Source organism: Allokutzneria oryzae, from assembly GCF_042429765.1.
Lineage (GTDB): Bacteria > Actinomycetota > Actinomycetes > Mycobacteriales > Pseudonocardiaceae > Allokutzneria > Allokutzneria oryzae.
The window spans coordinates 1-57,671 of record NZ_JBHLZU010000017.1; the positions used below are offsets into that span (position 1 = coordinate 1).

Annotated in this window: 44 protein-coding genes (1 of these 44 running past the window's edge); 20 read left to right on the forward strand and 24 right to left on the reverse strand. The window is 70.7% G+C overall.

The window, feature by feature from the left end; genetic code table 11:
- The 3 genes from ACFFQA_RS18815 to ACFFQA_RS18825 all read right to left on the reverse strand — a co-directional run.
- The coding region (locus ACFFQA_RS18815) for a hypothetical protein (protein WP_377853541.1) at positions 1-187 on the reverse strand (187 nt) is incomplete at its 3' end.
- A gap of 494 nt (positions 188-681) precedes the next feature.
- Positions 682-1,944 (reverse strand): cytochrome P450, encoded by a 1,263-nt coding sequence (locus ACFFQA_RS18820; protein WP_377853543.1) that lies wholly within the window; start codon positions 1,942-1,944, stop codon positions 682-684.
- Entirely contained in the window at positions 1,941-3,536 is a 1,596-nt protein-coding gene (locus tag ACFFQA_RS18825; protein ID WP_377853546.1) for a class I adenylate-forming enzyme family protein, read from the reverse strand. Before ACFFQA_RS18825 ends, ACFFQA_RS18820 begins: the two co-directional genes overlap by 4 nt.
- Before the next feature lie 221 nt (positions 3,537-3,757).
- Here ACFFQA_RS18825 and ACFFQA_RS18830 point away from each other — a divergent pair, with 221 nt between their 5' ends.
- From ACFFQA_RS18830 to ACFFQA_RS18855, 6 genes are all read left to right on the forward strand, one after another.
- On the forward strand, positions 3,758-4,753 hold the full coding sequence (locus ACFFQA_RS18830; protein ID WP_377853549.1) for a prenyltransferase/squalene oxidase repeat-containing protein: 996 nt from the start codon (positions 3,758-3,760) through the stop codon (positions 4,751-4,753).
- A complete protein-coding gene (locus tag ACFFQA_RS18835; RefSeq protein ID WP_377853552.1) occupies positions 4,750-12,165 on the forward strand; it encodes an SDR family NAD(P)-dependent oxidoreductase in 7,416 nt (2,471 codons plus the stop codon). Before ACFFQA_RS18830 ends, ACFFQA_RS18835 begins: the two co-directional genes overlap by 4 nt.
- Positions 12,166-12,173: 8 nt before the next feature.
- The gene (locus ACFFQA_RS18840; RefSeq protein WP_377853555.1) at positions 12,174-13,013 is read left to right on the forward strand and encodes an alpha/beta fold hydrolase; all 840 of its coding nucleotides are present in this window, start codon (positions 12,174-12,176) and stop codon (positions 13,011-13,013) included.
- 76 nt (positions 13,014-13,089) lie between these two features.
- Positions 13,090-13,413 carry a YciI family protein gene (locus ACFFQA_RS18845; protein WP_377853558.1) on the forward strand — a complete coding sequence of 108 codons (324 nt, stop codon included), beginning with the start codon at positions 13,090-13,092 and terminating at the stop codon, positions 13,411-13,413.
- Positions 13,410-14,645, forward strand: a complete 1,236-nt coding sequence (locus ACFFQA_RS18850) for an RNA polymerase sigma factor (protein WP_377853561.1) — start codon at positions 13,410-13,412, stop codon at positions 14,643-14,645. Before ACFFQA_RS18845 ends, ACFFQA_RS18850 begins: the two co-directional genes overlap by 4 nt.
- Positions 14,642-15,061 carry a VOC family protein gene (locus tag ACFFQA_RS18855; RefSeq protein ID WP_377853564.1) on the forward strand — a complete coding sequence of 140 codons (420 nt, stop codon included), beginning with the start codon at positions 14,642-14,644 and terminating at the stop codon, positions 15,059-15,061. Before ACFFQA_RS18850 ends, ACFFQA_RS18855 begins: the two co-directional genes overlap by 4 nt.
- A gap of 201 nt (positions 15,062-15,262) precedes the next feature.
- On the opposite strand, the gene ACFFQA_RS18860 is transcribed toward ACFFQA_RS18855, so the two are convergent.
- Together ACFFQA_RS18860 and ACFFQA_RS18865 are read right to left on the reverse strand one after the other, a co-directional pair.
- Positions 15,263-16,717, reverse strand: coding sequence for an FAD-dependent monooxygenase (locus ACFFQA_RS18860; RefSeq protein WP_377853567.1), 1,455 nt, complete (start codon positions 16,715-16,717; stop codon positions 15,263-15,265).
- A 46-nt stretch (positions 16,718-16,763) separates the two neighbouring features.
- Positions 16,764-18,062 carry a beta-ketoacyl-[acyl-carrier-protein] synthase family protein gene (locus ACFFQA_RS18865; RefSeq protein WP_377853570.1) on the reverse strand — a complete coding sequence of 433 codons (1,299 nt, stop codon included), beginning with the start codon at positions 18,060-18,062 and terminating at the stop codon, positions 16,764-16,766.
- Between the two features lie 633 nt (positions 18,063-18,695).
- Between ACFFQA_RS18865 and ACFFQA_RS18870 the strand changes: the two genes are divergently transcribed.
- Entirely contained in the window at positions 18,696-19,646 is a 951-nt protein-coding gene (locus tag ACFFQA_RS18870) for an ABC transporter substrate-binding protein (protein WP_377853573.1), read from the forward strand.
- A 172-nt stretch (positions 19,647-19,818) separates the two neighbouring features.
- Complete coding sequence (locus ACFFQA_RS18875) at positions 19,819-22,098, forward strand: glycosyl hydrolase family 95 catalytic domain-containing protein (RefSeq protein ID WP_377853575.1); 2,280 nt, start codon at positions 19,819-19,821, stop codon at positions 22,096-22,098.
- Between the two features lie 88 nt (positions 22,099-22,186).
- Here the strand turns inward: ACFFQA_RS18875 and ACFFQA_RS18880 are convergent, their stop codons facing one another.
- The 6 genes from ACFFQA_RS18880 to ACFFQA_RS18905 form a co-directional block, all read right to left on the reverse strand.
- Positions 22,187-22,711, reverse strand: coding sequence for a hypothetical protein (locus tag ACFFQA_RS18880; RefSeq protein WP_377853578.1), 525 nt, complete (start codon positions 22,709-22,711; stop codon positions 22,187-22,189).
- A gap of 183 nt (positions 22,712-22,894) precedes the next feature.
- The gene (locus ACFFQA_RS18885; protein ID WP_377853581.1) at positions 22,895-23,449 is read right to left on the reverse strand and encodes an HPP family protein; all 555 of its coding nucleotides are present in this window, start codon (positions 23,447-23,449) and stop codon (positions 22,895-22,897) included.
- On the reverse strand, positions 23,434-24,156 hold the full coding sequence (narI, locus tag ACFFQA_RS18890) for a respiratory nitrate reductase subunit gamma (protein WP_377853583.1): 723 nt from the start codon (positions 24,154-24,156) through the stop codon (positions 23,434-23,436). The genes ACFFQA_RS18885 and narI overlap by 16 nt, the downstream gene beginning before the upstream one ends.
- Entirely contained in the window at positions 24,153-24,785 is a 633-nt protein-coding gene (narJ, locus tag ACFFQA_RS18895) for a nitrate reductase molybdenum cofactor assembly chaperone (protein ID WP_377853586.1), read from the reverse strand. Before narJ ends, narI begins: the two co-directional genes overlap by 4 nt.
- On the reverse strand, positions 24,782-26,353 hold the full coding sequence (narH, locus tag ACFFQA_RS18900) for a nitrate reductase subunit beta (RefSeq protein ID WP_377853589.1): 1,572 nt from the start codon (positions 26,351-26,353) through the stop codon (positions 24,782-24,784). The genes narJ and narH overlap by 4 nt, the downstream gene beginning before the upstream one ends.
- On the reverse strand, positions 26,353-30,030 hold the full coding sequence (locus tag ACFFQA_RS18905; protein ID WP_377853592.1) for a nitrate reductase subunit alpha: 3,678 nt from the start codon (positions 30,028-30,030) through the stop codon (positions 26,353-26,355). The genes narH and ACFFQA_RS18905 overlap by 1 nt, the downstream gene beginning before the upstream one ends.
- Before the next feature lie 281 nt (positions 30,031-30,311).
- On the opposite strand from ACFFQA_RS18905, the gene ACFFQA_RS18910 reads away from it, so the two are divergent.
- On the forward strand, positions 30,312-31,721 hold the full coding sequence (locus ACFFQA_RS18910) for a hypothetical protein (protein ID WP_377853595.1): 1,410 nt from the start codon (positions 30,312-30,314) through the stop codon (positions 31,719-31,721).
- A 56-nt stretch (positions 31,722-31,777) separates the two neighbouring features.
- Here the strand turns inward: ACFFQA_RS18910 and ACFFQA_RS18915 are convergent, their stop codons facing one another.
- Both ACFFQA_RS18915 and ACFFQA_RS18920 read right to left on the reverse strand, forming a co-directional pair.
- On the reverse strand, positions 31,778-31,915 hold the full coding sequence (locus ACFFQA_RS18915) for a DUF397 domain-containing protein (protein WP_377853598.1): 138 nt from the start codon (positions 31,913-31,915) through the stop codon (positions 31,778-31,780).
- A gap of 22 nt (positions 31,916-31,937) precedes the next feature.
- Positions 31,938-32,867 carry a helix-turn-helix domain-containing protein gene (locus ACFFQA_RS18920; RefSeq protein ID WP_377853601.1) on the reverse strand — a complete coding sequence of 310 codons (930 nt, stop codon included), beginning with the start codon at positions 32,865-32,867 and terminating at the stop codon, positions 31,938-31,940.
- Between the two features lie 132 nt (positions 32,868-32,999).
- On the opposite strand from ACFFQA_RS18920, the gene ACFFQA_RS18925 reads away from it, so the two are divergent.
- Positions 33,000-33,254: a hypothetical protein gene (locus ACFFQA_RS18925; protein ID WP_377853604.1), complete on the forward strand. Its 255-nt coding sequence runs from the start codon at positions 33,000-33,002 to the stop codon at positions 33,252-33,254.
- A gap of 120 nt (positions 33,255-33,374) precedes the next feature.
- Complete coding sequence (locus tag ACFFQA_RS18930; RefSeq protein ID WP_377853607.1) at positions 33,375-35,417, forward strand: beta-galactosidase; 2,043 nt, start codon at positions 33,375-33,377, stop codon at positions 35,415-35,417.
- Positions 35,418-35,584: 167 nt separating this feature from the next.
- Here the strand turns inward: ACFFQA_RS18930 and ACFFQA_RS18935 are convergent, their stop codons facing one another.
- The 3 genes from ACFFQA_RS18935 to ACFFQA_RS18945 form a co-directional block, all read right to left on the reverse strand.
- Complete coding sequence (locus tag ACFFQA_RS18935; RefSeq protein ID WP_377853609.1) at positions 35,585-36,142, reverse strand: GNAT family N-acetyltransferase; 558 nt, start codon at positions 36,140-36,142, stop codon at positions 35,585-35,587.
- Positions 36,143-36,204: 62 nt separating this feature from the next.
- On the reverse strand, positions 36,205-37,431 hold the full coding sequence (locus ACFFQA_RS18940) for a glycosyltransferase 87 family protein (protein ID WP_377853612.1): 1,227 nt from the start codon (positions 37,429-37,431) through the stop codon (positions 36,205-36,207).
- A gap of 73 nt (positions 37,432-37,504) precedes the next feature.
- Positions 37,505-37,945, reverse strand: a complete 441-nt coding sequence (locus ACFFQA_RS18945) for a hypothetical protein (protein ID WP_377853615.1) — start codon at positions 37,943-37,945, stop codon at positions 37,505-37,507.
- A 77-nt stretch (positions 37,946-38,022) separates the two neighbouring features.
- Between ACFFQA_RS18945 and ACFFQA_RS18950 the strand changes: the two genes are divergently transcribed.
- Complete coding sequence (locus ACFFQA_RS18950) at positions 38,023-38,715, forward strand: RraA family protein (protein ID WP_377853618.1); 693 nt, start codon at positions 38,023-38,025, stop codon at positions 38,713-38,715.
- A gap of 21 nt (positions 38,716-38,736) precedes the next feature.
- Here the strand turns inward: ACFFQA_RS18950 and ACFFQA_RS18955 are convergent, their stop codons facing one another.
- A complete protein-coding gene (locus tag ACFFQA_RS18955; protein WP_377853621.1) occupies positions 38,737-40,560 on the reverse strand; it encodes an AMP-dependent synthetase/ligase in 1,824 nt (607 codons plus the stop codon).
- Positions 40,561-40,902: 342 nt separating this feature from the next.
- Here ACFFQA_RS18955 and ACFFQA_RS18960 point away from each other — a divergent pair, with 342 nt between their 5' ends.
- Entirely contained in the window at positions 40,903-41,349 is a 447-nt protein-coding gene (locus tag ACFFQA_RS18960) for a hypothetical protein (protein WP_377853624.1), read from the forward strand.
- A 126-nt stretch (positions 41,350-41,475) separates the two neighbouring features.
- Entirely contained in the window at positions 41,476-44,031 is a 2,556-nt protein-coding gene (gene otsB, locus ACFFQA_RS18965; RefSeq protein ID WP_377853626.1) for a trehalose-phosphatase, read from the forward strand.
- Between the two features lie 288 nt (positions 44,032-44,319).
- Here otsB and ACFFQA_RS18970 read toward each other — a convergent pair whose 3' ends face one another.
- Positions 44,320-44,730 carry a hypothetical protein gene (locus ACFFQA_RS18970; protein WP_377853629.1) on the reverse strand — a complete coding sequence of 137 codons (411 nt, stop codon included), beginning with the start codon at positions 44,728-44,730 and terminating at the stop codon, positions 44,320-44,322.
- Positions 44,731-45,103: 373 nt separating this feature from the next.
- Between ACFFQA_RS18970 and ACFFQA_RS18975 the strand changes: the two genes are divergently transcribed.
- A complete protein-coding gene (locus tag ACFFQA_RS18975; protein ID WP_377853632.1) occupies positions 45,104-46,069 on the forward strand; it encodes a helix-turn-helix transcriptional regulator in 966 nt (321 codons plus the stop codon).
- A gap of 505 nt (positions 46,070-46,574) precedes the next feature.
- Here the strand turns inward: ACFFQA_RS18975 and ACFFQA_RS18980 are convergent.
- The 3 genes from ACFFQA_RS18980 to ACFFQA_RS18990 form a co-directional block, all read right to left on the reverse strand.
- Complete coding sequence (locus ACFFQA_RS18980) at positions 46,575-47,543, reverse strand: asparaginase (RefSeq protein WP_377853635.1); 969 nt, start codon at positions 47,541-47,543, stop codon at positions 46,575-46,577.
- A 362-nt stretch (positions 47,544-47,905) separates the two neighbouring features.
- Entirely contained in the window at positions 47,906-48,781 is an 876-nt protein-coding gene (locus tag ACFFQA_RS18985) for an alpha/beta fold hydrolase (RefSeq protein WP_377853637.1), read from the reverse strand.
- A gap of 10 nt (positions 48,782-48,791) precedes the next feature.
- Positions 48,792-49,865, reverse strand: coding sequence for a methyltransferase domain-containing protein (locus tag ACFFQA_RS18990; protein ID WP_377853640.1), 1,074 nt, complete (start codon positions 49,863-49,865; stop codon positions 48,792-48,794).
- Between the two features lie 118 nt (positions 49,866-49,983).
- On the opposite strand from ACFFQA_RS18990, the gene ACFFQA_RS18995 reads away from it, so the two are divergent.
- A complete protein-coding gene (locus ACFFQA_RS18995) occupies positions 49,984-50,982 on the forward strand; it encodes a LacI family DNA-binding transcriptional regulator (protein ID WP_377853643.1) in 999 nt (332 codons plus the stop codon).
- Here ACFFQA_RS18995 and ACFFQA_RS19000 read toward each other — a convergent pair.
- Together ACFFQA_RS19000 and ACFFQA_RS19005 are read right to left on the reverse strand one after the other, a co-directional pair.
- The gene (locus ACFFQA_RS19000) at positions 50,979-51,161 is read right to left on the reverse strand and encodes a DUF397 domain-containing protein (protein WP_377853646.1); all 183 of its coding nucleotides are present in this window, start codon (positions 51,159-51,161) and stop codon (positions 50,979-50,981) included. The genes ACFFQA_RS18995 and ACFFQA_RS19000 overlap by 4 nt on opposite strands.
- Complete coding sequence (locus ACFFQA_RS19005; protein ID WP_377853649.1) at positions 51,158-52,018, reverse strand: helix-turn-helix domain-containing protein; 861 nt, start codon at positions 52,016-52,018, stop codon at positions 51,158-51,160. Before ACFFQA_RS19005 ends, ACFFQA_RS19000 begins: the two co-directional genes overlap by 4 nt.
- Positions 52,019-52,178: 160 nt before the next feature.
- On the opposite strand from ACFFQA_RS19005, the gene ACFFQA_RS19010 reads away from it, so the two are divergent.
- From ACFFQA_RS19010 to ACFFQA_RS19020, 3 genes are read left to right on the forward strand one after another with little or no spacing between them, the layout of a single operon-like run.
- Positions 52,179-52,523 (forward strand): RNA polymerase-binding protein RbpA, encoded by a 345-nt coding sequence (locus tag ACFFQA_RS19010; RefSeq protein WP_377853652.1) that lies wholly within the window; start codon positions 52,179-52,181, stop codon positions 52,521-52,523.
- Positions 52,524-52,537: 14 nt separating this feature from the next.
- Positions 52,538-54,748: a tetratricopeptide repeat protein gene (locus ACFFQA_RS19015; protein WP_377853655.1), complete on the forward strand. Its 2,211-nt coding sequence runs from the start codon at positions 52,538-52,540 to the stop codon at positions 54,746-54,748.
- 35 nt (positions 54,749-54,783) lie between these two features.
- On the forward strand, positions 54,784-55,368 hold the full coding sequence (locus ACFFQA_RS19020; RefSeq protein ID WP_377853658.1) for an FKBP-type peptidyl-prolyl cis-trans isomerase: 585 nt from the start codon (positions 54,784-54,786) through the stop codon (positions 55,366-55,368).
- A 703-nt stretch (positions 55,369-56,071) separates the two neighbouring features.
- On the opposite strand, the gene ACFFQA_RS19025 is transcribed toward ACFFQA_RS19020, so the two are convergent.
- Complete coding sequence (locus ACFFQA_RS19025; RefSeq protein ID WP_377853661.1) at positions 56,072-56,290, reverse strand: cold-shock protein; 219 nt, start codon at positions 56,288-56,290, stop codon at positions 56,072-56,074.
- 154 nt (positions 56,291-56,444) lie between these two features.
- Between ACFFQA_RS19025 and ACFFQA_RS19030 the strand changes: the two genes are divergently transcribed.
- Positions 56,445-57,671, forward strand: partial view of a M6 family metalloprotease domain-containing protein gene (locus ACFFQA_RS19030; protein ID WP_377853664.1) — the 5' portion only. Its footprint extends 789 nt past the window's final position; 1,227 of the gene's 2,016 nt are visible here — the first part of the coding sequence; it begins with the start codon at positions 56,445-56,447; the stop codon falls past the right edge of the window.

Consider the following 57,671-nt stretch of genomic DNA (forward strand, 5'->3'; position numbering starts at 1 on the left):
TGATCAGGGTGCTGGCCTTGCGCGAGGAAATCGAGAGCAACGCCCCGACCTCATCCCCGAGATAGGGGTATTCGGCGAAATCCGTACCGACCACCAAATCGGCGAGACAGCGTGCCAGGACCGCGTGCGCGTGATTCACGGCGCGGTAGGCGTCCTCGATTGCGTCGAGGGTCTCGTCCGGGGTCATATTCCTATTCTATCGCGCCGAAAATAGTGATCATGGCTCTATGGGGTGAAATGTGGAGGCGGATTCCGTAGCAGTGCGCCATCATTTGCGGAAATGACGCTTCAGGTGGGACGGCCGGGGTGGGCGGCATCAAGTAGGCGCGCGTGGTCGGTCTCGGTGAAGCCCTTCTGCTCGCTTGCGGCCGCGGTGCAGGCGGGTGCGGTAGATCAGCGGACGGGTGCACACCCGAGCGGCCAGCGAGATGCGGCCGGAACCGGCGGCGCTGACCCGTGCCACCGGGGTGCGGCCTCAGGCCTTGGCCTGCCTCGTCCTCGAAGCACAGACAGGCCCCCGCATCCGCAAGGACGTGCCGGCCGCGATCTCCTGCTCATCGCTCCAGCCGATCCGGTGCAGCAGGCAATTCTGTGGTTGGTGCCGGGCCGCACTCGGATCAGCTCGGCGGATCCTTGCCAGCGTCCAGCGCTGCCCCCGGGCACTGAGCGAAAGGTTGCGGGTCAGCGGACGCTGACGGGGAGGTGCTGGGGGCCTCGGATGACGCGGGACGGGCAGTAGCGGGGGCGGCCGGTGATGCGGAGGTCGGGGTAGCGGGTGAAGAGGGCCCGCAGGGCGATCCGGCCTTCCAGGCGCGCCAGGCTCGCTCCGATGCAGTAGTGGATTCCCGCCGCGAAGGCCAGGTGGTCGTGCGGGTTGGGGCGGGTGAGGTCGAGGCGGTGCGGGTCGGTGAACACCTCGGGGTCGCGGTTGGCCGCCGCGAGCAGCGCCACGACCGGGCTGCCCGCCGCGAGGTCCTTCCCCGCCAGGGTCGTCGGCGTGCGCGTGATGCGGACGCTGTACTGGGCGGGCGCGTCCAGGCGGAGCGTCTCCTCGACCAGGGTCGCCGCCAGGCCCTCGGGGTCGGCGAGGAACCTCGCGTGCTGCTCCGGTTCGGCCAGCAGGCCGACCACGCCGTTGCCGATGATGTTCGCCGTGGTGACGAAGCCGCCGATCAGCAGCGCCTCGCAGGTCGCGACCAGGCCGGGCTGCGTCATCTCGCCCGCCTCGGTGGCGCGGACCATGCGGGACACCAGGTCCTCGCCCGGCTCCCGCGACCGTCGCGCGCACAGTTCGGTGAAGTAGGCCGCCATCTCCGTGAGCAGCTGGCGGGTCCTGCGCACCTCGCCGGGGGTGCGGGCGCCGTCGACGATCGCGCCGAACTCGATTCCCCAGCGCACGAACAGCTCGTGGTCCGAGGTCGGCATGCCGAGCATCTCGCAGATCACCCTGCTCGGCACCCGCACGGCGAACTCGTCGATCAGGTCCACTGTGGACTGACGGTCGACGCGGTCGAGCTCCTGCTCCACCACGTCGGTGACGAACTCCTCCTGGGCGCGCATCGCCTGCGGGGTGAACGCGGGCGCCACGATCTTGCGCAGCCGCGTGTGCTCCGGCGGGTCGATCGAGGCGAAGGAGTCGTCGAGCGGGTGGACCAGCCGCTGCGCGCTGCCGTCGGTCGGGCGCAGCGCACGCTTGGACACCGTGGTCGGGACCGCGCCGAAGTCCGGTGACCGCAACAGCTTCCCGCAGACCGCGTGCGAGGCGGTCATGTACAGACCGCTGCGGCCCCTGACCAGCTCGCCGCGCTCCCGGACCCGTTCGTAGCGGTCGTAGCCCGCCACGCCGCGCGGCATGCTCAGCACCCGGGAGACCGGGTCGCCCGCCGCCGCCGAACGCAGCAGGCGGGCCTTGCCCCGGTAGAGCCGGAAGGCTTCTCGGATCATCGGTTGGACACCAGCTTCGGGGCGCGGGTGACGCCGTTGGCCAGCAGCTCGGCGGCGATCTCCTCGCGCAGCACGTACTTCTTGATCTTCGTTCCGGACATCGGCCACTCCGTGACGAAGCGGACGTAGCGCGGGACCCGGTAGGTCGCGATGTTGCCGAGGCAGAAGTCGATCAGCTCCTGCTCCGTCACGGCCGTGCCCGGCTTCAGCTCGACGAACGCCGCGGGCACCTCGACGTAGTAGTCGTCCGGCGCGCCGACGACCTGGGCGATGCTCACCGCGGGGTGGCGCAGCAGGTAGCCCTCAACCTCGGCAGCGGAGACGTTCTCGCCGCCGACCTTGAGCATGTCCTTGAGCCTGCTGACGAAGGTGACGCGGCCCTCGGCGTCCATGGTGGCGATGTCGCCGGTGTGGAACCAGCCCTCGTCGTCGAAGACCCGCCGGGTCAGCTCGGGGTCCTTGTAGTAGCCGTCGAAGCAGTTGGAACCTCGGAAGAGCAGTTCGCCCTCCGTCTCCGGTGGCACGTCCTCGCCGGTCGCGGGGTCGATCACCCGGCATTCCATGCCGGGCAGGGGATGCCCGCCCGTGGTGACGCGTTTCTCCAGTGGGTCGTCGCTGTGGTTGAGCGCCAGGAACGAGCACGCCTCTGTCATGCCGAAGCAGGAGACCTGGGTGGCGTCGGGGAGACGGTTCGCCATGTCCCGCAAGCGTTCCGGCACTCCGACTGCCATCACGAACCGCAGCGCGGACAGGTCCCGGGACGCGAAGTCCCGCTGGTTCACCACCGGGAGCCAGATCGTCTCGAAGCCGGGCAGGGCCACCGTGCAGCGCTGCGACTCCAGCTGGTCCAGTGCGGCGGCCGGGTTGAAGAACCCCGTGTGCACGTAGGCGCATCCGCCGTAGATCGAGGCGATGGCGAACGCGATGCCCCCGATGTGGAACAGCGGCAGCGCCGTCCAGATCCGGTCATCCGGGGTGAGCTCGAACCGCTCGTGCACGGTCGCCGAGGCGAAGCGGCTGAACGCCTCGTGGCTGAGCATCGCGCCCTTGGGGCTCGCGGTCGTCCCGGAGGTGTACATGACGATCGCGGTGTCGCGGACCCGAACCAGCCGCTGGCGCCTGCGCAGCTCCTCGTCGGGGATCTCGCTCGCGGCGGCGAGGAAGTCGGAGTCGGCGCCGAGCAGCACGAGGGGCAGCTCCGCCGAATCCAGTGTCTCGGTGACCAGATCGACGAAGTCGGGGGTGGTGAACAGCAGGCGCAGTCCGGAGTGGGTGATGACCTGGTTCAGCTCGTAGCCCTTGAAGCGGGCGTTGACCGGGACCGGGATCGCGCCGATCTTCGCGGCGGCGAACAGGGTCGCGATCGAGTCGACGCAGTTGGGCAGCAGGATGCCGACCGGGTCGCCGTGCCGCACGCCCGCCGCGATCATGCCGCGGGCCACCAGGTCCGCGCGGTCGGCCAGCTCGCGGTAGGTCGCGCCGTGGTCCGGGAACGACAACGCCACTCGATCGGCGTAGTGCGTGGCGCGGCGGTCGAGCAGGTCGCCGAGCGTGGTCGCCTCGACCCATCGCGGGCTCGCTGACTGGGGCATACGACCTCGCTTGTCCGGCGGGTGCTGAGGGATGAACCCTCTGTCAGGGAAACGCCGGTGTCAACTGCCGGACGCTTGCGTTTGGCTGAGACATGAGCAGTACTTCGCACTGGGCCGAAAGGTTGCTGTAAAGGGGTATTTCCGGCATATACCTGTTATGTCGCTGTGCACACTCGCCACCGCGAAGCACTCGTACGACGGCCGACGAGGAGCAAGATCTCATGCTGAACGGCCTGTTCTCCGGTTCCGGAGCGACGCTGACCGAGGTGGTCGGACAGGCGCTGCGCTACCTCCAGGGGCGGCAGCTGCCCGACGGGTCCATTGTGGACGACAAGGAGATCCTGATCTTCCAGGAGTGGGACACCGTCAACGCGCTCAAGACCATCGCGACCTGGCGCGGGGACGTGCCCTACGCCGATGACGGGACCGTCGAGCGCGCGCTGGGCTTCCTGCGGTCCAGGGCGAAGCCGAGCGGGATGCTCAGCTGGGGTGTCCTGGACACCACCCCCGACGAGTACTGCACCGAGACCAGCAGCGAGTTCGTCGCGGCGCTGACGCTGCTCGGGCTCACCGACGAGGCGCTGCCCAAGGCGGAGTTCCTGCGCTCGCGGCAGCTGCCGAGCGGTCCGTGGGAGGAGGTGCACTCCCACATCCCCAAGGCGTTCCAGACCGAGCCGTCGGTGACCGGGTTCGCGATCATGGCGCTGCTCGGGCTGGACCTCGACCCGGAGCACCTCGACGAGGCGCTGGACTTCCTGGTGCGGGCGCAGCGGCCGGAGGGGCACTTCGGGATCAACTGGTACTACTACAGCACCCACTACTACCTGATGCGGCCCGCCGTGGCCGCGCTCGCCGAGTTCGGCCACCACGCCGCCGTCGCCAGCGCCAGGGACTTCGTGCTCTCCCGGCAGCGCGCGGACGGCAGCTGGTACTGCGAGGTCGAGGGCTTCGGCGAGTACTCCTCGCCGGAGCAGCACACCGCGCTCGCGCTGGAGACGTTGGCGCACGCCAGAACCGGCGTCGAGCACCCCGCAGTGCGCCGGGCGCTGACCTGGCTGCTGGAGCGCCGCAGGCCGGACGGCTCCTGGGACGGCGGCTCGTACCCGTACCCCGCCACCAGCTCCTACAGCTCGTTCCGGGCGACACAGCACATCTTCACCACCGCTCAGGTCCTCGCCGCCCTGAGGCGGTTCGTCACGCTGGAGGCTGCCGCATGACCCACTCCGCTGAGCCGATCGCGATCGTCGGAATCGGCTGCAGGCTGCCGGGGGGAGTCACCGACCGCGAGTCGCTGTGGCGCGTGCTCACCGACGGCGTCGACGCGATCGGGCCGATCCCGCCGAGCCGGTGGGACGTCGACCGGTTCTACGCGCCCAAGGCCCAGCAGCCGGGCCGGATGAACGCGCGCGAGGGCGGCTTCCTCGACGAGATCGACACCTTCGACGCGGCGTTCTTCGGGATCTCCGGCCGCGTCGCCGAGCAGATGGACCCGCAGCAGCGCCTGTTGCTCGAAGTCAGCTGGGAGGCGCTGGAGGACGCCGGTGTCGTGCCGGACAGCCTCGCGGGCGGCAGGACCGGTGTGTTCGTCGGCGCGTGCAGCCAGGACTACGGCGGGCTCCAGTCCGCGCCAGGAGAGGTCGAGGGCCTCGGGCCGCACTCGGCGACCGGCACCTTCATGAGCATCGTCTCCAACCGGCTGTCCTACACGCTGGACCTGCGCGGTCCGAGCATGACGATCGACACCGCGTGCTCGTCGTCGTTGGTCGCCGTGCACCTCGCGTGCGAGAGCCTGCGTCGCGGGGAGAGCGAGCTGGCACTCGCCGCCGGGGTGAACGTGATGCTCACCCCGCAGTTCGCGATCGCCTTGAGCCAGGCGGCGATGCTCTCCCCGGACGCGCGTTCGCGGGCCTTCGACTCCGGCGCCAACGGCTACGCGCGCGGCGAGGGCGCCGGTGTCGTCGTGCTCAAGCCACTGAGCAAAGCCTTGGCGGACAACGACCGCGTCTACGCCGTCATCCAGGGCTCCGCGGTCAACCAGGACGGCCGCACGCAGGGCATCACCCTGCCGAGCGGTGAGGCGCAGGAGGCCAACTTCCGCGACGCGCTGCGCAGCGCCGGGATCGCGCCCTCGGAGATCGGCTACGTGGAGGCGCACGGCACCGGGACCCCCGTCGGCGACCCGATCGAGGCCAACGCGCTCGGCAGGGTGCTGCGGGAGGACCGCGCCGAGGACGACCGCGCCTACATCGGCTCGATCAAGACCAACATCGGTCACCTCGAAGCGGGCGCGGGCATCGCGGGGCTGATCAAGGCCACGCTGAGCGTCTACCACCGCAGCATCCCGCCCAGCCTGCACTTCCGCTCGCCCAACCCGGACATCGACTTCGACGAGCTGCGCGTCACCGTGCCGACCGAGGTCGAGTCCTGGCCGCAGCGCTACCCGCGCGCGCTCGCCGCGGTGAACTCCTTCGGATTCGGCGGCACCAACGCGAACGTCGTCGTCGGTGAAGCGCCCACCGTCGTCGCTCCCGAGCCCGTGAGGTCCAGCACTCCTGCGGTGATCACCCTCAGCGCGCGCAACGCGACCGCGCTGGGGCAGCTCGCCGAGCGCGTCGCGGACCGGCTTGAGCGCGAACCCGTTGACCCGGAACGACTTGCGGCCTACCTGGCGCTGCGCCGCGCGCACCACGGCCACCGCATCGCCGTGATCGGCAGTGACACCAAGGAGATCGTGGACGCGCTGCGCGCCCGCGCCACCGAGGAGACCACTGCCGGTGGCGCTCGCGGCAAGATCGCCTTCCTGTACAACGGCCAGGGGCCGCAGTGGTACGCGATGGGACGGAGGCTGCTGGAGACGAGCCCGGTCTACCGCGAGAAGATCCTGGAATGCGACCGGCTCGCCCAGAAGTACCTCGGCTGGTCGATCTACGAAGCCCTGACCGCGGACGAGGCCTCCTCGCGGGTGAACGAGACGCAGTGCCTGCAGCCCACGATGTTCGCGCTCCAGGTCGCCCTGACCGAGCTGTGGAAGTCGTGGGGTGTCGTCCCGGACGCCGTGCTCGGGCACAGCATGGGCGAGATCGCCGCCGCGCACGTCAGCGGCGCGCTGGACCTGGACACCGCGTTGCGGGTGATCTGCCACCGTTCCCGCATCCAGGAGAACGCCGACCCCACCGGCGGCATGATGTTCGTCGCGCTCGGCAAGGACGAGGCGCTCGAACTGTGCGAGCGCCACCCCGGCGAGCTCTGGCTCTCCGCCGAGAACAGCCCGCGCGCCAGCACGCTGTCGGGCCGCATCCCCGTGCTGGAGGCCCTCGTCGCCGAGCTCGGCGAGCGCGGTGTGTTCGCGCGCGTGCTCAAGGTCAACTGCGCCTGCCACAGCCAGGACATGGACCCGCTGCGCGAGGAGCTTCTGTCCACTTTGGATGGAATTGCCTGCGGACCCGCCACGATTCCGATGTACTCCACGGTCCTCGGCGCGCGGATCGACGGGACGGAGCTCGGCACCGACTACTGGTGGCGCAACTTCCGGCAGCCGGTCCTGTTCGAGCCCGGCATCCGCGCGCTGGTTGCCGACGGCGTGGACACGTTCGTCGAGCTGAGCCCGCACCCGGTGCTGGCCAACTCCCTCAAGGAGATCACCGAGGACGCGGTGGTCCTCGCGTCGCTGGTGCGCAAGAAGGACGACTGGTCCACCTTCCTCGGCGCGTTCGCCGACCTCTACACCGCGGGCCACGACATCGACTGGACGCGGCGGCACGCGGCGGCGGGCGCGGTGGACCTGCCGACCAACCCGTGGGTTCGCGAGTCGTACTGGAACGAGAGCGAGGTGTCGCTGCGCTACCGCGCGGGCGGCCAGGAGCACCCGATGCTCAAGCGGGTGGACTCGGTCCGCCCGACCTGGGAGATCCGCTGGGACGACTACCGGCTCACCTGGGTGAAGGAGCACGACGTCTTCGGCTCGGTGATCGTGCCGGGAGCGTCCTATGTGGAGGCCGCGCTCGTCGCGGCGCGCGAGCTCACCGGTGAGACCTGCGGCCTGGACTACGTCGCCTTCGAGCGCGCCTGCGTCCTGGACGAGGACGACCCGCAGCTGAGCCGGATCGAGCTGAACCCCGACGACGGCACCTTCCAGGTGCACCACCGCTCCGTGCGCGGCTCGACGTGGGTTCGCGCGGTGCACGGCCGGTTCCACCGCGATCCGTCCTCTGTGGACTCCGGACGCGTGTTCGACCTCGCCGAGATCCGGTCCCGGTGCCTGCGGACCTTCTCCGCGACCGACGTGTACGGAGTGCTGCGGGACAACGGGTACCGCTACGGCCCGACGTTCTGCGGCATCGACCGGCTCCAGGTGGCACCGAGCGAGTCGTTGGCGCGCATCGTGGTTCCCCGCGTCCTGCGCCGCTCACTTGCCGGGTACCTGTTCCACCCGGCGGTGCTCGACGCCTGCTTCCAGAGCGGGATCCTGCATCCGGTCGACGACAAGTTCGCCGAGCTGCTGCCGTACACCTACCTGCCCACGTCGGTCGGTTCGGTGCGGCTGCACGGTGACCTCTCGCGCGCCGCGTACTGCCACACCCTGGCCCGCAAGCACGACGTGAACGGGCTCTCCGTCGACATCCACGTGCTCGACGAGAACGGCAAGCTGCTCGCGGAGTACGTGCGGCTCGAAGGAAAGGTGCTGCGTCAGGGCGGTTCCGACGGCGAGGACCGGATCGACGACCACCTCTACCGCCTCGCGTGGCAGGTCGATCGCGAGGCTCGCGGGGCCGGTCAACCGCTCGCCAGCGCGATCACGGTGGCCCCCACCGAGATCGCCCCGGAGCTGTCGGAGGAGGCCGCCGCGTCGGCGGTCCGGCTCGCGCGGCACGCCTACGCCACCGACTACCAGCGGGACCTGAAGGAGCTCTGCGCCGCTTACGTGGTCAACTGCCTGGTGGAGTTCGGAGTCGGCGAGGAGTTCGGCGTCGATGACCTCCCCGGCCTGCAACCACGGTTCCGGCAGGCGATGACCGGGTATCTGCGGTTCCTGGCCGAGGACGGCGTCCTGAGCCGGGAAGGCGACCGGTTCCGCGGTGACCAGATGTCCACTTCGGACATTGAGGCGCTGTGGTCGCGGGTCTTCACCCGGCATCCGTCCGCGGCGTGGGAGCTGTTGCTCCTGCGCAAGACCGGAACGCGCTTGCACGAGGTGCTGACCGGCGCGGCCGACCCGTTGGAGCTGTTGTTCCCGGCGGGATCCCAGGACGAGACCGAGCCGATCTACCAGAGCTCCCCGGTCGCGCGGCTCTACAACCTGGTCGTGAAGCGCGCGCTGGAGCGCTTCGTCGCCTCCACCGACCCGCGGCGAACGCTGCGGGTGCTCGAAGTCGGTGGCGGCACCGGTGGCCTGACCGTGAACGTGCTCGGTGTGCTGCCGCCCGAGCGCACGGAGTACGTGTTCACCGACGTCTCGGCCGCGTTCGCGCAGGCGGCGACGGAGCGCTTCGCCGACTACGGCTTCGTCACCGCGCGCACGCTCGACCTGGAACGTGATCTCGAAGAGCAGGGGATCAAGCCCGGCTCGTTCGACATCGTGCTCGCCTCCGACGTGGTGCACGCGACCAGCGACCTGAAGAGGACGTTGTTCCACCTCCAGGACGCGCTCGCCCCCGGCGGTGTGCTCGGGTTGATCGAGGCGATGCCGGGCAACCGGCAGCTGGACCTCACCTTCGGTCTCACCACGGGATGGTGGGCGTTCCGCGACCTGGCTCTCCGCAAGGACGGGCCGCTGCTGGACGCCGACGCGTGGCAGGAGGTGCTGCGCTCCTCGGGCTACACCGACGTCGTGGCGATCGGCGACCCCGGCCACACCGGAGCCGGAGCGCAGGCGGTGCTGCTCGCCCGCACACCGGTGTCCGAAATGGACGGTGGTGTCGTCGAGAGCTACGTGATCGGTGACCTCAGCGAGTGGTTGGTCGTCGCCGAACCCGGTGACCCGCTCGGGGCCGAGCTGGCCGACCGGATCAACGGTGGCGGTGGCCGCGCGATCCTCGCCGCGCCCGGCGACGACGTGCCACTGTCCACTCCGGTCGGTGTCGTCAAGATCGTCCCGAACGGCGGGGCGGACGCGGTCGCCGCCGGTGCTCAAGCCGGCCAGGAGGTCGCCGAGCTCCTTCAGGCACTGGAGAAGCACGAGTTCGAGACCTGGCCGCGGCTGTTCGTGCTGACTCGTGGCGCGCAGGCGGTGCGGTCCGGTCCGGTCGAGCTCGGCGGCTCGTTCGTGTGGGGCCTGGGCACCGTTGCCGGACTGGAGTACCCGCAGGCCCGCTGCACGATGATCGACCTCGCCGCCGAGCCGGAGCACGGCGAGATCGAAGCGGTGTGGAACGAGCTGATGGCCCCGGACACCGAGCGGGAGGTCGCGCTGCGGGCGGGAACGCGCTTCGTCCGGCGGCTGCTCTCGTTGCCGCCACAGGAGGTCAGCGAACCGGTCCGCGCCACCGACCTGCCGGACGACGTGGGTTACGCGCTCGAACTCGGTTCTCCCGGAGCGCTCGACGAGCTGAACTTCGTCGCGGTGCGACGTGAAGCGCCCGGCCCCGGCCAGGTCGAGATCGAGGTCGTCGCGGCCGGGCTGAACTTCCTGGACCTGATGACCGCGCTCGACCAGGTGCCCGCGTTGGACACCGCGCGCTCGTACCGCTTCGGCGCGGAGTGCGCGGGCGTGGTGACCCGCGTCGGCGCCGGAGTCGGTGACCTCGGCGTCGGCGACGCGGTGATCGCGGTGAGCAGCACGCAGCTCGCGATCGCCTCGCACGTCACGCTCGACGCGGTGAACGTGGTCGGCAAGCCCGACTCGATCGGTTTCGAGGAAGCGGCCTCGACGCCGATCGTGTTCCTCACCGCGTGGTACGCGCTGGAGCGGCTGGCCAGGATCCGTGCGGGGGAGCGGGTGCTGATCCACTCCGCGACCGGTGGCACCGGCCTTGCCGCGATCCAGATCGCGCGGCGCGCGGGCGCGGAGGTCTTCGCGACCGCCGGGACGCCGGAGAAGCGCGCGTTGCTGCGCTCGCTGGGCGTCGAGCACGTGATGGACTCGCGCTCGCTGGACTTCGTCGCCGAGATCCGGCGGGTCACCGGTGGCGCCGGGGTCGACGTCGTGCTGAACTCGCTGACCGGTGAGGCCGCGACCCGCAGCCTCGACTGCCTCGCGCCGTACGGGCGGTTCGTGGAGATCGGCAAGCGCGACCTGCTCGACGACCGCCGCCTCGGGCTGCGGCCGTTCCTGCGCAACCTCGCCTACCTCAGCTTCGACCTGCGCCAGCTCATCGTGGACCGGCCAGGCGAGGTGCGCGACGAGCTGGCGCGGCTGGCCGGGCTCTTCGCCACCGGCGAGCTGACCCCGTTGCCGCACCGGGTCTTCCACGCCCGCCAGGCCGAGGCCGCGTTCCGGCAGATGGCCGCGGCCCGGCACATCGGCAAGCTGGTCATCGCCATGGACGAGCGGGACCTGCCGGTCGTGGGCCTGCCGAAGCCGCGGCCGGAGACCGGTGGCGGGACCTGGCTGATCACCGGTGGACTCGGCGGTCTCGGGCTGGCGATGGCCGACGCGCTCGCCGAGTCCGGGGTCGAACACCTCGTGCTGCTCGGACGTTCCGGCGCGAGCGGCCCGGAGTCGAAGGGCCGCGTCGACGCGTTGCGCGCTCGCGGCGTCGAGGTCGTCGTGGAGTCCGCCGACGTCGGCTCGCGGGAGGAGCTGGCCGGTGTGCTCGACCGGATCGCCCGCGACCTGCCGCCGCTGGCCGGTGTGCTGCACTGCGCGATGGTGCTCGACGACGCCCTGCTCAGCGATCTGGACCGGGAGCGGCTGGACCGCGTCGTCGGACCGAAGGCGCTGGGCGCGTGGCACCTGCACGAGCTGACCGCGCACCTGCCGCTGCGGGCGTTCGTGCTGTTCTCCTCGGCGGCTGCCATGATCGGCAACCGGGGCCAGGCCAACTACGCCGCGGCCAACATGTTCCTCGACCACCTTGCGGAGTTCCGTGTGGCACAAGGACTTCCGGGCCTCGCGGTGAACTGGGGCGCGGTCTCCGACGCCGGGTACGTCGCCCGGCACTCCGATGTCGCGAGGGTGGTGGCGTCCACCGGTATGCGGGACTTCACCGCTCGCGAGGCGTACCGCGCGCTGAGCCTGCTGTGGGTCGGCACCCGCGCCAACGCCGGTGTGCTGCCGATGGACTGGCCGAGGTTCTTCCAGCAGCACGGGTTCGACGGCGACGAGCAGCCGCGCTACGCCGAGCTGTACGACCTGCACGGCTCCGCCGCGGCCGACCAGGGCGGTGGTGGCTCGCTGCGGCAGCGGCTGCGGACGCAGCTCGGTGAGGCGCGTGGCGTGCTGCTGCGCGAGGTGCTGCGGGCGCGGGTGGCCACGGTGCTCGGCATGCCGCTCGGCGACCTCGACGAGGGCAAGCCGCTGATGGACTACCTCGACTCGCTGCTCGCGGTGGAGATCAGCTCGTGGCTCGAACGCGAGCTCGGCGCCAAGGTGACGATCATGGAACTGATGAAGGGCCCGAGCGTGGCGCAGCTCGCGGAGCAGCTGCTCCAGCGGATGCCGGACTCGGCCGAGACAGAGGTCGCGGGGTAGTCGGACAGGTGGAGGAGATCGAGGTCGAGCTGCCCCGTGCGGGGATCACCCTGCGGGGCAGGCGGTCCGGCCGACCGGGCGGTCTGCCGGTGCTGTGCCTGCACGGGTGGCTCGACAACTGCGCCAGCTTCACCCCGCTGTCCGAGCGGGTCGAGGGCCTTGACCTGTTCGCGTTCGACCTGCCGGGGCACGGCCTCTCGGACCCGATCCCCGGCCCGACCTGCCAGTACCTGGACTACGTCGCGTGCGTGCTCGAACTCGCGCGGGTGCTGGGGTGGGACCGGTTCCAGCTGGTCGGGCACTCGCTCGGCGGCGCGCTCTCCGCGCTGATCGCGGGCGCCCGGCCAGAGCTGGTCGAGCGGCTGGTCCTGCTCGACGCGATCGGTCCGCTGTCGGCCGATCCGGTCCTCGGCCGCGACAGCGTGACCCGCTACCTCAACGCCTACCTGGCCGACGAACCCGCGCCGGTGTACCGGAGCAGGTCACAGGCGTTGAAGGCGCGGATGCAGCTCGCCGACATCCTGCTCGACACCGCGGACCGGTTGCTGGAGCGCGATCTCCGGCAGGTGCCCGGCGGGTTCTCCTGGCGCAGCGACGTCCGCCTGCGCTACCCGTTCACCCTCACCTTCTCCGAGGAGCAGGTCCGGTCCTACCTCGCCAACATCACCGCGCCGGTGCTGTTCGTCGGGGCGGAGCGGACCGCGCTCAAGGAGGACTACTACGAGGGCCGGTTCGCCGCCGTTCCCCGGCTCCGGCGGGTGACGCTGGCGGGCGGGCACCACCTGCACATGGAGAACCCGGACCCGGTCGCCGAGGCGGTGCGCGACTTCCTCACCGAAGTTCCCTGAGGTTCCCGTCTGGCGGGTGTCCGTCCCGGGTGGTCCTCTTCGTCGTGAGGGTGGAACCACACCACGAGGAGGACCGGTGCACTACATGCTGATGATCTGCGGGGACGAGTCGGCCGCCGAGCACGCCAACGACGGCTGCGGCGGCTGGTCGGAGGAGATGCGGGCCAGGGGCGTGCTGCGCGGCGGCGGTGGGCTGCGCCCGCCGAACGACGCCACCACCGTGCGGGTGCGCGACGAGCAGCTGCTGCTCTCCGACGGGCCCTTCGCCGAGACCAAGGAGCAGATCGGCGGGTTCTGCCTGATCGAGTGCGCCGACCTGGACGAGGCCATCGAGATCGCGTCGAAGCACCCAGCCGCGACCTACGGCACGATCGAGATCCGGCCGATGTACGTGCCGTGACCGCCGAGGTCAACGACGCCGTCGCCCAGGCGTTCCGCGACGAGTGGGGTCAGGTCGTCGCCACCCTGATCCGCATCACCGGCGACTGGGACCTGGCCGAGGAGTGCGCCCAGGACGCTTTCGCGCTCGCACTGCGGACCTGGCCGCGTGACGGCGTGCCCACGAAGCCGGGCGCCTGGCTGACCACGGCCGCGCGCAACCGGGCGACCGACCGGCTGCGTCGCGCGGCCGTCGGCGCCGCCAAACTGCGGGAGGTCGCCGCGATGACCCACGAGCCGACGGTCGAGGCCGACGAGATCCCGGACGACCGGCTCCGGCTGATGTTCACCTGCTGCCACCCCGCCCTGGCCCCGGAGGCGCGGGTCGCGCTCACGCTGCGCACCCTGGCCGGGCTGAGCACGGCGGAGATCGCCAGGGCGTTCCTGGTCGGCGAGCAGACCATGTCCAAGCGCCTGACCAGGGCGAAGCAGAAGATCAAGAACGCCGGCATCCCGTACCGGGTCCCACCGGCGCACCTGTTGCCGGAGCGCACCCCCGCCGTGCTGGCCGTGCTGTACCTGCTGTTCAACGAGGGCTACTCGGCGACGGCGGGCGCGGAGCTGGTGCGCCGCACCCTCGCGGCGGAGGCCATCCGCCTGGCGCGGGTGCTGGTGCGGCTGATGCCCGACGAGCCGGAGGCGGTGGGGCTGCTCGCGCTGATGCTGCTGCACGACGCCCGCCGCGAGACCCGCTTGTCCGCCAGCGGCGAGCTGGTCACGTTGGCGGAGCAGGACCGCGGCCGCTGGGACGCCGCCGCGATCGGCGAAGGCGTCGCGCTGCTCGACGGAGCCCTGCGCCGCGGCCGTGCCGGCCCGTACCAGGTGCAGGCCGCGATCGCCGCATGCCACGCCACCGCGGCGTCGGCCGAGGACACGGACTGGCCGCAGATCGCCGCGCTGTACGGCCGGCTCGCCCGGCTGACGCCGTCGCCGGTGGTGGAGCTCAACCGCGCGGTGGCGGTGGGCATGGCCGACGGCCCCGCCGCAGGGCTGCGCCTGGTGGAGGCGCTGCGGGAGTCCGGAGCGCTGGCCGGGTACCACCTGCTGCCCGCGACCAGGGCCGACCTGCTGCGCCGCCTGCACCGCGACGCCGAAGCGGCCGCGGCCTACCGCGAGGCGCTGGAGCTCGCGACGACGGACACCGAACGCCGCTACCTCGCGAAGCGGCTCGACGACGTGGAGGGACATCGATGAAGGAGTACCGCGTGATCACCACCCCGGTCGTGGTCGCGCTGCCGATCGAGGACCGCAGGAGGTCCTTCGACTTCTACCGCGCGCTCGGCTTCGAGCCCCTCGGTGAACCGGCGGAAGACGGCGTGCCGGAGCCGCTCCAGTTCGCGCTGAACGACGGCTTCCGCCTGATGCTGGTCCCCACCGGCGGCTTCGGCTGGGTGATCGGTGGCCGCGCCGTGGCTCCGCGAGAGTCCAGCGAGTGCGTCTTCAGCCTGGCCGCCGCGACCGGCGACGAGGTCAACGAGATCGTCGACCGCGCCCGCCGGGCAGGAGCGCACGTCGTCACTGAGCCCGGTCAGCAGCCGTGGGGCTACGTCGGCGTTTTCACCGACCCCGACGGCCACGCCTGGATGGTCACCTCAGCGCCCCCGCCCTGACCTTCCGCCCCCCTCTGGTTCGCGTTTTGTAGGCATATTGCGAATTGAGAGCGCTCTCTACCGCATTAAGCCTACAAAACGCGCAAATCCGACAACGTCAGCCCATGGGGAGCGGCACGACGACGGGTCAGTTCGCCAGTGGTGGTTCTCGGGGGAGTCGAAACGGGAAAAACGGATAATTCGCGGCGTGCGGGACTTTGCTTAGGTCAAGGCGTGGAGCAGTGCCGCATGGGGATGGGCCGACGGGGCCGGAATTCGGGTCACCCAGGCCACGTGCCCGTCGGGGCGGAGCAGCACCGAGCGCACGTCCTCCCACTCCGGGTGGCGTGATGTGTCCATTGTGGACGCATGGACGACGTCCACCATCGGGCCCAGGTCCGCGTACGTGTCGCCGGTCAGGTCCAGGAGCACGAAGCGGCCGGTGCGCAGCAGACCGAACACGGTGGTCTCCTGGCCGAGGTCCAGGTCCGGCATCCGTTGTCCCACAAGCACGTCCGCACCGGCCACGGGGTAGGTCACCCCCAGGCCGGACAGCTGCGTCGCCAGCTCGTGGTTGAGCGACGGATGCCTGGCCAGCATCTCGTTGAACCTGGTGCGCAGGGCCTTGCTCTCCGGGGTCGTCGCGATCACCAGCGCCGTTTGCGCCCTGGTGTCCTCAAGGACCCGCTGGCCCACCGGGTAGCGCTCGGCCTCGTAGCTGTCGAGCAGGGTGTCCGGGGCCCAGCCGTTGACCACCGCCGTGAGCTTCCACGCGAGGTTGGACGCGTCCTGCATGCCGAGGTTCAGCCCCTGGCCGCCCAGTGGCATGTGGATGTGCGCGGCGTCGCCCGCCAGCAGGATCCGGCCCGACCGGTAGCGCGAGGCCTGGAGGGTGGCGTTGCCGAAGCGGGCCAGGTACGTCGGCTCATACATGCCGAAGTCCGTGCCGACCACCCGCCGCGTGCTCTCCCGCAGCTCCTCCAGGGTGAGCGGTGCGTCCTTGGCGGTGTGCAGGGTCGCGTGGTCGATCGGCGAGACCCGGTAGCGCCCGTCGCCGAGCGCGGTCAGGAACAGCGCGCCCCGGTCGCAGTTGACCGTCCACGAGACGGCCTCCGGCGGGTCGGTCAGCCGCACGTCGCCCATCGCGACGCTCATCGTCGACGGGGTGCCGACGAACTCGATGCCCGCGGCCTTGCGCACCGTGCTCGACGGCCCGTCGCAGCCCACGACCCACCGTGCGCGGAAGCTCCTCGGCCCCGTGACGCTCTCGGCGTCGACGACGACCGACTCGCCCTCGTCGCGCACGCCGGTCACGGTGTGGTCGCGCAGCACCTCCACTCCCAGGGCCGAGGCGTGCTCGGCGAGCATCGCCTCGGTCCTGGGCTGGGGGATGAAGAGCACGAAGGGGAACCGGGTGTCCAGCCCGGCGTAGCTCAACCTGTTGTCCAACAGGGCGAAGTGCGAGCTGGGCAGCGCCTTGCCCGCGTCGAGCCAGCGCTGGGCCAGCCCGCGCATCGCCAGCAGCTCCAGGCTCCTCGGGTGCAGGGTGAGCGCCTTGGCCGCGGGCACCGGCTCGGCGAGCCGTTCCAGGACCGTCACCTCGACGCCGCTCCGGTGCAGCTCGCTCGCCAGCCACAGGCCGACCGGCCCTGCGCCGACGATCACCACGTCAGTCATCGAAACCACGTCTCCGTTCCCCCGGCCCGCGTCCCAGTAAAGACGATCACGCCGCCACGACACCCGCGTCCCAGCCGCGCACGACGATCGCGGAGTTGTTGCCGCCCATGCCGACGCTGGTGGTGATCGCCGTGGGCACCGGGGCCGCGACGCCCGTGCCGATCACGTGGTTCAGCTCGGCGCAGCGCGGGTCCGGCTCGGCGAGGCCGTAGGACGGCGGGACCCGGTTGTGGTGGCTGGCCAGCAGCGCGGTGATGAACTCGACCCCGCCCGTCCCGCCGAGCATGTGGCCGGTGGCGCCCTTGGTGCCGCTCACCAGCGGGCCGGAGCCGGGGCCGTCCCCGAAGACCTCGCGGATCGCGAAGGCCTCGGCGGGGTCGTTCATCTTCGTGCCGGTTCCGTGCACGTTGATGTAGCCGACCTCGGTGGTGCTGACGCCGGAGTCCAGCAGCGCCTCTTCCAGGCAGGCGCGCATCCCCGGCGCCTCGTCGGGCCGGATGTCGGACATGTCGTAGGCGTCGCCGCGCAGGCCGTAGCCGAGCACCTCGCCGTAGACGCGCGCGCCGCGCGCCCGCGCGTGCTCCAGCTCCTCCAGCACCACCACGCCCGCGCCCTCACCCAGGATCGTGCCGTCCCGGTCCTTGTCGAAGGGGCGGCAGACGCCGACCCGGGAACCCGTGCGGTTCTGCGCGAAAGCGGCGATGGTGATCTCGTTGACCGCCGACTCCGCGCCGCCGGTCAGCATCACCTCGGCCCGGCCGTACTTGATCTTGTCATAGGCGGCGATGATCGACTCCGCCCCGGAGGCGGACGCGCCGCTGACCGTGACCAGCGGGCCGGTCAGGCCGTGCCGGATGGACACCGCGGAGGTCGGCGAGTTCGGCAGCGTCAGGTTGCACAGCCGCGCGGAGACCGAGCGGCTGCCGCCGCGCTCCAGCAGCGCGTACTGCCGCTGCAGGATCTCGGCGTTGGAGTAGGCGACGCCGATGGCCACCCCGACCCGGTCCAGCTTCCTCGGCTCCCGCGCACTGGCCGAGTGGATCTCGTTGCGCGGCAGGTCCAGGCCCGCGTCGGCCGCCGCGGCCTGGGAGGCGGCGATGGCCAGCCACTGGAAGCGGGCCGTGACCCGGATGTCGCGCTCGGAGATGCCGTGCTCGGCCGGGACGAAGTCCGGCAGCTCGGCGGCGCGTGTGATCGGACAGCGCGAGGTGTCGAAGCGAGTCAGTTCCCCGACGCCGCTGCGACCGTCGCACAGATTGTCGAAGAACTCTTTGACCGTGTTGCCGACAGGAGTGACAACACCGATTCCCGTCACCACTACGCGCCGGCCTTCCACAGCGATCACGTTGCTCCTCACACGCCGCTGAACTGCTCCGAGATTTGGCGGGCAGGACCATAGCGAGACAATGTTGTTGTGCCTAGGGAAGTTGATTAGTCACGCGCATGACGGCTGCTCATCGAGGTTTTTGGGCACTGGGCGCGCGGCGAGATCCGACCGCGCCTCGGTTTTCCGCGCGCGGGTTCCCGTTGATCACTCGTTCGGACCATGTTCGCCGGAGCAACAGCGTCTGCTCGGACCAGTCTGCCAGGGTGAACGCCCTGCTCGGCGCTGGTGGGAGACGTGCGTCCAGTGCCTTCGGGACCATTCCGGTTCAGCGGGGAAAGCCGCTGGCAACTTGTCTATAACCGCTGGTGGCCGGAGCTCGGCCTCGTATTCGAGTCATGGAATCGAGGTCGTTCTTGATCACTCGTATGGAGCAGTTTCACCGATTTGCGGGGCAGGCGTTCGCGCGGCCGCATTACTCGGTTGGTCCCGGGGCGACCATGTTTCGTCCTGGTATAACGTTCTGGTTGCGGACGTGTCACGCATTTTCTGCCCGCGTCCGCGGCCCATCAGCCGCCAGCGTCGAAAGAATGCGGAAATATGTCACGTCGTACCCTTGGTCGGAATGTCCGCGCGCTCCTGGCGGCAGCCTCGTTGCTCCTGGTCACAACCGGCTGCGGGCTGCTCGGTGGGGGCACGTCCGGATCGCCGGGCGACGCGGCCGCCGGGCTGGAGCAGACCAGGATCAAGGTCGGCGCGATGCCGATCATCGACTACGCGCCGATGCACCTGGCGATCCGGAACGGGTACTTCCGCGACGAGGGGCTCGACGTCGAGACGGTGAACATCGCCGGCGGTGAGACCAGCGTGACCGGCCTGGTCAGCGGCGAGCTCGACGTCACATTCGGCAACTGGATGTCCTTCTTCGCCGCGCAGGCCAAGGGGGTTGCCGACCTCAGGCTGGTCGCCGACGGCTACCAGTCCCGGCCGCACAACTTCGTCGTCGTGGTGCCGCAGGGCTCGGCCATCTCGCGGCCGGAGGACCTGGCGGGCAAGAAGATCGCGGTCACCATCCGCGGTGCGATCACCGAGCTGCTCGCCAAGGCCGCGCTGGACGCGAACAGCGTCCAGCAGAGCGGCGTCTCCTACGTCGAGGTCCCCTTCCCCGCCATGCCCGCGGCGCTGAAGGCCAGGCAGGTCGACGCCGCGGTCATGGTCGAGCCGTTCATCACCCACGCCGAGCGGTCCATCGGCGCGCTGCCGGTGCTGGACGTCGCCCAGGGCGCGACCGCGGACTTCCCGATCTCGGGCTACGCCACGACGGCGGCCCTGGTGCGGGACAAGCCCAAGACCGTTGCCGCGTTCCGCAGGGCGTTGCTGCGCGGGCAGCGGGAGGCGGCCGACCGGGCCAAGGTGGAGCAGGTCCTGCCGACCTTCGCCAAGATCGACAAGGCCACGGCCAGCCTGGTGCACCTCGGCTCGTTCCCGACCCGGCTGGACGCGGTGCGCATCCAGCGGGTGGCCGACCTGATGGCCGTGCACGGCCTGCTGCCGCGGCCGTTGCGGGTCGACGCCATGGTCATGGAGAACCTCCCGGGGAGCTGAGCGGAGTTCGGGACACATCGGATGTCTTCCCTGTCTGGAGCATTGACCGCCTCGGGGGAACCTCCTAGCTTCTAGTCGCAGGAAGGGTGCCTGTCCTGCCGCAACAGCGCACCCCTTAGCGAGCTCGGGAGCAATGGTGAGTGCGCAAAGATGGGATGTATCGCGGCGGAGCATGTTGGCGGGGTCGGCAGGAGCGGTCGCGGCAGGTGCGCTGGGCGGCCCCCTGCCCGCGCTCGGCGATCCGCTGCCGCGGCCGGTCGGGCGGCCGGCGGCGGCGGGACCCCGCTGGCCGGAGTTCCTGGGTGGGCAGGACCTGGTGTGGCGGAAGCCGCCGGACAGCTGGTGGCAGGGCCCGTTCCTGGGCGACGGGCTGCTCGGCACGATGATCTACCGGGAGCCGGGCAAGAACGCGATCCGGTTCACCACCCAGCACAGCGAGGTGCAGGACTACCGTCCGCAGTTCAACAGCGGCTGGGGCGTGTGCAGGCTGCCGGTCGGGCACCTCACCCTGGAACCGGTCGGCACGATCGTCGGCGTTGACTGGCGGCTGGACCTGCACAACGCCGAGCTGGTCGGCACGGTGGGCACCGACAAGGGCTCGCTGGCGCTGCGCGCCTACGTCCACACCGAGCGCTCGGTGCTGGTCGTGGTGGTCACGCCGAGCGGCGGCGAGCGGGTGCGGTGGACCTTCCACCCCGCCAAGGCGATCAGCCCCAAGGCGTCCAAGGAAGCCCCGCCCGAGGGCTACCAGGAGAACCCGCCGCACACCACGAAGACGACCGACGGCGTGCAGCTCGTGCTGCAACAGCTCTTGGCGGGCGGCCAGACCGCAACCGCTTACCGGACAACGGGTCCTGCCGACAGTGCCCGCACCCTGTACCTCTCCGTGGCGCACACCCATCCCGGCAACGGAGCCGAGGCGAAGGCCCTCGGCGCGGTCAAGCGGGCCAGCGCGCTGCCGGAGCAGCGACTGGTCGCCTCCCACCGGGCGTGGTGGAACGCCTACTACCGCAGGAGTTTCGTCTCGATCCCGGACCAGCGGTTGCAGAGCTTCCACTGGGCACAGCTCTACAAGATCGCTTCCGGAACGCGCGCCGGCGCACCGGTGATGGCGACCTGCGGGCCGTGGCTTGAGGAGACCGGCTGGCCCGCGACGTGGTGGAACCTGAACGTGCAGCTGGAGTACTGGCTGATCAACGGGTCCAACCACCTGGAGCTGGACGCGGTGACCAGCACGCTCGACGCCAACCGGCAGAACCTGGTCGAGAACGTGCGCGAGGAGTACCGCAAGGACTCGGCGGGCATCGGTCGCAGCACGGATCGGCGCACGGTCAAGGGAAGCGCGGTCGCCCGGCCCGGCGACGGCGGCACCAGCCCCGAGACCGGCAACCTGACGTGGGCGCTGCACAACGTGTGGCTCAGCTACCGCCACTCGATGGACGAGCGAGTGCTCCGAGAGACGCTGTTTCCCTTGCTGCGCAGGGCGATCAACTACTACCTGCACTTCCTGGAGCTCGGCGCGGACGGCAAGCTGCACCTGGCGGAGACCCATTCGCCGGAGTACGGCAACGCGCCGGACTGCAACTACGACCTCGCGCTGATCCGGTGGGGCTGCCAGACGCTGCTGGAGGCCGACAAGCTGCTCGGCACCAAGGACCCGTTGGCCGCGAGGTGGCGGCAGGTGCTGCGTGACCTCACGCCGTACCCGGTGGACGCCAACGGTTTCATGATCGGTGCCGGTGTCCCGTACGCGAAGTCGCACCGGCACTACTCGCACATGCTGATGGTGTACCCGCTGCACCTGGTGACACCGGAGACGCCGGAGAACCGCGCGCTCATCGAGAAGTCCGTCGCGCACTGGCACAGCATCACCGGCGCGCACCGGGGCTACAGCTACACCGGGGCCGCCTCGATGCTCGCGCTGCTCGGCGATGGCGACCGTGCGTTGGAGTACCTGCTGAAGTTCTTCGACACCTCGACGCGCTTCCCCGTCACCGAGAACACGATGTACCGCGAGGGCAGCCCGGTGGTCGAGACGCCGCTGTCGGCCTCGCAGTCCCTGCTGGACATGCTGTGCCAGAGCTGGGGCGGCGTGATCCGGGTCTTCCCCGCCGTCCCGACCGCGTGGCAGGACGTCACCATCGACAACTTCCTTGCGCAGGGCGCCTTTCTGGTCAGCGCCGTGCGCAGGAAGGGGCGAACAGACTGGGTGGGGGTGCGCAGTCAGGCGGGCGAGCGCTGCCACCTGCGGCACGGTGTCGGCGGTGAGATCGCGGTGAGCACGCCGCGGGGAACCGCGGTGCCGTGGCGGCACATCTCCGCAGGAGTGATCGAGATCGACCTTCCCCGTGGCGCGACCGCGATCGTGCACCCGAAGGGACCCTTGCCGGAGCTGAGGATCGAGCCCGTGCCGATCTCCGTTCCCGGTAAGCCGTGGGGCCTGCCCGGCTGAGCCCCGCTGACGTCGCCGCCGCCCGACCAGCCCACCCGGCGGGCGGGTGGGTGGTCAGAGCGATGGTGCCGCTACGCGCTTTTCTCGTCTAGCAGCCGCAGTTGTAGAAGACCACGTCCCAGTGGTTGCCCTCGTTGTAGTAGATGTTCCCGGACGGGGCCTTCCACTTGGAGCCGCCGATCGAGGTGAAGTTGCCCTTGATGTAGTTGGTGAGGCAACTGGTCATGCCGAAGTCGAGCTTGTAGCCGTTCCAGTGGCTGTAGGTGCCGGACGCGTGCCCGGTCTCCGTGCCGCCGGTGACGTTGAGGCCGCACCGCGAGGCGTTCTTCAGCGTGATCGCCCCCTGGATGGTGGCGAGGTTGACCTGCGTGAAGGACGTGCAGTTCGGGCGGTTGCGGTCGCTGCACCCGCCGCTGGAGGACCAGGTGATCCCGGCGTTGCGCAGTCGGCTGGTGGCGTCGGAGTGGGAGAGCTTGGTGACCATGGTGACCACGTCGGAGGTGTCAGGGGACTCGACCGGGTCCATGCCGGGCGCGGCCTGACCGGTCGCGGCGCCGAGCAGCAGCCCGGCGGCGGTGAGAGTGGCCAGTCCGAGGGCAGGGAACTTCCTCATGGCTGATCCTTCCTTAACGGCGACGGCGCGCGTCGATGCAGGGGAACGCGTGCCGGATTCGCGAAGTTAGGTCGGACCGCCTAAGAACGGGTAAAGGACCTGGCCAGGGTGGGACTGGTCCTCGGGTGCTGCCCCGCGCCGGGCGTTCGGGGTCGCGGTCTCCACCACGACCCCGAACGCAGATCACTGCCTCTGGTGATCCGGGGCTGGCTCGGCGGTTCGGGTTTCCGTTGGTGCTGCTGCCCAAAGCGGAACCCTGGTGCCCGCCAACCGGTTGATCACCAAGCCCAGCACGGTGATCAGCACGACGCCCGCCATGAGCATCAGCAGTTGCTCGGGTGTGCGCAGCAGCCCCAGCGCGACGATGAGCGTCGTCGCGCCGGCGGGCGGGTGCGGCAACCCGAGCAGCGGCATCAGCCCGCAGGTCAGGCCGAGCGCGATCGCCGCCGCGCCGACCCTCGCCCAGCCGACGTGGTTGAGGTCGGCCGGGGTGTCCAGCAGTCCGCACACCGCGAGCCCCAGCCAGCCTGCGCCCGCGCCGAGCAGATGCCCGAGTACGGTGTTGCGCGGACTGGCCGTTGGCAGCGTGGGCGCGCTGAACACGAGGAACGCGGTCGGTCCCAGCGACGGGAACAGCAGCGGCTCGCCGGTGTACATGGCCAGCACCGCGATCACCGCGATCGACAGGAACGAACCCGCTCCGCAGTAGAGCGCCCGCGACCTCACCGGCGTTGCCATTCCCGGCTCATCCTGCGCTCGCCGACCGGCTTCTCGTCACGGCTGCGGTAGACGACGTACGGCCGGACCAGGTACCTGACCGGCGCGCTGAACGCGTGCACCAGCCGGGAGAACGGCCACAGCGCGAACAGGCCCATCGCGAACAGCACGTGCACCCGGTAGCTCAACGGCGCGTTCGCCATCAGCTCCGGATCGGGGTGGAGCATGAACACTCCGCGGAACCACGGGGAAACCGTTGAGCGGTAGTCGTATCCGCCCTGCACGCCGTTGGTGATCACCGTGGTCGTCAGTCCCGCCAGCAGGACGCAGACCAGCACCACGTACATCACCTTGTCGTTGCCGGAGGTCGCTCCGCGCACCGCCGGGGTCTTCCACCGTCGCCAGAGCAGCACACCGAGCCCGGCCACCGTGGCGAACCCGGCCAGCGAGCCCATGCCGAGCGACACCAGGTGGTACTGCTCCTCGCTGATGCCGAAGAGCTCCGTGAGGTCCTTGGGCACCACCAGTCCCAGCACGTGACCGCCGACGACCATCAACAGTCCGAAGTGGAACAACGGGCTGCCGATGCGGAGCAACCGCGACTCGTAGAGCTGGGACGAGCGCGTGGTCAAGCCGAAGCGGTCGTAGCGGTAGCGCCAGATCGTGCCCGCCACCAGCAACGCGATCGACAGGTAGGGCGCGACCACCCACAACAAGATGTCCGTCATCTGCGCGCTCCTGGGAACGACGTGGGGTAGGGATCAATACCGACCTGTTCGACCGGTTGGGCCATCGGCAGCGGAACGCCTCCCTGGGGCAGCGTGGCCAGCACCGCTCGGACGGCGCCCTCGTACGGGGAACCGAACTTGCCCAGGTTGTCGGCGAGCAGCCGCAGACCGGGCCGGAACTCGGTCAGCAGCTCCTCGCCCGCCTCGGTGGCCGCCGGGCCGCCGGTCGTGGCGAATTCCAGCAGCACCGGCAGGAAGTCGGGCAGCTCCGCTGACGACGGAACCATGCCGTGCGCGCGGTAGATCTGCTTGAGCCGCACCAGGGACGCCCCGCGCCGTCTGGTGTCCCCGTCGGCGTACCAGGTGAGGTACAGGCAACGCCGTGGGCGGCTGTCGAACGCGTCGACGTAGTGCTGTGCCGCCTCGTTCTGCGGCTTCCCTCCGAGGTGGTCGAGCACCGCGGTCAGCCACGCCCGGCACTCCTCGTCGGTCACCGCCTCCACCCCCTCGCGCAGCAGGGGCAGCTTCTCCAGCATCGTCGAGTCGGGGTACTGCAAGCACCACCCGGCGATGTTGCGGATCAACCGGGTGTTGATGGCCTTCTTCGCCTTGCGGCGCAACGTGATCACCGCTTGGCTCCTTCGGTCGTGCGGAACAGGCCGTCCGGCCTGCCCTTGCCGTCCCACGTGAACAGGTCCACGGAACCGTTGCCGTTGCTCGACGAAGGCGACCCGCCCATGCCGGGGCCGCCATCGGTGTCCAGACTGCACCCGGTCGCGATGGACTCAAGCTCGTGCGCGCGACCAACACCGGCCGTCGGGATGACGTAGCGCTCGTCGTACTTCGCCAGCGCCAGCAAGCGGTACATCGCCTTCAGCTCCTGCTCGGTGAGCCCCACCGCCTCCGCGATCGACGCGTCCGGGGTGTCGCCGAGGTTGACCGCGCGCATGTACGAGCGCATCGCGGCCATCTTGCGCAGCGACGCCTCCACCGGTTCCGGATCTCCCGCCGTGAACAGCTCCGCCAGGTACTCCACCGGGATGCGCAGAGAATCGATTGCACCGAAGAGGTTCTGGCTGTCCTCGCCGTCGAACCCGCTCTGCGCGACGGCGTCCACCACCGGAGACAGCGGCGGGATGTACCAGACCATCGGCATGGTGCGGTACTCCGGCCGCAGGGGCAGCGCGACCTTGTAGCGGGAGATCAGGTCGTGCACGGGGGAGCGCTGCGCGGCGGTGATCCAGTCGTGCGGGATGCCCACCCGCTCGGCCTCCTTGACCACCTCGGGGTCGTGCGGGTCGCAGAACACGCCGAGCTGCGCGGGGTACAGGTCGTGGTCGTTCTCGACACTGGCCGCCTCAAGCACCTTGTCGGCGTCGTAGAGCAGCACGCCGATGTAGCGCAGCCGCCCGACGCACGTCTCGGCGCAGACGGTCGGCTCCCCCGCCTCCAGCCTGGGGTAGCAGAAGGTGCACTTCTCGGCCTTGCCGGTCTTGTGGTTGAAGTAGACCTTCTTGTACGGGCAGCCGGTGACGCACATCCGCCAGCCACGGCAGGCGTCCTGGTCCACCAGCACGATGCCGTCCTCGGCCCTCTTGTACATCGCGCCGGACGGGCAACTGGCCACACAGGACGGGTTGAGGCAGTGTTCGCAGATCCTGGGAAGGTAGAACATGAAGGTCTGCTCGAACTCCATCTTGACCTTCTCGCCGATCTTCGCGAGCACCGGGTCGGCCGTGCCGTGCTCGGTGGAGCCACCGAGGTCGTCGTCCCAGTTCGGTCCCCACCTCGGCTGCGTCGGTTCGCCGGTGATCTGCGACTTCGGCCGTGCGACGGGAATGTCGTCGCCGAGCGGAGCCTCCAGGAGCGTGCGGTACTCGTAGGTCCACGGCTCGTAGTAGTCGTCGATCCTCGGCAGGTCCGGGTTCGCGAACAGCGAGAGCAGCTTGCGGAACCGGCCACCGGCGCGCAGCCGGAGCCTGCCGCGCGCGGTCCGCTCCCAGCCGCCCTTCCACTGCTCCTGGTCCTCGTAGCGACGCGGATACCCTTGCCCCGGCCGGGTTTCGACGTTGTTGAACCACGCGTACTCGACGCCGCCCCGGTTGGTCCACGCCTGTTTGCAGGTGACCGAACAGGTGTGGCAGCCGATGCACTTGTCGAGGTTCATCACCATCGCGAGCTGCGCCATCAGCCTCATCAGTACTCAACCTCCTGCGAGCGGCGGCGGATGACGGTGACCTCGTCGCGCTGGTTCCCGGTCGGTCCCAGGTAGTTCAGCGCGAAGGTCAGCTGTGCGTACCCGCCGATGAGATGGGTGGGCTTCATCTGCACCCTGGTCAGCGAGTTGTGCATGCCACCGCGCTTGCCGGTGGTCTCACTGCGCGGGACGTTCACCGTCCGGTCCTGCGCGTGGTACATGAACACCGTGCCCTCCGGCATCCGGTGCGAGACGATCGCGCGCGCCACGACCACGCCGTTGCGGTTGACCGCCTCGACCCAGTCGTTGTCGGACACGCCGATCGCGGCGGCGTCGGCCGGGCTCATCCAGAACGTCGGCCCGCCTCGGGACAACGTCAGCATCAACAGGTTGTCCTGGTACTCCGAGTGGATCGACCACTTGGAGTGCGGCGTCAGGTAGCGAACGGTCACCTCCCGCTCGCCGTTCGGCCCGATCCGGGGCTCGCCGAAGAGCCGCTGCATGTCCAGCGGCGCGCGGTAGACCGGCAGCGCCTCACCGAGCTCGTGCTGCCAGTCGTGGTCGAGGTAGAAGTGCTGCCGCCCGGTGAGCGTGTGCCACGGCTTGAGCTGCTCGACGTTGATGGTGAACGGGGAGTAGCGCCTGCCGCCGGACTCGCTCCCCGACCACTCCGGGCTGGTGACCACGTGCGTCGGCCGGGACTTGGTGTCGGAGAAGGTGATCCGCTTGCTCTCGTTCTCGTGCGCCAGCTGCGTGAGCGGACGGCCCACGCGCTTCTCCAGCACCTGGAACGCGCGCAGGGCGAGTGCCCCGTTGGTGGTGCCGGACAACGCCAGTATCGCCTCGGCCGCCTTGGAGTCGGTGTCCAGCAACGGTCTTCCGCTCGCGGAGACACCGTTCTTCTCGGCCAGCCAGTTCACCTCGGGGCCGACACCGACGACGCTGCCCTTGATCGTCACGCCCAGCTCGTCCACCACCGGGCCGAGCGAGGCGAGCCGCTCGGCGACGGCGGTGTAGTCCCGCTCCACCACTGTCAACGTTGGCATCGTGCGGCCGGGGACCGCGTCGACCTCGCCGCGCGACCAGTCCCGCGCCAGGCCGCCGGGCTGCGCGACCTCGCCGGGGCTGTCGTGTTGCAGCGCCGTGGCCACGAGGTCCTTGCGCACCCCGAGGTGCGTCTTGGCGAACTCGCTGAACTTGCGGGCGATCGCGTGGAACGCCTCGAAGTCCGTGCGGGTCTGCCACGGTGGGTCCACCGCCGCGCTGAACGCGTGCACGAAGGGGTGCATGTCGGTGGAGGACAGGTCGTGCTTCTCGTACCAGGTGGCAGCGGGGAGCACGATGTCGGAGAACAGCGTGGTGCTGGTCATCCGGAAGTCCAGTGACAGCAACAGGTCCAGCTTGCCCTCGGGCGCCTCGTCCCGCCACGTCACGGTTCTCGGCCGCACCGCCGGGTCGTTCGCGCTGGTGCGAAGGTTTGTATCGGCCGCGCCGAGCAGGTGCCGCAGGAAGTACTCGTTGCCCTTGCCCGACGAGCCGAGCAGGTTCGCCCGCCACACCGTCAGGACCCTGGGCCAGTTCTCCGGGGCGTCCGGGTCCTGGCACGCGAAGCCGAGCCGGTTCTCCCGCAGCTCGTCCACCGTGTGCTGGACCGGGTCCTTGCCGAGCTCCGCGGCCTCCTCCGCCAGGTCGAGCGGGTTGCGGTCGAAGGTCGGGTAGGACGGCATCCAGCCCATGCGCGCGGCGCTGGCGAGGCAGTCCGCCGCGGTGGCGCCGTCGAGCTTCCCCTCGGCCAGCGGCCAGCTCAGCGCGTCCATCGCGTAGCCGTCGTAGCGCCACTGGTCGGTGTGCAGGTACCAGTACGCCGTGCCGATCATCTGGCGCGGCGGCCGGTGCCAGTCCGCCGCCGACGCCAACGTTTGCCAACCGGTGAGCGGACGGACCTTCTCCTGCCCGACGTAGTGCGCCCAGCCGCCCCCGTTGCGGCCCTGGCACCCGGTGAGCAGCAACAGGGTCAGGAAGCTCCGGTACACCTGGTCGGAGTGGAACCAGTGGTTGGTGCCCGCGCCCATCAGGATCATGCACCGGCCGCCGGAGCGCACCGCGGTGTCCGCGAACTCCCTGGCGATCCGCGTCGCCCGCTCCGCGGGCACCGAGGTGATCTGCTCCTGCCACGCGGGGGTGCAGGGTTGCGAGGCGTCGTCGTAGCCCGTAGGCCACTCGCCGGGCAGGCCGGGCCGGTGCACGCCGTACTGCGCGAGCAGCAGGTCGAAGACGGTGGTGACCACGCGGTCGCCGATCCGTCGCACCGGAACCCCGCGCCGCATGACCGATCCCGAGCCGTCGGCGGCGTCGAACCGGGGCAGCGACACCTCGACCGTCGAGCACTCTCCACTGTGGAGGGTCAGCGTCGGCACGACGGAGCCAAGGTCGAGGTTCCACGACCCCTCGTCGGAGGACCAGCGATGGCCCACGGAACCGTTGGGAACGAAGGGTTCTCCGGTCGCGGAGTCCAGCACCACGGTCTTCCACTCCGCGCCGTCGCCGCCCTGGCCGAGGTCGGCGGCGGTGAGGAACTTGCCAGGAACGTGGTCGGAACCGCGCTGCTCAAGCGACACCAGGAACGGCAGGTCGGTGTAGCGGCGCACGTAGTCGGTGAAGAACGGCGTCTCGGAGTCGACGAAGAACTCCTTGAGGATCACGTGCCCCATGGCCGAGGCCAGCGCCCCGTCGGTACCGGGGTGCGGGGCCAGCCACTCGTCGGCGAACTTCGTGTTGTCGGCGTAGTCGGGGGAGACCACGACGACCTTCTGCCCCCGGTAGCGGGCCTCGGTCATCCAGTGCGCGTCCGGGGTCCTGGTCACCGGGACGTTGGAGCCCCACATCATCAGGTAGGCCGCGTCCCACCAGTCGGCGGACTCCGGCACGTCGGTCTGGTCGCCGAAGACCTGCGGTGAGGCCACCGGCAGGTCCGCGTACCAGTCGTAGAAGGACAGCATCGGCGCGCCGATCAGCGACATGAACCGCGAGCCCGCCGCGTGCGAGACCATCGACATCGCCGGGATCGGTGAGAACCCGGCGATGCGGTCCGGACCGTGCCGTTTGATGGTGTGCACGTGCGCCGCGGCCACCATCTCCACGGCCTCGTCCCAGTCCACCCGGACCAGGCCACCACGCCCTCGCGCCTGCTGGTAGGCGCGCCGCTTCACAGGGTCGTCGACGATGGACGCCCACGCCGCGACCGGGTCGGTGTGGACGCGTTTCGCCTCGCGGTAGGCCTCGACGAGGACACCGCGCGCATAAGGATATCGAATTCGGGTGGGAGAGTACGAATACCACGAAAAGGACGCTCCTCGGGGACAGCCCCGCGGCTCGTACTCCGGTCGGTCCACGCCGACCGACGGATAGTCGGTGTCCTGGCTCTCCCAGGTTATTACACCGTCTTTAACGTAGATCTTCCAGCGGCAGGAACCGGTGCAGTTCACGCCGTGCGTGGAGGACACGACCTTGTCGTGGCTCCACAGCTCCCGATAGAAGGAGTCCGCCTCGCGGCCCCCGCTGAGATGGACCGAGCGCAGGTCCTTCGAGGTCTCGCCGCTGGTCAGGAACCTGCTGAGGCGCAGGAGCGCCTCTTCTGCCGCCGCGGTTCGCTCACCGGCGGAGTTCGATGGTGTCATCGTGTTGCCTTGCCTCCCGACAAACAGGGAAATTCGGGCGCAGGAGAGAACGCCGGTCTTTGACACTATCGCTGTACAGGTCCCGGGTATTCGTCCTGGGTGACTATTCCGCTGGCCCGCTGCTCGACTTCGGAGGTATTGACTGGTTGCCGTTTTATCCGGCCTTGACCATTTCTTTCCCATAGTTCGGGGCTATAACGTCCAGGTCACGGTGTCGAAGCGGCCGGTGTTCGCGGGGCTGCTCCACCTGTTCGCCGTCGTTGCCGAGATAATCCCCGCCCATGAGGGCGAAGTTCTTGGCGGGTGTGCTCGCGGTGGTGACATTGGTGGCCTGCGAGGAGGTGCCGGGCACGCCGTCTCCACCGTCGCCCTCGCCGTCGCAGCAGCCGCCGCCGCGGTCGAAGGAGCCGGCCTCCGATGCGCGGCAGCGGGCCACGGCGGCGAAGTACGCGCCCTACGTGTGGCTGGCCGAGGGCGAGGAGTACGGCCCGATGGACGCGACCACGTTCATCCTCGGCTCGGAGCTGAGATGGGCGCACGACAAGGCATGCGGGGACGACAAGATCGCCGCGCCGCCCGAGCTGGAGCGGTTGCGCGGCAAGGACCCCGCCGTGGTCTACCGCCACCAGGGCAAGGGCGCCGCGCCGAAGTGCGAACACGGCGGTCCGGAGTACAAGACGACCGACGAGACGGCGCCGCGCAAGAACGAGAACCTCGGCGCTGAAGGGTTCTACCTCACCGGCAGCCCCGCCATGCGACGTGGGACGGGGACGAGCGCCCCGACCTACTGGCAGCACTACGAGGACCCCGAGCGCCACCTCCACGCCTACACCTACTGGCGGTTCTACGCCTGGAACGACGCCATCACCGTCCCCGGGCTGGAGTTCGCGGGCGCCGACGGTGACCACGAGGGCGACTGGGAGCGCGTCACCCTGCTCACCGACGCCGACGACCGGCCGACGGACGTCGTCTTCAACGGCCACGGCTCCCAGTGCCGGATGCCCTGGGACAAGATCACGAAGGCCGACGGCCGACCGGTGGTCTACTCCGCGAAGGGAACTCACGCGTCCTTCGCTGACCAGGGCGTGCACGGCTGGCGGCTGGACACGACGAGCCAGGGACAGCGCTGGGACACCGCGACCGACCTGCGCCGCACGGAGAACGAGCCCTGGTGGGGTTACGCGGGCGGCTGGGGAGCGGTCGGCTCGCCGGGGCCGTTGGCCGAGGAGCGGACCGGACCGGCCGGGCCCAAGCCCAGCCGTGGCCCCGGCGACCCGTGGGCGGCGGAGCGCTGCGACGACCCGGAAGCCCGGCCCGAGGGCGCACTGCACCCGAGCTTCATCGGCACCTGGCGCTCGCCCGCGCCGGTGAACCAGCCGAACAGCGACAAGCCCTACACGATGACCATGACGCTGCATTCCGGCGCGCCCGGCGACAAGGTCGGCGAGGCCCACTACCCGGAACTGCGCTGCACGGGAGAGCTGACCCTGGAGAAGTCGGACCGGTCCAGGACCGTGCTCGTCGAACGGATCGTCACCGACCCGGAGTCCACCTGCGTCAAGCAGGGCACGATCACGCTGACACCCTCGGCGAACAGCGACCCGGCCAGACCCTGGCTGCACTTCAGCTACCAGCGCGCCACCGGCCAGGGGGTCCTCGCGACCGCGGAGCTGGTCAAGCTGCCGAACTGACGAACGCGAACGGGGCCGGTCCGCGCCGGACCGGCCCCGCCGTCACCACGGGTGGCTCACATCGTGTCGGGGAATCCCGCCTTGACCGCGCCGAGGAACCGCTTCCAGGCAGCCGGGCCGAACGTCAGAGCAGGTCCGTCCGGGTTCTTGGAGTCCCGGATGAGGACCGTGGCCCGCGCGAAGCCGATCTCCACGCATTCGTTGCCACTGCCGTTGCTACGGCTGCTCTTGCGCCATAACACTCCCGACGGATCCGGGGTGTGCATCTCGGGGCTCCCTCATCGAGGCTCGAAGTCCGCCCGCGATCTCGGTGATCTTCTCGATCGACCGGTCCGAGTCGAGCGCGGCCTCCTGCAGGCCGGCGAAACTGAGCTTATACCGCTCCACCGAGGCCTGTTCCTCCAGGTAGAAGCCGTAAATCAGGTTTTCCACGTACGCCGTGTCCTGGTAATGATCCTGGTCGAAGGACAGCACCGTGAACGGTGATCCGATGGCCGGGAACGCCCCCGCCGAGAACGGGACGACCTGGATCAGGACGTTGTCCAGCGCGGCCACCTCCAGCAGCCGCTCCAGCTGGCCCAGCATCACCGCGGGACCGCCGACGACCTGGCGCAGCGCTGCCTCACCGATCACCGCCTCGAAGCGCAGCGGGTTCTCCCCGCCGATCCGCGCCTGCCGGGCCGTGCGCACCTCGGCGCGCTGCTTGGCGATCTCCTCGCTGACCTTGGGCAGGTCGGCCAGCGCCAGCGCCTCGGCGTAGCTGTGGGTCTGCAGCAGCCCCGGGATCAGGTCGGTCTTGAAGGTGGACAGCCGCGACGCCTCGGCCTCCTGCTCGACGAAGTCGTAGGCGACCTGCACCAGCGCCTCGGTGTTGTAGTCCTCCCACCACTGCCGCTCCTGGGCGGCGACGGCGTCCTGGAAGAGCTGGTCGCGCTCGGCGTCGGAGACCCCGTAGATCAACGCGAGGGCGATCACGTCCACCGGCGAGATCGGCTGGGCGGCGTTCTCGATCTTGCTGAGCTTGGCGGGTGACCAGCGCAGCTGCGGGGCGATGTCCTGGCCCTTCCTGCCCGCCGCGTCCCGCCACTGCCGCAGCTGCCGCGCCACCCGCCGCAGACGCACGCTCGCCCTGAAAGCCTCGGCCACTGATGCGTCCCTCCCGCCATCGGCGCGGTCGCCGCTGATCGTCAGGCCAGCAGCCTAGGGGAAACCGTTGTCATCCCCGATCACCTGACCAGGCGCGGTCACATGTTTCCCCTGTCACGCTAGGGTCAGCGCATGCCCGAGAAGCAGGTCAAGATCGCCGAGATCGAGAGCGCGGCGTTCGAGGAGCTGGAGAGCCCGCTGGACTTGGCGGTGCTGGTGCACGTCGAGCTCGCCTACGAGTTCGACGACACGCTGGACGTGGCCGCCGTCGCCGACTACTTCGCAGATCGGGGCTGGTGCGAGGACCGCGCCGAGATCAGGGCTGCGCTGGCCCGGCTCGCCGACGCCGAGCTGCTGGAGTGGCTGGTCCTGCCCGCCGACCTCTGACCCGATCAGGTCAACCTGCTTGGCGTCTCGACGGTGCGCACCGGCGTTGCCAACATCGTCAGGTGCCCTCGCCCTGGCGTGGCAGGCGGCGCGGGCCGAGTCAGGGGAGGCTTGGAGTCCATGAGCGAGCACGACCGCGACCGGACGCCGGTGCGCCTGGACGCCTTCGCCTTCGGCGGCGACTACAACCCGGAGCAGTGGCCGGAGGAGGTCTGGGACGCCGACATGGCGCTGATGCGCCGCGCCGGGATCACCATGGCCACGGTCGGAGTGTTCGGCTGGGCCCAGGTCCAGCCCACCCCCGGCACCTTCGACTTCGGCTGGTGCGACCGCGCGCTGGACAAGCTCGCGGACAACGGCGTCGGTGTCTGCCTGGCCACGATGACCGCGTCGCCGCCGCCGTGGCTGGCCCGCGCGCACCCGGAGACGCTGCCGGTCACCGCCGACGGCACCCGCCTGTGGCCCGGTGGCCGCCAGCACTACTGCCCGTCCAGCCCGGTCTACCGCGAGCACGCCGCCGCCCTGGTGGAGCGGGTCGCGCGGCGCTACGCCGGGCACCCGGCGCTGCGGCTGTGGCACATCGGCAACGAGTACGGCTGTCACGTCTCGACCTGCTACTGCGACGTCTCGGCCGAGGCGTTCCGCGAGTGGCTGGCCCGCCGCTACGGCGACGTCGACGGTCTCAACGAGGCGTGGTCGACGGCGTTCTGGTCGCAGCGCTACGCGGACTTCGCCGAGGTGCTGCCGCCGCGCGCGGTCCCGGCGATCCCCAACCCGGCGCAGAACCTGGACTTCCAGCGCTTCTCCTCCGACGCGATGCTGGAGTGCTTCCTGCTGGAGAAGCGCATCCTGCGCGAGCACAGCCCCGGCGTGGGTGTGACCACGAACCTGCTCGGCCTGGCCAAGCCGGTGGACTTCTTCGAGTGGGCGCGGCACCAGGACGTGATCTCCCACGACTCCTACCCCGACCCGCACCGCGCGGACACCCACGTCGAGGTCGCGTTCAACTACGACCTGATGCGCTCGCTGGGCGACGGCCGCCCGTGGCTGCTGATGGAGCAGGCCCCGAGCGCGGTGAACTGGCGGGACCGCAACGCCCCCAAGGCCCCCGGCCAGATGCGGCTGTGGAGCTACCAGGCGGTGGCGCGCGGCTCGGACGCGGTGCTCTACTTCCAGTTCCGGCAGTCCAGGGGCGGTGCGGAGCGGTTCCACTCGGCGATCGTGCCGCACGCGGGACCGGAGACCAGGGTCTTCCGCGAGGTCGCCGAGCTGGGCGCGGAGCTGGCCGGGCTGCCGGAGATCCTGGGCTCGCGCGTTGAGGCGGACGCGGCGCTGCTGATGGACTGGTCCAGCTGGTGGGCGCTGGAGGCGGAGTCCCACCCGGCCACCGACCTCAGCCAGGTGGACGCGAACCTCGCGCACTACCGTCCGCTCTGGGAGTCGCGGATCACCACCGACATCGTGCACCCGTCGGCCGACCTGAGCCGCTACCGCCTGGTGGTGGTGCCCAACCTGTACCTGGTCGACGAGGCCGTTGCGGCCAACCTGGCCGACTACGTCCGCGCGGGCGGCTACCTGGTGATGTCGTTCTTCTCCGGCATCGTCGACGGCAACGACCGCGTGCACCTCGGCGGCTACCCCGCGCCGTTCCGCGAGCTGCTCGGCGTGCACGTGGAGGAGTTCTGGCCGCTGCCGCCGAACGGGGCGGTTGGGCTGGCCTTCACCGACGGCCACCACGGCACGGCCACCGTGTGGTCGGAGTGGATCAACCTGGAGGGCGCGGAGCCGCTGGCCACCTTCGCCGGGGGCGAGCTCTCCGGCCTGCCCGCGATCACCCGCAGGTCCTTCGGCGATGGCGCGGCCTACTACCTGGGCACGAAGCCGGACGCGACCACCATGGGCAACCTCCTCCGGCGCGCGGCGGCGGAGGCGGGCGCGGCGCCGGTCCTGCCGGGGGCGCCCGCCGGTGTCGAGGTCACCGTGCGCAGGACGGCCGACGGCACGAGGTTCCTGTTTCTGCTCAACCACAACGTTTTCGGCGTCCAGGTCCCCCTGCCGCCGAGCGCGACCGACGCGCTGACCGGCCAGGAGTTGGGCGACCAGGCGACGCTGGACCGGCGCGGTGTCCTGGTGGCCAGGCTCGGCCTCTCGGCCACCACCTGAACCGGCCCCGGTCCTCCACCGACACGCCACACCACGCCACCACGGCCATTCGCGGGCTTATGGACGCTGACGCGCCCCCAGGAACGTCCATAAGCCCGCGAATGGCCGAAGAATGATCGCGAGGGTGGGGGCGGGGGCTCCGGGCGAACCGGGACCACGGAACCAGCTCACCGGAAAGTGTGGGAGCGCCGGTACTCCTCCACGGTCAAGCCGAAGAGGACGAGGTCGTGGTGAGCGCCCCCGGTGAACACGTGCCGCCGCAGGCGCCCCTCCTCGACGAACCCCATCTCCCGGTGCAACGCGAGCGAACCGGTGTTGAACGCGTAAACGCCGACCTCGCACTTCTGGTACCGCCGCTCCCCGAACATGTAGCCCAGCAGCAGCGCGACGGCCTCTCGGGCGTAGCCCTTCCGCCGGTGCTGCCGCAGTACCCCGAGGCCGTAGCTGAAGCACCCGTCGTGCACCCGCGCGTCGAAGGTGTTGATGGATCCGGCGAACGTGCTCCCGGCCACCGCCTCGATCACCAACCGGAACACATCGTCCTCTGTGGACTTTCCTGACCGCTGCTCCGCCCACTGCCGGTACCCCGACTCCGAGCGCGGCGGGAAGACCTTGTCCCCGGCTCGTTGGTCCCCGGTGTCCTGGTCGAAGGCGGCGAAGGCGGCCCAGTCCTCCGGTTCGACGGCGCGCAGCCGGACGAGCTCGCCGCTCCAGTGCGTGGTCATGCCAGACCGAACCACGGCCGACCCCGTCGGGGCCAGCGGTTGTCGGCAATCGACACCAGAACTCAGCCGTTCACCCGGCGCATCCGGGTGACCACCCATACCGAGGTGGCGGCGAACACCAGCAGGTACACGTTGCTCGTGACGGCCTCCAGCCACGGCCAGGACCGCAGTGCGAACAACCCGATCTCCGGCTGGACCTTCCCGCCGGCCGGCGGGAAGCTCACGACCCAGGCGAAGGTCAACGCGTACACCCCGCCGACCACCCACCACCCCGGCCGCCCGGCTCCGGTGCGCGCCAGGTGCACGAGGTAGACCAGCAGCGGCACGAACCACACCCAGTGGTGCTCCCAGGAGAACGGCGAGACCGTGGTCCCGGTCAGTCCGACCACGGTGACCGCGAGCAGGTCCTCGCCGCGCCGGTAGGCCCACGCCGCGAGCCACATGCCCAGCGCGCCGGCGATCCCGGCGAGCACCAGCCACAGCGTGGTCATGGTGCCCCCGGTGACGCCGAAGCGCGCGAGCATGCCGCTGATCGACTGGTTGCTCGTCGACGCGCTGCCGCCGATCCTGTTGGAGGACAGGAAAACCCCGCCCCAGTACCGCGTGGAGTCGTGTGGCAGCACCAGGAAACCGACCGCGATGGTCCCCGCGAACGAGGCGAGCGCGGTGCCCGCCGCGCGGAACCGCCCGGTGACGAGCAGGTAGACCACGAAGATCAGCGGCGTGAGCTTGACCCCGGCTGCGATCCCGATGAGCACGCCCTGCCACCGAGATCCCTGAAACCGGCTCACGTCCAGCAGTACCAGCATCATCAGCACGATGTTGACCTGACCGAGCGCCACGGTCAGCCACACGGGGTCCAGCCACAGCGCGGCGGCGGCCATGAGCACGGAAGCGAGCAACAGCGCCCGGTCACTGCGGTATCCCAGTGCCCGCCACGACAATGAGACCGCGGGAATCACCAGCAACATGTGCGCCGCGGTGACCACCGCCGCCAACGGAATGATCGGCACCACCCCGAACGGCACGAACAGCAGCGCCGCGAACGGCGTGTACGTCCACTCCATCTGGTAGGTGATGGGGCCTTCGTACAGCGGTCGCCCGGCGAGCACGACCTCACCGGCCGCGCGGTAGACGTTCAGGTCCACCCCGACCGGGGCGGCTTTCGGCCAGATCAGGAATGTCAGCGCGTGCAACAGCACAGCGGCGCCGAACGCGCCCCACGCGATCTTGGGTGTGATCCAGTCGCTCAGCGCGCGCTCGTTCCGAATTCCGGTGCTGGTGCTCACCTGGGAATTATCGCAGGCAGTGGTTCGCGACCGCGTTCACCAGTGGTGAGCACCAGCCCGAGATCGCGAAGAGCTACGAGTGGCGAGGCCGCGTACGCACAGGACGAGGTGCGTCCGCACATATCGGGTCGGGCTGTCCATAGTGGACCGAGTTCGCCATTGGCGGTACGGGTGGTGTCCAGGTCGCCGAGCTGGAGCGCGACGAGCCCGATGCGCCCGTGGTCAGCACGGCGGAGAGGGTCGAACGGAGGCCGCCGGTGTCCCCGTCCTGGTAGCCGAGCAGATGCCGTTGCGCCGCAAGGGCTGTCCAGCCGTTCGGGTAGGACCAGGACCCGGTGAGGATCGCGTTGTGGCTCTTCACCCCGTCGGCCGTGGCGAAGTCGTCTCCGACATCGAGCCGCGAGTCGACCAGGTCGAGCACGCGTCGAGCCTCGCGAGGGTGGCCGGCGAGACCGAGCACTGCCGGGGACTTGGAGCAGCAGGCGAGGTCGTCGAGGCCCGATCCAGCAGCCACACCGCGGCGCGACCGGGAACGTCGTAGTGGCCACGAGGGGCAATACGATCGGAGGCCACCGACACCAGGAGAACGCCATGCTGAAGGCTTTTGCCGACCTGTCAACGCCGTTGGTGGCGGACGCCTGCCTCCGGGTCGAGGTTCCCCTTCGCGTGGCGCCGCCGGGAATCCGCGCGGTCACCGCTGGGCAGCGGGTGGCCGGGCGTGCCCTGCCGGTGCGCCACTACGGCAGCGTCGACGTGTTCCTGGAGGCGTTCGGCCAGGCCGAACGCGGCGATGTGCTGGTCATCGACAACGGCGGCCGGTCGGACGAGGCGTGCGTCGGCGACCTGGCTGTCCTTGAGGCCGCGACGGCGGGCGTCACGGGTCTCGTGGTCTGGGGGTTGCACCGCGACACACCGGAGCTGGTCGAGATCGGTCTCCCGGTGTTCAGCTACGGCAGCTACCCGCCGGGCCCGGTGCGGCTGGACGAGCAGGAGGCCGACGCCCTGGTCACGGCGCGCTTCGGTCCGCACCTCGTCAGCGGCGACGACGTGGTGTTCGGCGACGAGGACGGCGTGGTGTTCGTTCCGGCCGAGCGGGTCGACGAGGTGCTGGCGACGGCGCGGCAGATCCGGCGGACCGAGCGCGCGCAGGCCGACAGGATCCGGGCGGGGGAGACGCTGCGCGGGCAGACGGAGTTCGACGACTACCTCGCACGGCGATCCGCTGACCCGTCCTACACCTTCCGCCGACACCTGCGCCGTATCGGCGGAGCGATCGAGGAGTAGCAGCCCACAGCGGGGGAGGGGTCAGACCTTCTCGATCATCCCGTCGTAGAAGCCGTCGAGCAGCTCGGCGTAGTGCCGCTCGATCACGCGCCGCCGCAGCTTCAGGCTCGGGGTCAGCTCACCGCGCTCCACCGTGAAGTCGTCCTTGAGGATCGCGAACGCCTTCACGGTCTCGTGCTTGGCCAGCCCCGCGTTGGCCGCGTCGATGCCTTCCTGCACCAGGGCGCGCAGCTCCGCGTTCGGGGTGAGCTCGGCGTTGTCGGTGGACAGCCCGCGCGCGCCCGCCCACTTCGCGACCAGGTCGGGGTCCAGGGTCACCAGGGCGACGCAGAAGTTGCGGCGGTCGCCGTGCACCAGCACGTTCGCCACGTACGGGCAGGCGGCCTTGATCCTGCCCTCCACGCTCTGCGGCGCCACGTACTTGCCGCCGGAGGTCTTGATCAGCTCCTTCTTCCTGTCGGTGATCCGCAGCCGCCCGCGCTCGTCGAGCTCGCCGATGTCGCCGGTGTGCAGCCAGCCGTCCGCCAGCGCCTCGGCCGTGGCCTCCGGCAGGCCGCGGTAGCCGCGCATCACGCCCCTGCCCTTGATCAGCACCTCGCCGTCCTCGGCGATGCGGACCTCGGTGCCAGGAAGCGGCTTGCCGACCGTGCCGAAGCGCACCTCGCCCTGCCGGGACACGAAGGACGCAGCCGAGGACTCGGTCAGCCCGTAGCCCTCCAGGATCAGCAGCCCGGCCGCGTCGAAGAACTCGCCGATCTCCGGCGACAGCGGGGCCGAACCGGAGACGAAGCACCGCACCCGGCCGCCGAAGCGCTCGCGCAGCTTCGCGAAGACCAGCTTGTCCGCCACGGCGAACTGGGCCCGCAAGGGCAGCGGCGACGCACGGCCCTCGCGACGGTTCGCGGCGTGGCGCAGGCCGACCCCGCGCGCCCACCGGAACAGCCCCAGCTTCACCCCGCCCTCGGCGCGCACCGTGGCCAGCACGGTGTTGTAGATCTTCTCGAAGATCCTGGGCGCCGCGCCCAGCACGGTCGGCCGCAGCTCCGCCAGGTTCGCCGCGATCCGGTCCACCTCGCCGTCGACCGCGGTCGTCGCGCCGCTGGCGATCATGGCGACCTCGATGGCCTTGCCGAACACGTGCGACATGGGCAGCCACAGCAGGTGCAGGTCGTCCGCGCGCATCAGATCCATCGAATCGATGGCGCTGACGGTGTAGAGCCAGTTGTCGTGGGTCAGCTCGACGCCCTTGGGCCTGCCGGTGGTGCCCGAGGTGTAGATCAGCGTCGCCAGCTGGTCGGCCGTGACGGCCCCGCTCGCGCGGTCGTAGGCGCCGGGGTCGGCGGCGTCGAGCGCCCGGCCGAGCACGGCGACGTCGTCCAGGGTGAGCACCCAGTCGTCGTCGCTCGCCGAACCGTCGATGACGACGACCTTCGTGACGTCGGTGATCTTCTCGCGCACCGAGCGCAGCTTCGCCACCTGGCCCTCGTCCTCGGCGAAGACCACCGTGCTCGCCGAGTCGGCCAGCACGAACGCGCACTCGTCCGCGGTGCTGGACGGGTAGATCGTGGTGGTCGCCGCGCCCGTCGCCAGCACACCGAGGTCGGCGAGCAGCCACTCCACCCGCGTCCCGGACAGGATCGCCGCCGTGCGGCCCGCGCCGACGCCGAGCGAGATCAGCCCCAGCGCCAGCTCGCGCACCCGCGTGCCGACCTCCGCCCAGGTCAACGAGGACCAGCCCGCGCCGTCCCGGAAGCGCAACGCCTCGCGTTCGGGTGTCTGCCGCACCCGGGCGCGCAGGAGGGCGGGAATCGAACCGATCCCGAATTCGTCGATGATCCCTGCCATCACAACCTCCTCGGACAACGCTGCCCTAGAAGCCGTACTCCGCTCTCGGCGCTCCGTCGAGACGCCAGCCGAGTGTGACCGGACAGGGCGGGCGCCTGACCATCGCCGATACCGATCGTGTCCGAGCCGTCACCGTCGTGAGCTGCTGCGGTCGGGTCATCGGGTGTCCGCCGAATGCTCTCATCACATTCATGGAGAAATGTCTGTACGTCCGTATCTTTGTGCAAATTTCAGTGAATTGAGAGCGTTGATATCCGGTTGACGACTGAATGGTGGAAACGGATGCTTTTTCGGGTGGAAGTGAGGTACATCACGTACCTAGCCACGTGAGGGGATACAGCCATGACGCTCATCTCGGAGCCTCCCGCCTCCGTCCAGCTGCCCGGCCTCGTGCCCGGACTCGCCCCCGGCCTCGCCGAGCTCGTCGTCGGCGACACCGTCGGCGCGATCTCCATGCGCGCCGGGCTCGGCGCGGAGACCAATGCGATGCTCTCGCTCCACCTGTTGTCGGGACCGGTCATCGGGATCCCGGGGAAACCCGAGCGCTGGGTCTTCTTGACCGGTCCCGTGACGCCGGTGCGCGTCGACACCGTGCTCGACCTCGTGCGCATCGACGTCCACCTGCTCGCGCCCGGCACCCGGCTCGCGCTGCCGCCCCGCGCCGCCGGGTTGGCCGGGCCGCGCTGGGTGGTCCACCCGCGCCAGGGGCACGACCTGCCGCCGTGGCAGGCCGTGGTCTCCGCCGCCCGTTCCACGTCGTCGATGTGCTCGAACTGGACGAATTCCTAAGAAAGCATCAAGCCGCGCTTACGAATTTCGGTCGTGTTTGGGTTCCGGGGCGCCAAGGGGTTACTTTCCCGCGAACAGCACAGCCGTGAAAAGGCACGGTGGCGCACGGTAATCGAAGGGTTTCACATGGTGTTCGGAGCCACGCCCGCGACCGGTGTCGCGGCGCTGCCCGCCGAGCTGCGCCGTGCGCTGGTGCAACTCGCGAGGACGCCCAGGCTGCTCGTCGCCTGCGACTACGACGGCACGCTGTCGCCGATCGTGCCCGATCCCGAGCAGGCCCGACCGCTCCCGGAGTCGGTGAACGCGTTGCGGTCGCTGGCCTCGTTGTCGTCCACGACCGTCGCGGTGATCTCCGGACGCGCGCTGCGCGACCTCGCCACGCTGTCCCGGCTGCCCTCCGAGGTGCACCTCGTCGGCAGCCACGGCTCCGAGTTCGACGTGGGCTTCGTGCACGCGCTGGAGGGCCCGACCCGTCAGCTGCTCGCCCGCGTGCGCGCGGAGCTGGAGCAGCTGGCCGCCGGTCTGGAAGGCGTGTACCTCGAACACAAGCCCGCCAGCGTCGCCGTGCACGTGCGCCGTGCCGAGCCCGAGGTCGGCGCGCGGCTGCTGGACGCCGTGCGCAGCGGACCGTGCACCTGGGACGGCGTCCAGGTCACCGAGGGCAAGGCCGTCGTCGAGCTCGCGGTCGTGCGTACCGACAAGGGTGACGCCCTCAGCGTGCTGCGCCGCCAGGTCGGCGCGACCGCGGCGGTGTTCCTCGGTGACGACGTGACCGACGAGAAGGCATTCGCCACCCTCGCCGGTCCGGACCTGGGCATCAAGGTCGGCGAAGGCGAGACGGCCGCGGAGTTCCGCGTCGCCGAGACCGCTGATGTCGCCGCCGTGCTGGCTTTCCTCGTCGAGGAGCGGCGCACCTGGCTGCACGGTGAGCAGGCCGTGCCGATCGAGCGCATCTCGATGCTGGCCAACGAGCGCTCCGTCGCGCTGCTCACCCCGGACGCCAAGGTGACCTGGCTGTGCCACCCGGAGCCGGACTCCGGCGCGGTGTTCGCCGATCTGCTGGGCGGGCCGACGGCCGGCGTGTTCGGCATCAAGCCGGAGCGCAACGGTCTTCCGCTCGGCCAGCGCTACCTGCCGGGCACCATGACGGTGGAGACCCGGTGGTCGAAGCTGCTGGTGACCGACTACCTCGACCACGCGAGCGAGCCCGGCCACACCGAGCTGGTTCGCGTGATCTCCGGCTCGACCCGCGCGGTGGTCGACTTCGCGCCGCGGCCCGAGTTCGGCCAGGTGCCGGTGAGTCTGGTCGCCGAGGAAGACGGCCTGCGCGTCGTCGGCATGTCCGACCCGATGGTGCTGCGCGCGCCGGGGGTCGAGTGGACCATCACCTCCGACGGCCAGCACGAGTCCGCGCACGCCGTGGTCGAAGTGACCCCCGAGCAGCCGATCGTGCTCGAACTCCGTTGCGGCAGCGACGACCTCTCGCCCAGCACGACCAGCGAGGCCCAGCGCCGCGCGGCCGCCGGGCAGTACTGGTCGGACTGGCTGGCGGGGCTGAAGCTGCCGGAGGTCCAGCGCGACCTGGTGGCGCGGTCCGCGCTGACGCTGAAGGGCTTGCAGCACGACGAGACCGGCGCGTTCCTGGCCGCGGCGACGACGTCGCTGCCGGAGGAGATCGGCGGTGTCCGCAACTGGGACTACCGCTACTGCTGGATCCGCGACGCCGCCCTGTCCGCGCAGGCGTTGGTGTCACTGGGAAGCACGGCCGAGGCCGAGTCCTACCTCAAGTGGCTGCACGGTGTGCTCGCGACTCTTCCCGGGCCGGAGCGGCTGCACCCGCTGTACACGCTGCACGGCACGCACCTGGGTCCTGAGGCGGTCATCGACACGCTGCCCGGCTACGCGGGTTCGCGTCCGGTGCGGGTGGGCAACCTGGCCAATCAGCAGGTCCAGCTCGACGTGTTCGGCCCCGTCGTCGATCTCGTCGCGCAGTTGGCCGAGGTGCGCGGTGCCCTCACCGATGACGACTGGCGCATGGTCGAGGCCATGGCCGAGGCCGTCACGCGTCGCTGGGACGAAGCGGACCACGGCATCTGGGAGGAGCGGCACGCGCCGCGCCACCGGGTGTACTCGCGGGTGATGGGCTGGGTGACGCTGGACCGGGCCATCAAGCTGGCCACCACCTACGGCCGCGACATCGACTCCGGGTGGAGCGTCCTGCGCGACACCATCGCCCAGGACGTGCTCAAGAACGGCTGGAACGACGAGGCGCAGTCCTTCACCACCGCCTACGACGGGGTGGACCTGGACGCCGCGACCCTCCACATCGGACTGTCCGGGCTGATCGACCCGCAGGACGAGCGGTTCCAGGCCACCGTCACCGCAACCGAGGCCGAGCTGCGCTCCGGGGTCACCGTCTACCGCTACCACCGCGACGACGGCCTGCCCGGCACCGAGGGCGGCTGGCACATCTGCGCGGCGTGGATGATCGAGTCCTACCTGCTGACTGGCCGCCGCACCGAGGCCGAGGAACTGTTCCAGCAGATGGTCGACTGCGCCGGGCCGACCGGGCTGCTGCCGGAGGAGTACGACCCGATCGCGGAGCGCTCGCTGGGCAACCACCCGCAGGCCTACTCCCACATCGGGCTGATCCGCTGCGCCCAGCTGCTGTCCAAGCAGTAGCTAGACCGGCGGGAGGAAACCGGGCAGCGACCCGACCCCGGAGCAGGTGCGGCACGCGTGCGGCACGGCGACGGTCGCCCCGGTTTCCCCCGTGAGCCGAAGGCACTCGCGTGCCGCGTGTTGCGTGCCCGCACAGGCGTGGCACACCGTCGTGTTTTCGTCGGTGGCAACGCCGTCAAACTCTGTCATCCAGAAAACCCCTCGCTCCGGTGCGGTCGAGGCTGGCGAGCCCGATCCACCTTGGCAAGCGAAGTCACTCAACACAGTGATTCCTGGGGCAATCACCTGCTACTGGCACGAGACGTCGTAGAGCTTCATGGGTGTGCCCGCGTCCAGTCCCACGTAGGCGGTGAACCGCTGGTCCGCGCCGCCACGCCACTTCGTGGTCACCGTCGCCCAGCCCACCCCGGCCGACTGCGCGGTGGTGACCTTGCCGATCGTGATGTTCCGGGGAGTGTTCTGCGCGCACAGCAGGAGGTCGTAGTCGGGGGTCTCCGCCGCCTTCTTCCGGAGCTGTGGCGTGACCTTGTGCGTGCGGTCGTACTGGCTCGGGCCGTGCTGCCCGTAGAAGCTCACCAGGAACGTGTGCACCTGCCGGGCGGTGTACTGCCTGCCCTGCGCGGTGGCTGTGCCCGCTCCGGCGACGAGAGCGAGCACGCACCCGACGACCGCGAGAGCCCGGCGCGAAATGATCATCATGCGATCGAGAGTGGCCAGCGCCCCCTGCCTTGGCAAGGGACGCCACTCGTCGCAGTGATTCGCTCAGGGCCGTACGAACTGGGCGAACCTGGTGGCCGCGCGCCCGGTCACCAGGTCTACCACGTCGGTGACCTGCGCTTCCGAGCCCCGCGCGAGGTCCGCCTCCAGTTTTGACAACAACGCCGCGAGTTCGGCCGGACAGCCGAAATCACGAAACCGCTTTGCCTGCTGGACAACGCTGATCCCGATGTGCGGGGCACCGAGCGGCTGTCCGTGGAGGCGGTCGGCAAGAGCGCGCTCTGCCGTAGCTGACCGTGCGCGCGCAGGGTGTTCAAGGACGCTAGTTGTCCGCAAAGGCTGTCAGACTGCCCCCATGTTGCAGACCTCGGCCCGTCTCCTCCGCCTGCTGTCGCTGTTGCAGGTCCGGCGCGAGTGGTCCGGCTCGGACCTCGCGGAGCGGCTGGAGGTCGATGTCCGGACGGTGCGCCGCGACGTCGACAAGCTGCGCACCCTCGGCTACCCGGTCAACGCCACGACCGGGACGGCAGGCGGCTACCGCCTAGGCGCGGGCGCGGCGCTCCCGCCCCTGCTGCTCGACGACGACGAGGCGGTCGCCGTCGCGGTCAGCCTGCGCACGGCCACCAACGGCCCGATCTCCGGTATAGAGGACACCTCGCTGCGCGCGCTGACCAAGCTCGAACAGGTCCTGCCGTCCCGCCTGCGCCGCCGCGTCAACGCGTTGCAGTCCTTCACCGTGCCCATTCCGCTCCGCCCGGGCCCGACGGTGGACGCGGCGGTGCTCACCACGATCGCCAACGCGTGCCGCGACCACGAGCGTCTCCGCTTCGACTACCGCGACCACAACGGCGACGCGACGCTGCGCGTGGTCGAGCCGCACAGCATGGCCAACTGGGGCCGCAAGTGGTACCTCGTGGCGTGGGACGTCGACCGCGCCGACTGGCGCACGTTCCGTGTCGACCGCATCCAGCCGCGCACCCCCACCGGCCCCCGCTTCACCCCGCGCGAGCTGCCCGACGGCGCCGACGTGGCCACCTACGTCTCCGCCCGCGTCACCGCCGCGCCTTGGCGCTTCCGCGCGCGAATCCTGATGCACGCCTCGGCCGAAGCTCTGGCCGAACGCATCTCCACCGCCGTCGGCACCCTGGAACCGGTGGACGAGAACACCTGCGTCCTGGTGACCGGCGCCGACTCACTGGAGACTTTGGCTCTGTACCTGGGAATGGCGGGCGTGGACTTCGAGGTGCAGGAGCCACCGGAGCTCATCGACCACATCCGCGCCCTCGGCCGCCGCTACAACCGCGCCGCGGGCGAGGGCTAGAACCCGCCCCGCACTCACCGGCCACCCACCCCTCACCTCGCCGACCCCCACCACCGCACCCGGCGCACCACCACCTCGCCGATCCCGCCACCTCGCCGACGCACTGCCACCGCACCTCACCGACCCCCGCCACCACCGCACCGACCCCCGCCACCGCACCGGGCGCGCCACCACCGCACCGGGCGCGCCACCACCGCACCGACCCCCGCCACCGCACCGGGCGCGCCACCACCGCACCGACCCCCGCCACGTCACCCCTCACCCGGCGCACCCTCTCGTTCGCGTTTTGTAGCCTTAATGCGATTTGGGAGCGCTCTTTTGCGCATCAAGGTGACAAAACGCGAAAACCCCCGGCCACGCCAGCTCACGTGCACGCTGCGGCGCGGTACCCAGGGCGGCCCGCCAGCTCGGGGACGGCGAAGTCCGCGAACTGCGGTGCCGTCTGACTGATGGCGTCGGCCGCCCACAGATGCCGGAAGTCCCGGTGAGGGCGCCCCAGCGTGGTCTATGAGCCGAGCAGCGTCGGCAACAGTGCGCGGCACCGCTCCGGGCTGTCGGTGTGCATCAAGGCGCTGAGCAACGCGATGCGGGTCTGGCTCGCGCGCAGATGTCCTGCGGGGACCGCTCCGGCGGCGAGCAGATCACCGCCGGACGCGTAGATGGGCGCGACCGGACCGGCGGCGCACCTCGACGTCACGGCGACGACGACCCCTGCCAGCGTCGCCTCGCGAACGGCCTGTGCGATCTCCGGTGTCGCGTTGCCGGTGCCCGCGCCGACCAGCACGATCCCGCGCGCGCCAGCCGCGACCGAAGCGCGCAGCAGCACCGGGTCCCCGTCGCTGTGGTGGGTCACGATGTCCACTCGCGGCGCCTCGCCACGGGGCGCCGGAAGCGCCGGGCCTCGGTGGCGCACGTCCGGCCGCAACAGCAGTTCGCCGCCGAGGATGCGGCCGAGTGGCTCGCGCGACGGGTCACCGAAGGCGTGCGGGTCGAGGGTGTGGCGCTTCACCGTGCCGCGCGCCGCGTGCACGTGTCCGTTGAACACCACGAGCACGCCGAGGTCGCGCGCCTGCTGCGCCACGAGGAACGCGTCGGAGAGGTTGCGGGGAGCGTCGGAACCCTCGTGCCCCAACGGCAGCTGCGATCCGGTCAGCACGACGGGGCGCGGGTCGTCGTGGTGCAGGTCGAGCAGGAACGCGGACTCCTCCAGGGTGTCCGTGCCGTGGGTGACCACGATCCCGGTGACCTCGGGGTCGGCGAGCGCGACGCGCACCTGCTCCAGCAGGTCGAGCTGGTGCCGGACCGTCAGGCACGAGCTGTCGACGGTGCACAGGTCGATGACGTCGACCCGGAGCCCCGCCGTGGGCGGCAGGGCGCCGACCACCGACTTCCCCCGCAGGCTCGCGGCGAGCCCGGTGGTGGTCGGCTGGCTGGCGATCGTGCCGCCGGTTGCGATGACGACGACCCGGTCCACGGGCACCTCCTCGACGTGAAGCGAACGATCGCGCGAACGTTCGCTTCACTGTGCGGCAGAGGGCCCGCCCAGGTCAATCCCGATGTCAACCGCAGTGGCGCCGCCCACCAGCGGCCGAGGGGCGCCGCTAGGGCCTGTCCTGCAAGCCGCCCCGAGGCGCCGCCGCCCCCGTGCCCCCGTGCACGCGTGAGCCAGCTGGCGTGGCCGGGCTTTTCGCGTTTTGTCACCTTGTTGCGCAAGAGAGCGCTCCCATTTCGCATCAAGGTGACAAAACGCGAAACGAGGGGCAGGTGGGTGAGGGCGCCAGAGGGTGGTGGGTGAGGGCGCCAGAGGGTGGTGGGTGAGGGCGCCGAGGGGCGCCGCTAGTGGGCGGCGAGGAACTCCCTGATGCGGGAGTTGACCGCCTCCGGGCGCTCCGCGGGCAGGCCGTGGCCCGCTCCGGGGATCACGACCACCTCGGCTCCGGGGATCAGCGTCGCCCGGCCCGCCGCCCGCTGGACGCGGTGCACCGGGCTGTTGCCGCCCAGCATCACCAGCGTCGGCACCACCATCCCGGTCAGCTGCTTCTTGCCGAGCTTGCGCGGGGGACCGACGCGCTTGCGGAACCGCATGCTCGCCAGGACCTGGAGGTCGCGGAGCTTCGCGTGCGAGGCCGGGCGGTCGCCGCTGCACCACTCCAGGTACTCGCGCCACAGGCTCTCCGCGCCCATGAGGTTGTTCCACAGCGTGCGCGCCGCGAAGATCGGCTTCAGCTCCGTCAGCACGCGGGCCGGTTCGAGCAGCGTGATCGAGGCCAGGCGGTCCGGGGTGTGCACGGCCTGGTTCGCCGCGATCCAGGCTCCGTAGGACAGGCCGACCAGGTGCGCCCGCTCCAGGCCGAGACCGTCGAGCACCGCGCCGAGCCACTCGGCGGTGTCCTTCGGGGTGAGCATCGGCGCGGTCTGGGTGCTCAGGCCCGGTTCGCCGAGCACGTCCACCGCGTAGACCGGGCGGTCGGCGGCGAGCGCCGCGACGTTGGGGAACCAGGCCGCCGAGGTGGTGTTCCCACCGTGCAGCAACACGACCGGGGTCTCGTCGCCGCCGCCGTGGCGGTACACGTGGGTCGTGCCGAACCGAGTGTCCACATCGGACTCCTCGCGCGGGTCCGGCCACGCTCCCATCGCCTCGCCGTAGAGGGTGAGGAACTCCTCGCGGGACTCCTCGTCCACGAAACGGCTGATCCCGACGGTCTTGTTCATGCGCGTCACGTTACCGCCGCAACGTGATGCGCTGACCGTCCGGTCCCACCGTGAACCGCCACCGCGGCGCCCGCGGTTTTCCCGCGTCGACCCACCACCGGTGGGCGGCTTCCACCTCGTCCCACAGCCGCCGCGCGCCGAGCTGCCGGACCTCGCCTCCGCGCAGGCTGGCCCAGGACCGGGTGCCGGGGTCGATCAGCCACAGGCCGTCCTCGCCGGGAACGGGGAACCGGTGGCAGTCCGGAACGAGCACCGCCATCGCGATGTTGACGTCGTAGCCGCGCAGCACGTCCTGGGCGCGAAGACGCGTACGCGTCACCGTCGCGCGGTCCTCGGAATAGATGTCCTCGTCGAAGTCGACCTCGCGCACTCGCTGCGCCCGCAGGTCCATGAAGGACGCTCGCCCGCTGATGCCGCCGCGCGCGACCCCGTCGGAGCCGACCGTCAGCGACACCAGTGCCCCGGTGAAGTAGGCCGTGCCCCACGGCGTGACGATCCGGCCGCCCGGCTGGGTCTGCTCGACCCACGAGTACGGCACGCGCTGCGCGTTCGCGGTGGCGATGATCCGGTCGAACGGCGCGCGGCCCGGGCAGCCGAGCAGGCCATCGCCCTCCACAACGGTCACCGCGCCGAAGCCCGCGCCGGTCAGTGCCGTTCGCGCCCGCCGCGCCAGGACCGGGTCGATCTCGACCGTGGTGATGTTGCGCGCGCCGAGCCGGTGTGCGAGCAGGGCCGCGTTGTAGCCGGTGCCCGCGCCGATCTCGCAGACCTTCATGCCCGGCTCCGCTCCCAGCAGGTCCAGCATGTTCGCCACCACCGCGGGCATGCTGGCGGAGCTGGTCGGCAGGCCGGGCCCGTCCGGGGCACCGTCGTCGACCTGGGTCACCACGCAGTCGTCGGCGTAGGCGGCGTCCAACCACGCTGTCGGGTTCTCGTTGCGGTTCAAGGGTTCCAGCGGGTCCATGCGCCACACGGTGTCCGGCAGGAACGCGTGTCTTGGCACCGCGAGGAACGCCTCCCGCCACACATCGGTGAGGTCGCCGCTCTCGGTCAGTGCCCGCACGAGGTCTTCGCGTCGCCGCATGTCGTCAAGGTTGCCCAGAAACGCGCGGACATGACCCCGCCGCGCCCTGACTGGTGGCTTGGTCGGCGACTGAGGAACCATGGAGGGAGCACAGCCCGCTCCAGCGACAGGAGAAACCGTGTCCGGCAGGCCGAGGGTGACCCTGCGCGCGGTCGCGGAGGCGACCAACCTCCACGTGTCCACTGTGGCCAGAGTGCTCAACGGCACGGCCCAGGTCACCAAGGAGACCGAGGAGCGGGTGCGCGCCGCCGCGCGCGAGCTCGGGTACATCCGCAACGAGTACGCCGCCAGCCTGCGCACCCAGCGCACCCGGATCCTCGGCGTGCTCGTGCCGACGCTGACCGACTACGTGCTCGCAGCGGTCTACGAGGGCATCCAGGAGGCCGCGCTCGACCGGGGCTACCGCACCTTCGTCACCAACACCCACGACGTCGCCGAGCAGCACGTCGCCGGGCTGGAGGCACTCCTGTCCTGGGGCGTGGACGGGCTGATCATCGGCGACGCGCGTCTGGACTCCGACGGGCTGGAGTCGTTGTCCGCCAACGACATCCCGTTCGTGCTCGTCAGCAGGCGGGCCGGGGAGCACCCCGCGGTCACCTGCCACGACGCGCGCGGCGGCGAGCTGGCCGCCGAGCACCTCCTCGGACTGGGGCACACCAGGGTCGCGGTGCTCGCGGGCCAGCCGTACGCGAGCACCTGCGCGGACCGCACCGAGGGTTTCCTGCGCGCCTACGCCGAGGCGGGGCACCCGGTGCCCGAGGAGCTGGTCGTGCACAGCGGCTACGACTCGCGCGGCGGTGAGCAGGCGATGAGCGCGGCGCTGGCGACCGGGCGGGAGCTGGACGCGGTGTTCGCGGTGAACGACGTGGCCGCGATGGGCGCCGCCGGGGTGCTGCGGGCCAACGGGATCGGGGTGGGGGAGCGGATCGCGCTGGTGGGGTTCAACGACATCCCGCTGGCGTCCTCGCTCACCGTGCCGCTGACCACCGTCCGCAGCCCGTTGCGCGAGATGGGCGCGGCCGCCGTCGAGGAGTTGCTTGTCCGCGTCGACGGCGGCCGCGCCCGCTCCCGGCTGCTCACGCCCGAACTCGTGGTCCGGGCATCGACCCGTGGTTAGCGGATCGTCCGTAAAAACCGAAGGAAGCGGCTGAACGCCGAAGGGGTGAATGCGAGGACTGGTCCGTTCGGCTGCTTGCTGTCGCGAATGGCCGCCTCGAACTCCGTCAAGGACAGTTCCACACAGTTGTTGTCATTACCGGTATAACTGCTTTTTATCCAGGTTCGCGATAGGGTCATCGTCCCTCAAGTGCGTCGACGTGTGCGCGAATCACCTCCGCCGACTCCTCGGGGGTCAGGGTTTCGGTCGAGATGTCGGTGAAGGTCGCCCGGAATTTCCGAACGTCGTCGTCATTCTCTACCCATTCACCGCCGCCCGGGTACTCCAAATAGACCGCGTCCGGATAGCCGTCATCGGCGAAGCCGAGGATCGTCGCCGATCCGGACATGGTTCCGTACGCGCCAAAATCGAATGGGATTATCTGAACGGTGATGTTGTCCTGTTCACCGGCGACGAGCAGGCGTCCCAGCTGCTCGCGCTGCACCCCCGGCCCGCCGACGACGCGCCGGATCACCGCCTCGTCGATCAGCGCGTGCAGGGTCAGCGCGCCCGGCCCGTGCAGCCGCTTCTGCCTGCTCAGCCGGGCCGCGACCGCGCGCTCGACGCCGACGGCCGGATCGCTGAACCGGCGCGCGGCCCTGCGCACCGCGGCCGCGTAGTCCGCCGTCTGGAGCAAGCCGGGAATGCCCATCGACTCCAGGGTGTGCACCGAGGTGGCGTCCGCCTCCGCCCGCAGGAACGCGCGGAACTTCGGCGGCACCGCCGAGGAGTGCTCGATCCGGGTGGCGTCCTGTTTGGCGTCGTCCCACAGCGCCTCGGCCTCCCTGCGCTGCTCCTCGCCAGCCGAGTACAGCGCCAGCATCGCGCCGAGCTCGGCGAAACCGCAGAGCACGTGGCCGTTCTCGATCTTGGATATGGTCGGCTGGGACTTGCGCAGCCGCGCCGCGACCTCCTCGGCGCCGATGCCCGCCCGCTCCCGGAGCTCCTTGAGGAAGGTGCCGAGCTTGCGCTTGCGCCGGGTGCGGGTGCCGGGCATTCAGGCGCCTCCTTGATCAGGTTTGCGCCAGCCTAAGTCAGGGTGAATATTCACTCCGGTGGTGTATGGGCAAGCGCGAACGGCTGCCCCTACGCTTCGCTCCCGCGGATCGGCGTGACCTTCGCACGACTCGCAAGCCCCAACACGTCGAGGAGGCGTCGTGATCCGCGCCATCCGGGCCGGCGGTGGCCCGCAGTACTCCCAGCCCGCCACCGAGACCCCCGTGGCCCGACGAGCGGTGATGTTCGTCTGTCCCAGGGGCCACGACGTAGAGTTGATCTTCGCGGCGGACGCGGAGGCCCCCGACGCGTGGGAGTGCCCGAAACACGGCGTGCCGAGCCGGGTCTGGTACTCCGACAGCGTCGACGGTGACGCGCCCGCCGTCGCGCGCACCGGCAAGTCGCACTGGGAGCAGCTGTGCTCGCGGCGCTCCCAGCCGGAGCTGGAACAGCTGCTCGCCGAGCGGCTCAGCGAGCTCCGCGCCGGTCGCGTGTCCGTCGGCTGAACGCGTGGAGTGAGATGATCAGCGGTTCCTCCCGGGACGACCCGTCACTGGTGGAGCTCGGCGCGGCGCTGCGCCGGTTGCGCACGGGTGCCGGGCTGTCCCTGCGCCAGCTCGCCAAGGTCCTGCGGCTGAGCGCGCACAGCGCCCTCGCCGACTACGAACGCGGCCGCCGCGTCATCCCGGACGGCCTGGTCCGGCCGTTCGCCGAGGCGGTCGGCGACCGCGAGGGCGAGGTGGCCGAGCTGCGGGCGCGTGCCCTCGCCGAGCTCGCCGAGCACCGCCGCCGCGCCGCCGATCGTGCCGCCACCGCCCGGGACTCTCCGCTGCCCGCGCCGCCCGCCGAGCTGCCGCCGCCGGTGCCGGACTTCGTCGGCAGGCGGGCGGAGCTGGCCGAGCTGCGCGAGGCCCTGGTCCCCGGCGCGCTCGTCGTGCTCACCGGCCCACCGGGGGCGGGCAAGTCCAGCCTCGCCGTCCGGCTGGCCGGGGAGGTGGCGCCGGAGTTCCCCGACGGCAGGGTCCAGGTCGGCCTGTGCGGGCTGAGCCCTGCCGAGGCGCTGCGGAAGGTGTTGCTGGCGTGCGGGATCGCCGACCGCGCGCTTCCGTCCGATGTGGACGAACTGGGCGCGAGGTACCGGGCGGTGCTCGCCGGGAGGCGGCTGCTGGTCGTGCTCGACGACGTCGCGCACGAGGACCACGCGCTTCCGCTGCTGACCTCGGCTCCCGGCTGCGCCGTGCTGATCACCAGCCGCAGCCCGCTGCTCGGGCTGGACGAGCGCCGCCCCGCGCACCGCTGCCGGGTCGCGGCGCTGCCCGCCTCCGACGCCGTCGAGCTGATCGCCGCCGTGCTCGGCAAGGCCAGGGTCGAAGCCGAACCCGAAGCGGCGCGACGGATGGCGGAGCTGTGCGACCACTGGCCGCTGGCACTGCGCATCGCGGCGGCCCGCCTCGCCGACTGGCCGAACTGGCGACTGGCAGACGCCGTCGCCGAGCTCGACAAGGAGCGCGCCCGGCTGGCCTGGCTGACCACCGGCGACCGCGCGGTCCGCGGCGTGTTCGAGGTGTCCTACCGGCAGCTGGACGACCCCGCGCGCAGGCTGCTGCGGCGGCTGTCCCTGGTGCCGGGAACGGACTTCGCCGTCGAGACCGCCGCGGTCGCGCTCGGCACCCCGCTGCGCTCGGCCCGCCGCGAGCTGGAGCGGCTGAGCAAGGCCGGGCTCGTCCAGCCTGCCGCGGGCCGCGGTCGCGCGCGGCTGCACAAGCTGGTCCGCACCTACGCCCACTCCTGCGCCGAGCAGGACGAGCCCGCCCGCGAGGAGGTCGAGCTGCGGCTGCTGCGGACGCTGCTGGCGACGGCGGCCGACGCTGCGGGCTGGGTCGATCCCACCGCGCCGAAGGACCGGGACTCGGCCTTCGCCGGGGCGTGGGAGGCGGTGCGCTGGCTGGACTCGGAGCGGCCCGCGATCCTGGCCGCCGCCGACCGCGGCAGCAGGCTGGGTGGCGGCAGCGAGCTGCCCGTGCTGCTGAGCCGGATCGCTTGGTACTACGAGCTCCGGTGCGCGTGGTCGGACCTGCGCGGCCTGGCGCAGCTCGCCCTGGAACAGGCCCAGCTCCAGCAGGACACCGAGCACAAGGCGTTCGCGCTCACCGCCCTGTCGCTGGCCGCCGCCAAGTCGGGGCAGCCGGACACCGCGCGCGAGCTGGCCGAGACCGCCGTCGGTCTCGCCCACGGCGACGCGCTGCGCGAGGCCGAGGTCGCCGCGCTGGACTGCCTCGGCCGCGCCCTGCTGGCGCTGAAGCGGCCCGACGCGGCCCGGCAGGCGCTGCGGCGGGCCGTCACGCTGAGCCGGAGCACCGGCCAGGACTGGCTGAACGCCACGTGTTCGAGCAGGCTCGGTCTCGCGCATGCCGTGCTCGGCGAGCACGCGAAAGCCGTTGAGCTGCAACGGCACGCGCTCGCCGGGTTCGAGCGCTTCGGCGACGACCGCCGCGTGGCGCTGGCGCGGACCAGGCTCGGTCTCGCGCTGACCGCGCTCGACCGCTACGCCGAGGCGGTCGAGCAGTACGACCGCGCGTCGGAGGTCTTCGAGCGCTACGGCGACGCGTGGAGCCAGGCCGCGGCGTTGCGCGAGGTCGGCAACGGCAGGAAGGCCCTCGGCGAGGACGAGCTCGCCGCCGCCGACCTGCGCCGGGCCGAGGCGCTGTTCGCGGAGCAGGGTTACCGGTGAGGCTCGCGCCGAAGTGTCCGATTAGGCTTCCCGGCATGCGGAAGACCGCGGCGATGACCGCCATCCTGATCAGCACCGTCCTCGCGGTGACGGGCTGCACGCCCAGCGAGCGCCCCTCCGACCTGCCGGACGGTGGCGCCTCCGCTGGCCAGACCACGGCCGCGCAGCAGCGCACCACGACCGCCGCCGCCGTGACCACCGCGTCCGGCCCGGCGTGCACCGCCGACCAGGTCACCGTCGCGGGCGCGGCCAACCAGAAGCCGACCATCACGATCCCGGCCAACTGCGCCCCGCCCACTGAGCTGCTCTCCAAGGACCTCACCCCCGGCACCGGTGCCGCGATCAAGGCGGGCGACCCGGTCCAGATGAACTACCTCCTGGTCACCTGGTCGGACAAGAAGGAGGTCGACACCTCCTTCGGCACCAACCCGTTCTCGCTCACCGTGGGCGCCGGTGAGGTCATCAAGGGCTGGGACGAGGGCCTCGTCGGCCTCAAGCAGGGCGGCCGCCGCCTGCTGGTCATCCCGCCCGCCAAGGGTTACGGCCCCAACGGCAGCTCGCCGATCAAGGGCAACGAGACCCTGGTCTTCGTCGTCGACGCGGTCAAGGTCGGCGCGTAACACCCACATCGTCTCCGGCGGGGCCGCGCACGCGGCCCCGCCGTTGTGCTTCCCGGGCGCGTGACGGTCGCCGCCCGGATCCGACGTGCTGCCCCGCCGCCGCGTTGCCGTGCCGACCGGCCGCTGCGTTGCGGTGCGCGCCCGACTGGCCGCCGCGTTGCCGTGCTGACCGGCCGCGGCGCTGCCGTGCCGCCCCGCCCCGGCGCTGCTGTGCGACTGGCCGCCGCGTTGCCGTGCCGACTGGCCGCGGCGCTGCCGTGCTGACTCGACTCGGCGCTGCCGTGCCGCCCCGCCGCCGTGCTGCTGTGCCGACTGGCCGCCGTGCCGACCGGCCGCCGCGCCACTGTGCGCGGGCCCACCCGTCCCGCGCTGCGCCGACGTGCCGACTCGACTCGGCGCCACGCTGCCGTGCCGACCCGCCGTCACGCTGCCGACTCGACTCGGCGCCACGCTGAGATGCGCGCCCGAGTGGCCTGGCGTGGTCGGGGAGTTTTCGCGTTTTGTAGGCTTAATGCGAAATGAGAGCGCTCTCCCGCGCATTAAGCCTACAAAACGCGAACGAGGGGGCGGGCGTGGCGGGGCTTGGGGGAGGGGTGGACGCTTCGGGTGCGCGGGTGCGCGGGTGCGCGGGTGCGCGGGTGCGCGGGTGCGCGGGTGCGCGAGTGCGCGAGTGCGCGGAGGTGCGGGGCGTGTGTGACGAGGGCTAGGTCTGGAGGGCGTGTACGCGGACGGCGCGCTTGGTGTAGCCGTCCTGCCAGGTCACGTCCTCGTAGGTGAACTCGACGCGCGCCCCGGCGGCGAGGGTCCGGTAGCCCTCAGCCTCGATCGCGGAGAAGTGCGCCCACACCGGGGAGTCCAGGCCCGGCGCGGTCAGCACGCCCCAGCCCTGCTCGTCGTGCCACTCCCGCACCTCACCGATCATGTCCGCAGCGTATGGCCGCCCGCCGATCGTCGCATCGGATTGGTCGCTCACGAGGTTGTTTCCGACTTTCGACCGATGGTCCGGACCTGTTGGCGCTCAATACAGTCCGCTGGGGCGGCGGGCCGCGCGCGCCCGGTGAGAGAGGGTGGTGCGAGTGCACTCGTCGGTCCGCGGGTTCCGCGCCTCGGCACTGGCCCTGGTCGCCGCGTTGTCGGTGGCCCTGAGCGTTCTGCCAGCGACGGCCGCGCCGCAGCGGCCCGGTCCTGGCAAGCTGGCGGCGATCGACCCGATGAACTGGGAGAACCCCCAGGACATGACGTGGTCGGACTACCGCAAGGTGCCCGGGACGAACTGGGCCGACCCTGCGGGCAAGCCGTCCAAGCGGATGTTCAAGGGCGCGCTGGTGCTCGCGGACTACCCCGACCAGGACTTCGTGGTCACCAAGCCGCCGCGCTCCGACGTCTTCGGCAACCCCTCGCAGCTGGCCAACAACATCCCGCGCGCGCAGGTCGCGAAGTTCTACCAGGAGTTCCTGAACAAGCCGAACGCGACCAACCGCGGCCACACGCTGCACGAGTACTGGATGGAGGCCTCCGGCGGGCGGATCGGGGTCGAGCTGACCGCGTTCGGCGCGTACCGGATGCCGGGCAAGTCCTACGAGTACGGCATGGAGTTCCAGGGGCCGGAGTCGTGCCCGGCGGGCTCGACGTGCAACCGCAACCTGCGCACCGACGCGGGCGGCGCGTGGCGCGCCGAGGTCGGCAACGAGGTGCCCAAGCAGTTCGACTTCGTGTTCTTCCTCAGCGCCGGTCAGGACGAGTCCTCGACCTGGCAGGAGTTCGGCGAGATGCTGTTCCAGACGAAGGAGGACGTGCCCGACTCCTTCGGCCCGCCGGACCCCAAGCTGCCGAACTGGGCCAAGACCCGCTACGTCGAGTGGACCTCGTGGAAGGCCGCGTCGGCGATCTGGCCGAACGCGGGCGGCGGGTCCTCCACGCAGGCGGAGAGCTCCGGCCACGGCACCTTCGCGCACGAGCTGAGCCACATCCTCGGCATCGGCGACAACTACAACAACCCGTTCGGCAAGCCGCCCGTGCGGGCCTTCACCGGCCCGTGGGAGATGATGAGCCGCGGCACGTTCAACGGTCCCGGCGGCACGCACACGCGCTGGAAGATCCCGCCGGACGCCGGTGGCGCCATGGGCTCGCACCACATGCTGCGCACCAAGGCGAAGCTGGAGATCGTGGACCCGGCGAACGTCCTGCAGCTCGAACGCGACGCGCTCGCCAAGTCCGGCGTCATCACCGCGAAGGTCACCGCGCGCGAGGCGCAGCCGGGCAAGGGCGGCCTGATGGGCCTCAACGTCGCGATGAAGACCGGG

Coding starts and splice junctions, on each gene's coding strand:
- ACFFQA_RS18875 (WP_377853575.1), top strand. CDS start 19,819: ATGTTGGCGGGGTCGGCAGGAGCGGTCGCGGCAGGTGCGCTGGGCGGC.
- ACFFQA_RS18905 (WP_377853592.1), bottom strand. CDS start 30,030: ATGACACCATCGAACTCCGCCGGTGAGCGAACCGCGGCGGCAGAAGAG.
- ACFFQA_RS18835 (WP_377853552.1), top strand. CDS start 4,750: ATGACCCACTCCGCTGAGCCGATCGCGATCGTCGGAATCGGCTGCAGG.
- ACFFQA_RS18990 (WP_377853640.1), bottom strand. CDS start 49,865: ATGCGGCGACGCGAAGACCTCGTGCGGGCACTGACCGAGAGCGGCGAC.
- ACFFQA_RS18880 (WP_377853578.1), bottom strand. CDS start 22,711: ATGAGGAAGTTCCCTGCCCTCGGACTGGCCACTCTCACCGCCGCCGGG.
- ACFFQA_RS18830 (WP_377853549.1), top strand. CDS start 3,758: ATGCTGAACGGCCTGTTCTCCGGTTCCGGAGCGACGCTGACCGAGGTG.
- ACFFQA_RS18910 (WP_377853595.1), top strand. CDS start 30,312: ATGAGGGCGAAGTTCTTGGCGGGTGTGCTCGCGGTGGTGACATTGGTG.
- ACFFQA_RS18925 (WP_377853604.1), top strand. CDS start 33,000: ATGCCCGAGAAGCAGGTCAAGATCGCCGAGATCGAGAGCGCGGCGTTC.
- narH (WP_377853589.1), bottom strand. CDS start 26,353: ATGAGGCTGATGGCGCAGCTCGCGATGGTGATGAACCTCGACAAGTGC.
- ACFFQA_RS18820 (WP_377853543.1), bottom strand. CDS start 1,944: ATGATCCGAGAAGCCTTCCGGCTCTACCGGGGCAAGGCCCGCCTGCTG.
- ACFFQA_RS18950 (WP_377853618.1), top strand. CDS start 38,023: ATGCTGAAGGCTTTTGCCGACCTGTCAACGCCGTTGGTGGCGGACGCC.
- ACFFQA_RS18935 (WP_377853609.1), bottom strand. CDS start 36,142: ATGACCACGCACTGGAGCGGCGAGCTCGTCCGGCTGCGCGCCGTCGAA.
- ACFFQA_RS18825 (WP_377853546.1), bottom strand. CDS start 3,536: ATGCCCCAGTCAGCGAGCCCGCGATGGGTCGAGGCGACCACGCTCGGC.
- ACFFQA_RS18970 (WP_377853629.1), bottom strand. CDS start 44,730: ATGATGATCATTTCGCGCCGGGCTCTCGCGGTCGTCGGGTGCGTGCTC.
- ACFFQA_RS19000 (WP_377853646.1), bottom strand. CDS start 51,161: ATGACCCTATCGCGAACCTGGATAAAAAGCAGTTATACCGGTAATGAC.
- ACFFQA_RS19020 (WP_377853658.1), top strand. CDS start 54,784: ATGCGGAAGACCGCGGCGATGACCGCCATCCTGATCAGCACCGTCCTC.
- ACFFQA_RS18860 (WP_377853567.1), bottom strand. CDS start 16,717: ATGACTGACGTGGTGATCGTCGGCGCAGGGCCGGTCGGCCTGTGGCTG.
- narI (WP_377853583.1), bottom strand. CDS start 24,156: ATGACGGACATCTTGTTGTGGGTGGTCGCGCCCTACCTGTCGATCGCG.
- ACFFQA_RS18930 (WP_377853607.1), top strand. CDS start 33,375: ATGAGCGAGCACGACCGCGACCGGACGCCGGTGCGCCTGGACGCCTTC.
- ACFFQA_RS18960 (WP_377853624.1), top strand. CDS start 40,903: ATGACGCTCATCTCGGAGCCTCCCGCCTCCGTCCAGCTGCCCGGCCTC.
- otsB (WP_377853626.1), top strand. CDS start 41,476: ATGGTGTTCGGAGCCACGCCCGCGACCGGTGTCGCGGCGCTGCCCGCC.
- ACFFQA_RS18885 (WP_377853581.1), bottom strand. CDS start 23,449: ATGGCAACGCCGGTGAGGTCGCGGGCGCTCTACTGCGGAGCGGGTTCG.
- ACFFQA_RS19025 (WP_377853661.1), bottom strand. CDS start 56,290: ATGATCGGTGAGGTGCGGGAGTGGCACGACGAGCAGGGCTGGGGCGTG.
- ACFFQA_RS19005 (WP_377853649.1), bottom strand. CDS start 52,018: ATGCCCGGCACCCGCACCCGGCGCAAGCGCAAGCTCGGCACCTTCCTC.
- ACFFQA_RS18855 (WP_377853564.1), top strand. CDS start 14,642: ATGAAGGAGTACCGCGTGATCACCACCCCGGTCGTGGTCGCGCTGCCG.
- ACFFQA_RS18955 (WP_377853621.1), bottom strand. CDS start 40,560: ATGGCAGGGATCATCGACGAATTCGGGATCGGTTCGATTCCCGCCCTC.
- ACFFQA_RS18975 (WP_377853632.1), top strand. CDS start 45,104: ATGTTGCAGACCTCGGCCCGTCTCCTCCGCCTGCTGTCGCTGTTGCAG.
- ACFFQA_RS18985 (WP_377853637.1), bottom strand. CDS start 48,781: ATGAACAAGACCGTCGGGATCAGCCGTTTCGTGGACGAGGAGTCCCGC.
- ACFFQA_RS19015 (WP_377853655.1), top strand. CDS start 52,538: ATGATCAGCGGTTCCTCCCGGGACGACCCGTCACTGGTGGAGCTCGGC.